Genomic DNA, 55,908 nt, shown 5'->3' with positions numbered 1-55,908 from the left:
CGGTATGTTACCGCCCAGAGGGCGGCGTTACGGAGTTCTGTCCTATAACAATTAACAACTAACAACTAACCACTAACAACTAACCACTAACAAAAACATTAGAAAATTATGCAAGGTTCAACAATTGACGTTCCAGATAATGTTGTCAACTCGTCTATCCCGCCAGAAGCGACGGCTAATGTAGCCGAACATCACGAAGAACATCAGGATTTGCGGGTTTTCGGACTGCTGACTTTCTTGGGTTCCGAATCCCTAATGTTTGGCGGATTTTTTTCCGCTTATTTGTTATTGAGAGGTGCTACAGAGGTTTGGCCTCCTGAAGGGACAGAAGTAGAACTATTGCTACCTACGATTAACACAATCATTCTGGTTTCAAGCAGTTTTGTGATCCACATGGGCGATACAGCAATTAAAAAGAATGATGTCAAAGGAATGCGGCTTTGGTATGCTGTAACTGCCTTAATGGGGGTTATTTTCTTAGGTGGTCAAGCTTATGAGTACCTGACTTTAGGCTATGGTTTGACTGCGAATATTTTTGCTAATTGTTTTTACCTGATGACAGGTTTTCACGGTTTGCACGTTTTGATTGGTGTGTGTTTAATTTTGGGTGTACTGTGGCGGAGTCGCCGCGAAGGACACTATTCAAATGTTAAGCATACTGGTATCGAAATGGCAGAGATTTACTGGCACTTCGTAGATATCATCTGGATTATTCTGTTCACTTTGATTTATATTCTGACACTGTTTTAAGTCAGTTGTTAGTTGAGTAGAAATCCCCTCTGTTCCTTTTTGGGAATAGAGGGGTTGTCTTATTGGGAGTAATTTCTAAAGCCGTAATAGCGCGAATATCAAATCTACGCCTCCGTACCCCCATCCCTAACCGCCACTGACGGGAGGGACAAGAACAACTTCATCGCCGTTTTGAAGGATAGTTTCAGGGGTGACAAATTCAAGATTAACACCAAAGCGAGTGCGATCGCGCCACTGTTCTAATTTTGGATGTTCTGCGATCAAACCTTCTAAGACTTGGGAAACAGAAGTTTGTGGGAGAATTTCTAATTGTAATTCAGACTTACCGTAGACTTCTTGGTAAACAGCGAAAAGTTTAATAGTGATACTAATCGATGAGTTGGACATTCTGCGATCGCGTTTAAGAACTATTTTAATTTTAAGGGCAATTGCGACCCGCAAACCATAAATTAATTACTGTTAAGAGAGGGCGATCCCAGAAATTTGATATAATGTATCTGAAAAATAGTTGTAAACAAAATGAAATCAATCCTGTAGTAGTTTGCACCCCTAGGGAGTTTAGGGCTAGCTTTAGGGACAGCGATAGTGGCGCAGGCGCAAGGGTAAGTGCAGACGGCTAAGGCGATCGCGCCAGTGCTAGAGTAAGAATGGTAGGTTTGGTTGAACAAAGGAAAACCCAAGATTAGAATTTTAGCAATACTTTTTTAAATTGCTATAAGATTAATAGTAAACTTGGTATTATAGGTGAACAAATGGCGAGTAATGATTTTAAGGTTATTCAAATCATAGAAGCTAAAGGTTGGTATGCTTTTGGCAGCACTAAACATAGCAATCACATAGAGAGATGGGTAAGACCTGTGGTATGTTGGGTATTAATAGAAGATAAAAAAAAGCGGCGTATAGTTACTGCTACTACTAATTATCAGATCGATATTGACAATAAAGAAGTGGAGTTTTTCGCCCATGAAAGTGAGATAAGAGATGTAGAAAATCTGCCGAAGTCTGTCTCAGTATCAGAGTTTTTAAAGACGGAAGATTGAGGGGTAATTGGTAATTGCTAATCGCTAATTGCTAATCGCTAATTGCTAATTGGGGAAAAAGCCTCCCCCGCTCCCCTGCTCCCCCTCTCTTCCCCTAGCCCCTAGCCCCTAGCCCCTAGCTATATATTTTAATCGAAATAAGATAAACTGAGTTTTTTGCTCCTCATCAAAATTATCATCACTCACCAATACCAAACTCTGACTACCATCTGATAAACGCGGCCCTAGCGTCATTCCTTCTAAATTGTAGAGAGGAATTCCTAAATCCTTTAAGTCTAATAATAACTTTTTCTTGATAGGCTCAGCCGTTGTTACGTTACCTTTCAAACTGTAAATTCTAGAAGTATCAGTAGCACCTCCTAATGCTAATTGAAAAATCTTAGCACCATATCCAGATAACCCAAAGCTACGCTCTAAACTGAGAAAGTGACCGCCTTTACCTACCGCTACTAATTCTGTTAATCCATTTAAAATAGTCAAAGGAGCCGGATCTAACTGGTAGAAATTTTCCGATACTAATTGTGCTGTTTTATCGACTATGACATAATGCAATAAACGAAGATTTTTAGCCTGCTCCGGGTCGCTATCTTGGACTAAAGGGGCTTCGATAGCTGTAAATATCCGAAATGGATCGAGACCATCAAAACTTAAGCTTTCTGGGTCTATAGTTAAGGATTCAAATCCTAAATTATCAACAACTCCTCGCGCTTGCTTTTCATCTGTTGTATCGGGAATATAACGCTCTGGTATGGGTAAACTACCTCGCATTTTACCAGTTTTCAAGTCAAATTCTCGCACAAAAGGAGGAATGCCAATGTGCGTTACACCTTCGCTAGCAACAAATACTGATTTTCTGGGAGAAATGGCGATACCTTCAGGATTAATAGAATCTTTCGAGAAGGTTTTTCCGTCTTCACCTACGAGATAAGTCACGCCTTCAACTGTGACTTTATTAATGTTATTTTTTACACTATCCGCTGCTGCAAGGTTAAGTTTGAGAGTATAAAATCTCGCGTCACCGTATTCGCTAGGATCGTCAGAGATGGCATAAAATCGAAAGGCAGGATCGTTAGGAGTTGCAGTACCTTTGCCATCGTAAGCAATTCCCGATAAACCGCCAACGGGGACACTATCAAAGTCGATTTTAGGCAGTTGATACTCGCTTAAGAAGTCGATGGAGAGAGGGAGAAAGATGCGATCTTTTGCAACTCCTTGAGGAGGGCTACAGGCTGTGGCAAAAGTTAATAAAATTATGGCTAAAGTGAATAAGCGCAAGATGCGCTGACTTACTAGGTGTGTTAGCTTATTGATTGGGTTCCCTAATTTGTTTTTATTTGTTTGTAGCATTGTTTTGATATGCAAAATTTGATGGTTCAGAAATGGCTTTTGTGTCGCGGTACCGCAATTGTTCGCGTGGCAAGTTTTACGTTGTTTTCTTTGTGGTTGTGCGCTGGTTCTGTTGCTAACGCTCAAACTAATCAACCCACATTGGATCAATTTTCTCCCAATCCGCTTGAGATTACCACATCCGATCCCCTGCTGCCGACACCCCCTAAAAAAGGTGAAAATCTCGATCCTGAGCAAAGTCAAGAACTGGCGGCGGCTCTGGATCGGTTAAACTTAGAGGCGCTAGCTAAACTGCAAGCTGCGGATGCGCCGGGAGCTTTTGAAATTTGGAACCGGGAATTACGGTTGCGGCGTTATCTTGGCCCTGTGGCGGAAGTAGAAGCGCTAAATCGGGTGGGGAAAATTGCTTGGGAAAATAGTCAGAATCTTCAATTACAGTTTATTACGCAACGGTTGCAAGCTATTCAAAAAGAAGTTTTGTCTCAATCTACCGTGAATGTGGAGTTATTGCAAGGACTGGCTTTGGCTTTTCAACAGGTGCGGGCCAAAGGGCCAGCAGTGGAAGTTTATCAGCAGATTTTAGAGGCGGCGCGATCGCGCGAGGATATACCAGCAGAAGCTCAAACTTTGAAGGCGATCGCGCAACTTCATGCGAATTGGTTTAATTACGAAAAAGCGGCTGCTGTCTATGAGGAATTGGCAGCTTTAATTCAAAATCATCGCGATTTATTTGTGGTTAATCCCGGCGTACCAAATCGTACCACAGTTCAATCGGGTAATGGTGCAGCGGCGGTTCCAGTAGCTCCTCCAACTGAAGAGGAATCTCTCAAACAATTGGCTTATATGTACGAGCAGTCTAGAAAACCGTTGCTGGCGATCGCGGCTAGGGAAAAATTAACATCTCTATATTTGAGCCAGCAAAATCTTAAGGCGGTTCCTCCTTTAAAAATGGATATTGCTTCTAATTACGAAGTGCTCGGTCAACTGAATTTAGCAAATCAATACTATCAAGAAGCTTATGCCTCAGCCTTAGTGGTTCAACAATTTGCTGTGGCTAGTGAAGCTTTGGAAAAAATGGCGAAACTCTACCGTTCCCAAAAACAGTGGGATGCTGCTTTGAAGATTTATCAAGTACAGTTGACTGTCGAGCAGCAGTCTTACAATTTGTATGGAGTAATGGAAACTTACGATCAAATTGGTCAAGTTTATATGGAGTTAAAGGCTTACTCCAAAGCTTTAGCTGCTTATCAAAGAGGGTTGGAGGTTGCTAAACAGTTGAATCACAAGCAAGAATATTTTGCGAGGAAGATTCAGAAATTAAATCAACGATTAAAAAATTAATCGTAACGCCGCCCTCTGGGCGGTTATTGCACCGTCAATATGAGGGCTTTACAAGAGGTAATAACATTAAGATGAAGGCGTTATTGGCGGCCTACTTGATATCATTTTAGCCAAAACATTCCGCGTTATTTGCTGAGCACCTGGATTTAAACGAGAGGGCCGCAATTGGGGAGCATTGTAATCATCTAATCCCCACGCCCACTGCATAGAACCAGTGGCGAATACTGTAGCTCCTGAAGCTGCTGTATAAACTGTCATATCCGCATAGCGAGTACCACCGTTATAAGAGTATGGAGAATGAGCAACGCGGACTATATTTTGGGGAGCATTACCAAACATTCTGTCAACTTCATAACCCAATAATCCCCGCAATTTATCACCTGTTTTCAATCCGGTTTTTTCCAGTAACCAATTGGGAGCTTCTCGATCGATTATAATATCAGAATTCACCTGAAATGTTTCGTACATGACTCCAATTAGCGCATCTTCAGGAAGTCCGACAGCTTTATTTCGCCAGAGAGTTGTCACGCGGGGGTCTCTCGTAGAAGAAGCGAGAACTTCGCCAAAGGGATCGAGGGATGCTAACTCTTTATAAGCGACAATTGTCCGATTCAATTCTTTAGTAATCCGGCTAGGTTCTAAGCGAATTTGCCAATAGCAAATATTTGAACCAAAAAAGCCAATGCTGATACCTTCATTCCTCGCAGATTCGATATTTTGCCGCATATCCCAAGACCAATATTCGTCGTGTCCTACTACTAGAAATGCTTTGTGAGAAAACAGCAAATCTGGGTTAAAATGGGTATCAATATCTGTGGCATAAGTGACATCGTAACCTTCGCGTTCTAGCCACCGCAACGTATTGTATTCCCATCCAGCATTAGAAGTTCTCTTTTTTGGCTGAAAGTTAGTCAAGAATTCTCCCGCACCAACTCCGTAAGCAGCGGTAGGATTTGGACTCATCCCATAGGGGCGATTGAAGGAAACTTTGTAAGCTTGTTTCCGGCGACTATTCCAGCGATAAAGGGATTTAAAACCCCAATTATTGTAAGCTTGAAATGTGGTAACGCTAGATTGGAATAAAATATCTGATTTGCGCTTATCATCTCGGACTACAAAAATGATATAACTTTGCTTACCTGTTTTGTTCGCAGTTAATTTGACTAGATAAACTCCGCTCGTCCACTCGCCTCCACTATTGGGTATTTTCAAAATGTAAGGGTCTTTCCAATCGCACTCGATTAGTCCTGATGTTGGGTCTTCAATTGGTGGCGGCTGTCTGAATCTATTGCGAACAATTGGGTGAGTCATGCGACGACCACCTAATCCATTATACCATCCAGTACGAAAGATTTCTATGGTGTAATTAGCAGATTTGGTGTTAACAAATAGCTTGATTTCTCCGCCGCGATTTACACTGGTAAGGGAGGCATAGCCTTCTATTTCTCGTTTAGTAGCTGGGTTTGTTAGTTGCCAGTCTGTTGTACCTAATTTTTGATTTTCAATTACAGTAGGATTTTGTGAAGTTGGGGTGGCGGCAAGAATTGGGGGATTTTTGGCATTTGCGGCTGCACGGGAAATGAAAGGTGCAGCTAAGGCAATGCAAAAAGCTTTTAAAAATTCTCTGCGGCGGGTTTTAACTGTCATTTGCAATAGGTAATAGATGATGTCTCATGTAAGATGATGATTCTGGATTACGATCTCAAAATCCTGATTCTTTTTTAAATTTATATAGGCAAAGGTATATAGTTAATTTTAGTCAAAAATATTGTACGTATGAGTCAATTGAATTCACCGCGATCGCAACCAGTTTCTCGACGGACAGCCCTAAAATTGCTTGGTGTGGGTGCCGCCGGAGGAATGCTGAGCTACTCCCGTTTCTCGAAGCCCCAGCCAGCCGTTTTTGAGCAAGATACTTTGAACTTGCCGCGACTGCTGAACCGTCCCACAAGCGTTGTGGTTGTTGGGGCTGGCTTAGCAGGCCTTGCCTGTGCTTACGAACTTTCCCAGAGGGGTTTTACCGTGACTCTTTTGGAGCGATCGCCCCAACTCGGCGGCAAAATTGCTAGTTGGCCGATACAAGTTGGCAACGAAAGTTTTATGATGGAACACGGATTTCACGGTTTCTTCCCTCAATATTATAACCTCAATAGCATAGTTAAAGAACTGAAAATTACCGAAAATTTTCTTTCTTTAGAATCCTACGCTGTTGTCTTTCGAGATGGCAAATACAAGCCTGAAGTCTTCCGTCCCAGCCATTCAGCTTTTCCCTGGAATGTAGTTGATTTAGCAGTAGCATCTCCCAACCGTTTGCGGTGGGGAATCGATCTCACAAAACCTGCTCATTGGGAAGTTTTTAAGGAAATTGGCGGCTTTCAAGCTCAGAAAAGTTTTCAGCGACTTGATGATATATCTGTTGCTGACTGGGTAAAAGATGAGTTTCCGCGAGGGCTTTATGACTTGTATTTTCTACCCTTTGCTAAGTCTAGCCTCAATGCTCCCGATCGACTGAGTGTGGGAGAATTAATGCAATTTTTCCACTTCTATTTTTTTGGAAATCCAGAGGGTTTAGCCTTCAACGGTACGCGGCAAGATATGGGTACAAGTTTGGTTAACCCTATTGCTAAGGCAATTGAAAGTAAAGGCGGAAAAGTTTTAACTGATGTCACAGTTAGCGAAATTAATTGGAAAAATAGCAAGATTAATTCTCTGAGTTATCAATCAGGAGATGTGCAGAGTAATGTCCCTTTTTGGGTACAGAAAAACCCGATGCTTAATGATAGCTCAGGTACGGAATATTTGGGGGCAGGAGATAGCGTGTTTGCCACGACTGCGGATGGAAAAGATGCAATCTCTCTCACCTGCACTCACCAAGGTTGTACAGTTCAACGAGAGAATGATGGTAAATTTCATTGTCCTTGTCACGGAGCAATTTTTGATAATCAAGGGCGCGTTATAGCAGGGCCAGCTCAAAGAGATTTACCACGTTTTAAGGTGGTTCAGCGTCAGAAAGATGAGGTACAATTAGTAGCCAGTATTAATAATTCTCCTGTCAAGGATTTCACAGAAACAGTGCAGGCAGATTACTATGTTTTTGCTACTGATGTGCCGGGGGTGCAACACCTGTTTACCTTGATGAGTGGTGAGGTGAATCAGTCGGTACAAAGTCAGATAGAAAAGTTAAATGTAGCAGATCCTTTTGCTGTTGGCCGCTTCTGGTTTGACCGCGATTTTGATTGGGAACACAGCAATTTTACTTCGCTATCGGGTTATCAACTGACCGATAGTATCACACTTTATCACCGAATTCAAGATCAATTTATCGAGTGGCATCAGAAAACAGGTGGTAGTGTTGTAGAATTACACGCTTACTGTTACAAAGAGAAACAATTTCCGAATCAGCAAGTTTTGCTGGCTACTTTTGAAGCAGAACTCTATGAAATTGTGCCACCACTGAAAGAGGCTAAGATGCTGCATCGGGAACTGGTAAATCAAAAGAATTTTTCCGGTTATCCACCGGGAAGTTATGCGGAACGCCCGCAAACTTCCTGCAATGTGCCTAATCTTTTGTTTGCTGGGGATTGGGTGAAAATGCCGTTTCCTTGTGGTTTAATGGAAAGAGCAGTTAGCAGTGGTTTGTTAGCAGCTAATGAGATTATACATCAGGAGGGATTGCAAAAACGAACTCTCCTAACTGTGAATCCAGAGGGATTCTTGAAAATCTAAATTTTGTTAACGGTTAACTATTAACCGTTAACTGTTAGATACTTCCTTAATCATTCGGCGATTGAAATCGCTACTACACAAACAAAGTCCGCCTGCGCGGACTAAATCAGAAATTATGTAAAGAAACCCGATTTATTGCCTCAACATGATAACAACAACTAACAACTAACAATGCAGTATCCAACTTTGACTACTCAAAATAATCATATTCGCCAGTTAGGTATTAACTACAATTCCTGGTATGTAGTTGCAGGAAGTAACGAGGTAAAAACTCAACCTTTAGCCGTTACTATCTGGAATCAACCAATAGTTATTTATCGCGACAGTACCAGCAAAATTATAGCATTAGAAGATAGATGTCCTCATCGGCAAGTTAAACTGAGTCACGGTCAAGTAAAGGGTGATTTAATAGAATGTGCTTATCATGGATGGCGCTTTAATCCTAGTGGTGAATGTGCAGAAGTGGATTATTTAGCAGATAATCAAAAGTTGCCTAGCTGCAAAATTCGCTCTTTTCCAGTTAAAGAACAAGACGGTTTTATCTGGGTATTTCCTGGGGATGAAATCAAAGCAGAACAGGTTTCTATCTTAGGTTTACCAGAGTGGGAACATCTTAACTATATTGCGACTGTTTCAGTAATTAATTGTCAGGCACACTATTCATTTTTAATTGAAAATTTGATGGATATGTATCATGGTCACTTGCATCAAAACTGGCAAGCTTGGGCCGATCCCGTATTACATGATTTAGATGAAAATAATTATCGAATTGATGCTCATTATCAAGCTCAAAGTTATTATAAAATAGATAAAATTTGCTCGGTTTCTCAGTTGTTTTTCCCGGCTTTGCGTCGCCTCCACCCAGAACCGCTAGATGTGAGTTATGTTTACCCGCACTGGGTTTCTACTTTGGGTAATGATTTTAAGATTTATTGTTTAGTTTGTCCGGTTAGTGCGACAGAAACTAAGGCTTATTTGATTCATTTTACATCATTAAATGCTTTTTGGCGTTTGCATAAGTTGCCTGTGTGGTTTCGTCGATTTATTAAGGATAGTTTATTTGGTGCAGCGCAAAAGTTATTGGATGGTTTAGTGCGTCAGGATGTGCAGATGATTGAGGAGGAACAGCAGGCTTATTTACAGAATCCTGAACGTAAGAGTTATGAATTAAATCGGGCTTTGGTGAGCGTACAGCGGTTGATGAGGAGTCAAGTTGAAAAGGGGTAATTGAAATAAAAATTTCTTATTTTTTCAGCTTCGTAACGCCGCTTTCTAGGCGGTAAATAACCGCCCAGAGGGCGGCGTTACGGAGCATTTTTCCCGATCGCTTCACTTGTTTTTTCTGAGCGCTGATTTCACTTCTTTTTCCGCTGTTGCTGATAAAAATTGACAACTTTTTGGACATAGGTAGCAGTGTCGCCACTCGTACAAGCTGTCGATTTTCCTGTCATCCACCAACAAGCTGAACGACGTACTGCTGCTAATTCATTGTTACCGCTAGCTTTGTATTCGTCGCGCAGGGTATCGCCCACTATACAGGTAATAACTGACCGCGCTTTTGCGGTGTCTGCCTCAAATTGTTGCGGTGTTAATTCCTGTTTAATACATAATTTTGACCAGCGGGGAATATTGCCTGGTAAAATTTGCCATTGGCTGTACATTCCATCATTGGGAGAGTTGGGTGGTGCGGCTTGTCGCAGGGCTTCCACGAGTGCGGAAACTTGGGCATTGGAAACTTGCTGTGCTGATGCTGGGAGTGTGGAAATTCCCAGGGTAACTATTAGGCTGCTAAGTAGTAGATTCGCTTTCCCTATTAATTTGAAATTCATGGTGATGCTCTTTTTGAACCTGACGTTCCTCTACTAAGATTTACTTGATAATCAATCAAATGTCTCTGTCTTAAGTATGATTTGTTTTATAAATGGGTGCGGATTGCCTCTACTATAGAAATTAGCGAACGAGTGCGGTAAAATTATGGAAGTGCAACCCAGAGAAATTCGACGTTACATTACACCAGAGGGTAAAATCCCTTTCTTAGAGTGGTACAATTGTTTGCGAGATCGCAATGTTAAAAATAAAATCGAGTCAAGGCTTGAGCGAGTTCGTATCGGCAACCTGGGAGATTCTCGGTCAGTTGGAGAAGGTGTCTGGGAACTTAGAATTAATTATGGCCCTGGATACCGGATCTATTTTGGTCAATTAGGAGAAACTATTGTACTTCTCCTTTGTGGCGGTGATAAAAGTACGCAACAACAAGATATTGAGAAAGCTAAGGAGTATTGGGAAGATTATGCAAAAAGTTAAAATGCCTAAGAGTGATAGCTACGACGAGTTTCTGATTGAGTCTTTAAAAGATTCGGGACACGCTGCCGGCTTTATTGAGGCGATTTTGGAGGAAAAAAATCCTGAACCTGCACTACTGCGTAATGCAGTTAGAAAAGTGGTTGAGGCTCGTAGTAGAATGAATAATCTGGCCGATTCAACTCAACTGAAACATGAGAAACTTGACAAGTTGCTGACGGCGAGTGGTTGTGCAGAAATTTATGCTTTTGTTGAGTTACTGGATGCTTTAGGTTTTAGGTTGGCCGTTACAGTTAAAGATGATGAATTGATGACTGAGGAATCTGTTAAAGTTGCTACTACTATTAATGAAAGCGCTTAAATATTTACGCGGCGGCTGTATAATAAATATTAGTCCGCGCAGGCGGACTTTGCTTGTGTAGCCGCGATTTCAATCGCCCAGGCTATTTCTCCCCTATTCTCCTAACTATTTCTCCCCTATTCTCCTAACACAAAATCATACAAACGGTGCGCCATTTCCAACTTACTACAAGGCAAAACTTCCACCTGTTTCCCATGAGAATTAATCAAAATCGCCTGATTAGTATCGCTATTAAAACCCGCACCTATTTTATCAATTGGATTAGCTGCGATCGCATCTAATTTCTTCCTTTCCAACTTCTCCAAGGCTGGCTTGACAATATCGCCAGTTTGTGCTGCAAAACCGATTAACTTCTGACCAGCTTGCTTCAAACTCCCCAATTCAGCTAAGATATCAGGCACAACTTCTAAAGCCAAAGAACTAGGAAGCGATCGCTTTGGCAACTTCTCACTAACAGAATCCCTCGGCCGCACATCCGCCACCGCCGCCGCCATCACCGTTACATCCGCCTCCGGGAAGCATGATAACATCGCCTCCCGCATTTCTTCAGCACTCACCACCGCGATCGCCCTGACAACTCCCCTAGGCAACAAAGCCTCATCCATAGTATGTACCAAAGTCACCGCCGCCCCTCGATGCAAAGCAGCCACAGCCAAAGCAATTCCCATCTTACCACTCGAAGGATTGCCGATAAACCGCACCGGATCGAGGTGTTCCCGCGTTCCCCCCGCACTAATTAACACCCGCTTACCCTTTAAATCTCGCTTGCCCCCAGTATGCAGCAACGATTCAATGTGCGCTAAAATCTCACTTGGTTCTGCCATCCGACCGGCACCCACGCGATCGCAAGCTAAAATCCCAGAACTCGGCTGAATACCACAAAACCGCTCATCTGTCAATACCTGCTGCCAATTTCGCTGCACCGCCAACTGTTCCCACATATCCGTATTCATCGCCGGGGCCAACAAAATGGGACAACGAGAAGCCAAAACAGTATTTGTCAGTAAATTATCCGCCAAACCCCCCGCCAACTTCGCCAAAGTATTAGCCGTCAGCGGCGCAATTACCAAAATTTCCGCCCATTCTCCCAACTCAATATGTAGCGGGCGCGAGTGTGTAGGTTGCCAAAAATCGCGATCGGTATAAGCGGGATGGCGAGACAAAGTAGCTAAACTCAAAGGAGTAATAAACTCTTGCGCCGCATCAGTGAGAATTACCCTTACTTGTGTCCCCGCCTTAGCCAAAGTTGAAACCACTTCGCAGACTTTATAAGCCGCAATACCACCGCTAATCCCAATTAAAATCTTTCTGCCATTCATACTACCAGGAATTATTGACGCGGCGGTTAAAACCGCAGCTACACAGATAAAACCCGCCTGCGCGGGTTCTATTCTCTCAACCGATTTTCAGTTCGCGCAGGCGGACTTCGTTTGTGTAGTCGCGAATTCTATTCGCCAGAATTATTAACCTTCGCCAGAAAAATAATAACTAACTCGATCTTCAGTTAAGCTTCATCGTAAGCTTCCATATCCAGCAGGTGGAAATAGGGTTCGGCTAACTCTGGACGCTGAAAGGCTATAGCCCGTAACAAATGCCAATCATTTAATCCCTCAAAAGGATCGGTGTAATCATCTTCCTCCAAACGAGTGGCCAACTTTGCCACATCATCCGAAGTCAGTGCAGCAATATCACGCGATGCTTTGATCAAAGTCTTCATCGTTTGCACCTTCCTTGAATCGGCATCTGCCTTAAGCATTACTTCTGCGGAGTCTCGTTAAAGATCCACACTCTATCCTAAACCTTTAACTCGTTTTCGGCATAGTTTCCACAACAAAACTTCGCATTAAATCTATCACTTCCGGTCGGATCTCATGCCCCATATCAAATTCACGATATTGTACCGGCACACCCAAAGCAGTCAAATCCTCTCGCGATCGCACCCCCGCACTCAAAGGCACAACCGTATCTTGCCTGCCATGTACAATCAAAGTCGGCGGTAAAACATTGCTATAAAGTTGAGGCACAGAGTGCAAATATCCACTCAGACAAATTAAACTTGCCAAAGGCAAACTTAACCCCACATCCAAAGTCATCGCCCCACCTTGGGAAAAACCGGCCAAAATCGTCCTAGACAAAGGTATCCCAATCTTACTTTCTAGAGACAGCAGCCAATCACTCAGCATTTGCCGACTTTCAGCTAAACCTCGATATTCTTTCGTCTGCAAATCATACCACATTTTCCCTCCCGGTACTTGAGGATGAGGAAAAGGTGCGTCTGGAAACTCGAACTGGTAATCAGGTAAATTCAGCACTGGAACTAACGATGCCAAATCATCACCATTCGCACCCCATCCGTGCAATGTAACAATCACACCCACAGGTGTTTGAGTATTTTTTGCTGGAACACTAATAGATTGTAAAGACATTGGTAATTGGTAATTGGTAATGGGTAATTCCTGTCTATATAAGTTTACTGCTTAAAGGTAGCAATACCCGACAAGATTTTTATTTTAACCAACAATTACCAATTACCAATTACCAATTACCAATTACCAATTACCAATTACCAATTACCAATTACCAATTACCAATTACCAATTACCAATTTTCCACATTTGCGTCACCGCCTGAGCAGGCAAAGGTTTACTAAAGAAATATCCCTGTGCACCATCACACTTAATCGCTCGCAAAAATTGCAACTGATCCAATGTTTCCACCCCCTCAGCAATTACCTTCAATTTCAGACCATGACCTAGAGCTAACACTACCTTAATAATAGCCGCATCATTCCGATCGCTCATCAGCTCCTTCACAAAAGACTGGTCAATTTTTAAATTGTCTAACGGCAAATGTTTCAGAGAAGACAGCGAAGAGTAACCAGTGCCAAAATCATCCATAGAAATATGAATACCCATCTGACGCAACTGCCGTAGAATCACAATAGTAAACTCAACATCTCGCACAGCAATACTCTCAGTAATTTCTATTTCTAAATATTCAGGTTTAAGCTGGCTTTCTTCTAAAATTTGTGAAATAGTTTTTACCAGATTTGTTTGCTGGAACTGACGAGCCGAAAGATTAACTGCCATCCGAATTGGTGGTAGCCCAGCTAACTGCCACGCTTTATTTTGAGCGCAAGCAGTCCGCATTACCCATTCCCCAATTGGACAAATTAATCCAGTTTCTTCCGCTAAAGGGATAAATTCATTCGGAGGAATCAATCCTCGTTCGGGATGGTGCCAACGGAGCAGAGCTTCCACACCCATAATCATACCAGTATTTAAGTCAATTTGTGGCTGGTAATATAGCAGAAACTCTTTGCGCTCTAAAGCTTTATAGAGATTATTTTCTAATACCAGTCTATCAAAGGCTTTACTACCGATAGCGGGGCTATACAACTGATAATTATTCCTCCCTTGTTGTTTAGCTCTATACATAGCAGCATCGGCATTTTTCAGTAGCGTATCGGCATCTTCTCCGTCATAAGGAGCGAGAGCAATTCCCAAACTAGCTTTAATGTAAAGTTCTCGATCTTCCAGGTGAAAAGGAGTTTTAAGACTGTGCAGAATTACCTGACAAATCTTGGCAGTATCCTCTGCACATTTAATATGAGAAAGTAAAAAAGTGAATTCGTCTCCACCCCACCTAGCAATAATATCTCCCGTCCGTAGAGAGGTAATTAAACGGTGGGCAACACATTGTAGTAATTGGTCGCCAACGGCATGACCAAGAGTATCGTTAATGTGTTTAAATCCATCCAAGTCGAGAAATACGACTGCTAGCATTTCCCCGCGCTGATTGGCATTAGCCAGAGCTAGAGATAATCTTTCATTAAATAACAACCTATTAGCTAAACCAGTCAGTTGATCGTGAGAAGCTTGATGCCTTACCATCCCTTCAACCCGTTTTTGCATCACCGCCATGTAGAGATGAATTCCCAGTGATTTTGCGAGTTTTACTTCATCGCTATTCCACTGTTGTGCCTCTCCAGTTCTGACTTCTCGCCATGCTTCAAAGGAATTACGGGGTAAATTGTTGCGCTCATCTCGATTCCAGCGCCCTGCCCATAAAGTATCAGTTTCTATCTCGCTGCGAAATATAGTTAAACATCCCACACACTGTTGGCGGTATTCCAAGGGTACGATCAGTATCGAGCGAATGGGAACTGATTGGAAAGCCGAGATTAAAGACTCTAATTGAGGCTCTTGGTAAATATCAGGAATAGTGTAAATATGTGATAGAATAGAACCATGAAAAGTTAAGTCTATTTTTCCATCTTCTCCAGATATTACCGGGTTGAAAAAATCATCTTCTTTTTGATTTTGGTTGGAGGTCGCATCTGGTTCCTCTTGATTAAAAACTCTCATGGTTTGCTGCCAAAAAAGGCTTTCTTCAATCCATTCCTCCTGGGGCTGTACACCGTAGATATAATGCTGAGCAGGCTGACCAGTTGGATCGGCTGTAATGTACAATCTACCCCCAGAACCAGATAAGGCTTTAACTGTTTGTTCGAGAACAATTTGCCGAATTTCTGTGATGTCAAGGGGGGAATGTAGCAGACTGCTAATTTGATTGACGATCGCTTCGTCACGAGCTTGTTGTCTAGCTTGGCTTAGCAGAGAAGATTGCGCGATCGCAATTGAGACTTGATCCACAAGCAACTGCACTATTTTCAACTCGCGATCGCTGAATTGCCGAGGTTTACTATGGTGAGCTACCAACAACCCCCACAGCCGATTTTGATGTAATATGGGTACAGTCAGCGAAGAACGTACCCCCATAGCACTCAGGTACTCAACATGGCAAGAATCAGCAATGGCGTAGCGGATATCCTCGATCGCTAAACTTTCCCCTGTTTCCGGGCAATCTAACCTGTTAATTGTTTGATGCCGAGACACTACGTCTACAATCACTCGCTGGCGGGCTTTGACAAACATTTCACGGGCGTGAGGCGGAATGTCCGTCGCCGGAAAATGAAGACCCAGCAGAGATGGTAAACTTTTACCGTGAATTGATTCGGCAATTACCTCACCGCTGGCATCGGGATCGAAGCGATAAATTTTAACGCGATCGGTGTCTAAAAAAGAACGGATTTCTCGCGCTGTTGTTGTCAGAATTTCTTGCAGTTCTAGGGAACGGCGAATACGAGTAGTAATTCGGTTAAGCAAACTCTCCCGCCCCATTGCTGAGCTTGATATTTGTCTAAGTTTTCTGTTAGCCATCCCCTTCTATCTCCTGGGCTGAAAACAGCCATTTACGAGTTGCTGTCGCGCTTCTGAGTGTGACATTGAATACACTTTGCTTTCTTCGATAGTAGGAGTTTTAGGGGGTAAATATTAAAAAGGTTGAACAAAATTTAAAATTTTTATTAAATCTCAAACAAAAGTCGCCAACCTTTGCTAGGAAGACGACTCGATGCTCTTGATACAAGTAGTTTTTTATGTGGCTACAGACTATAATTGATAAAAAATATCCTGAAAACCCCCTGTCTTTAAACCGGGGACTGTCCATGAAATTGAAAGTATAAATACTGCAATCTCTCAATAAGTAAATTGGTGAATCTTTCTCCCAGAGCAAATACTACTCTAGATAGATGAGCTTCGACGGGGAATTATGCAATATTGGCGACATCGTTAAAAGCAGCCTCAACCCAACTGCACCAGTGTTGTATATCGGAATACACCACTTAAAGACTCATTGCTTTATAATTTCTTTATATTTTCTGCAAAACGACTGAAAATATAAATTTGTTAGTAGCTTGGCTGTCAGATGGACGCTTTTGAGCTTAAATCCAGTCTTGACTGCCAACTTACCAATCATAAACACGAGCCAGTCTGTCTAAAGTGCCGCTTCGCCACTTCAGGAATGCCTCGTTCCACACTTTGCTAGAACAGAATTTTGCAAGTTTATGATTTACTCTACTCTGAGTGCAGATTCGGAATATACGTTGAGCATGGGTCAAAATAAAATTGACAAACAACCTTTAGTTTTGGCCGTAGATGACGATATCGATAACTTAGAATTAATGAGCCAAATTCTCGATTTGTTCGGTTGCTCCTGTGTGGGAGCTCTTGATGGGAAGACCACACTCGGCGTTATCCGCGATCGCCAGCCCGATTTAATTTTACTAGATATTTGCCTGCCAGATATAAACGGAATTGAATTAATCTACCAAATCAAGCAAGACCCAAAACTTGTAGATATTCCGATTATAGCCGTTACATCATTGGCAACACCCGAAGACCGCGATCGCATTTTCTTAGCCGGTTGTACTGACTACATTTGTAAACCTTTTAATCTAGACAATTTAGAAATAACTATCCGCCGCCATCTCCACTAGAAACCGTTTCTGGTTTGGTCTTAGACTTGGTAACAACATCGCGAAATTTGGGGGTAGCCTTTAAAATCGCGATCGTTCCAGTCCTTCCTGTCTCTAAAGTTGTATCGTTAAGCAAATCGGTAACAGTCACATCTAGAACTTTCTCGATTAGTTCCTTAAGTTGCGACTGAATCACAGTTTCCAACTCGGAGCGCACCTGGTGAGCCAAACCTTCTTGACCGTTTTTGGCTAAAAGCTGTTCCGGTGGGGTAATAGCATTTTCCAACACTATTATCAGCTTTTGATCCACAAGATTACAACTCACTTGAGTTGGCTGATGTCCCAACTGAGAGCGGTACAGAGCAAGTATGCGCTGCGATAGCTTTCGTTCTAATTGACCGCGAGTAGGCTCTAAGGTTTCCTCAGTCATAAATTTGCTGTAGAGTTGAATGGCTCTACGAAGGGACTCGATCGCATAACTAAGTCTACAGCAAATTGATGAGGTTAAGAAGATAAAAATTTTCACCGCTGTTGAGTCGGCTTTGCAAACAGGAGTTAGGGTTTTCTTTTGGCTCTAGCGATCGCGCTAGAGCCAAAACTTTTCGGATCTCGGAGCGATCGCCTTTACTAAGGAAAGTCCCTACACCGAGACAATCTCATACCTCATCCCCAGCCAAATAGCTACTCTAGCCGATAGTAACTTGATTAGTTTCAACGCCAGTAGCACCCTTAACACCTCTAGCAAGATTTACCAATTTATTAAGAACTTCCTGACTAGAAACTTTCCCTTTTAACACCACAGTGCTACCCAGTTGAGCGACATATACACTATCGATGTCTGCAACTTCAGGATTTTGATCGAAAGCAAGAGCTACACGCTTAGCCAAGCCGCTTTGATCGTATTCTCCATTCAATCCCACTCGCTCCGCTGGAATAGTCTCCGTCGCCGTAGCAACTCTAGTTGCCGATGCTTGAGCAGGAGCAGATTGAGCAGCAGATTGAGGAGCAGGGACTTCCTCATTATGGGGTTTTTCTAAACCAAATAGTCTTTGCAGCCAACCCATCGCTGATTATCCTCTAGTAATGTTCGTCTAAATACAATTTAAGGTTGACAAAACTGATATGCCATCTGCCGATAGAGAGAAAATAACAAAGCTGGTAACAGAACTCATCGTATTATATCGAAAAATCAAATAAATTTAGCTTAATTGACTAATTTGTAACTTAAGAAACAATTTTTTTAGAACTACAGGTTATACCTTAGAAGGATGTTGCCCAATCCGGAAAAGGAGAAAATGAGGATGTAATTGTAAACCAAGAGGAGAAAAAATGGAGAAATCAATCCAGTGGATTCCCCTCCTTTATAGTTTGAGCCTTGGTGCAGCCTTTATAATTCTTGCTTCCTCCAGTGCTGCACTTATTTTCTAGCCAACTACTAGGAAACCTTCTCCACCCAAATTAGCTTTACTGACTGCCGCTCAATCGATAAGCAGTAATTGGTTAAAGGTTTTTCTTATCCTTCCTTCTTATTATGCAGCACGATAGGCATCAAGGGAGTCACAAAGTAAAATTTGGGATCGCAACAAATTGACCCTTATGAGATTGAGGAGTTCGATCATGTTAAAGCAAATGTGCTGGTTGCCCCGCCTAGGAAGTGAAAACCAAGAAAAGATTTTACACTTGCGGACAGCACCGAATCAACCCTGGCGGCCCTATACAGCTTTTGGGCAATTCGCTGCACCGGACTATCTCGAACCCGGAGGCTCTAAAGGATGGGCAACATTTCAGAAATTAAAAGTTCAAGGCTGGAACTTAATAGCGACTAGCGAGGTGCAGCAATCCTTTGAGGACGATCAAAGAATTGCTTGAATTCCTGCTGCTGAAAAATTAAACTTTGCTAGGTGAATTTGCTAGGTGAATGGGCAAGATATTCAAATTGAATATTCAAACGGAAATAGCATCTACTGCTTACCCATTCACCGTATTTGTACTAATATCTTACCGCGCGGGCGCTACCTCCCTTACTTGTGCAGTTGGTTGATTTTCCTGACTCAAAATAGGCTGGCGAGTTTTCAAATTAAAGCGATATCCATGAGGCAAAATATGTAGCCTTGCGCCGCAAACTGCCAAAGCTTCATCTTTCAAAAGTCCATCTAAATTATCATGGGTTTTTTCTGATTCGTCGATCACAGTAACAGCGCCTTCGCCGATCACTTCAAACTCCTCGCCGCTGACTGCGATCGCAGTATTTTCATCAATACCAAATCCCAAGACTGCCGGTTGTTGTGCTAGTGCTGAAACTAAGCGTCCCAAACGACCGCGCTGTGCAAAATGCTGGTCGATTACCACCCCCGGCAGAAAACCCATTCCTGGCCCCATTGCTACTACATCAACGCGAGGATTTGTCTCCGATTCTCCTTCAATAATCATAATATCAGGCATCATCGCAGCTCCGGCGCTAGTCCCACCTACGACGATACCTTCTGAGAAGCGTTTGTGAATAGCAGCATCCAGTTCTGTGCCCTTCAAACAGCTAGTAATCCGCGCCTGATCTCCGCCAGTAAAAAATACGCCAGTTGCCTGTTCAATTGCTTCTAAAGCATCGGGGTTATTGGCATCTTCTCGCTGCTGAGTATCAACAACTCGCACGTCTTCTGCTCCCAGCCGCTCAAATACTCTGATATAATTATCTCCTACTTCTCCAGGCAAGCTCGTCGCCGCCGTCATGATCGCAATTCGGGCTTTGATACCTCCAGCCCGTCGCACGAATTCGCGGAGGATTTTACAATCACCCTCTTTGTCTTCGGCACCGCCAATAATTAATAATTGCCCACCATTTTCACTTAAAGTCATAAAATCTCCTTTGTTCGCCTATATGTTAATAAACCATGACCGTTTTCAACTCTCAAACTATCGCAAGGTATAGATTAATACAGAATTGACGGGTGAATTTTAACACCTAAAAGTTAACGGCTAACAGTTAGCAGTTAACCGTTAACAACTAACAGTTAACGGTTTATTTTTTATGCGAATCTTCAATTATTGTGCTTGGTCAATCAACATGGTTAATAAAGAAAGTGCTTCTTCTAATGACAGATGTCGGGGTTTGCCATTCCAGACAATTTGGTACTCGTTAGAGTCTTGCCCGTCGCCATAGCCAGAAATCAGTTTTCTGTGAAAGGCTTTCTCAGCCAATTCATGCACTCGATCTCTGATAGCAGTTTTTGTCATGTTCATAATCCTGCTTCCTTTTTAATTCTATCTTTTATTGACCTATAGCTTAACTCACTCTGCCATCACTCGTAAGTTATAGTTTGCAGACATTTAGAAACGAAGCTTTTTTATTCATAACTCAACACTAAAAAATATCTCTTATTGCCTATGCCTTTAGATAGTTGAAAATGTAGTGACCATAAAGTAATAATAAACTTTTAGTTCAAAGTAGGTGTTCAATGCTGCAAGAGAAAATCGCAGATACAGTCCGCGTGAATGCGAGGAAAAGCGATGTGTTTGATATTTTTAATTTCAAACACTATATGGGGCCGAACCCATATTTGGAGACGGCGGCTTTAGTATTCGATTTCGCTGTGACTGATGCTAGAGAACCTCTGCCGATCGCAGACTATCTGGAGGCAATAGGCGATCGCTACCCGCAGCTACTAGGCGAAACTTACGAATCTTACGCCCAGTTATTCGCCCGCACTGCTTCCGAAGTCGGGAAACTAGATATAAATTTACACTTCAAATCCTGGAATGTCAAGGATTATGGTCATTATCATCGGATTAGCATCGAAGCCATCCACGCACGCACGGCCAGGGCGGTAGTTTACGCCGTTTGGGATTGGTTTGAAGCAATTAATCAAGACCAAGACTTCCCCTTAGAAGAACAAATCAGCGTGCTGCAAAATATGTTCAGCCAATCAGTTTATGGCGGGCCAACTGTCTATTCTCTAATGCGCGAGGCTACGCAAAAAGGTATTCCCAGTTTTTATCTGTGGGATGAAGGATTAATGCAGTACGGTTATGGCAAAAAATTAGTTCGCGGTCAAGCAACTACTTTTGACTCTGATAGCCATTTAGATTCAGATTTTACTACTCGTAAAGATGACTGTAAAGCATTTCTGGAAACGTTAGGTTTTCCAGTACCTAAAGGCGATATTGTTACTACTGAAAATGGAGCGATCGCGGCTGCCAGAGAGATTGGCTATCCAGTTGCAGTGAAACCTGTAGTTGGTCATAAAGGAATTGGGGTAACGGCTGATGTGCAGGATGCTGACGAATTAGAAGCCGCTTTTAACAGAGCACTGAAGGCGATTCCAGAGCAAGAATCTGTGCGAATTATTGTTGAGAAAAGTTTTAAAGGTGCTGACTTTCGCTTATTGTGTGTTAATGGTAGATTTGTGGCTGCAACTGAACGCCGTCCCGCTTCGGTTGTGGGAGATGGGCGATTGCCTATTCGCGATTTAATACGGCGCGAAAATCGGACGCAGGCGCGTTTAGATACGCCAACTTCACCGCTAAGTAAAATTCAGTGTGATGAGGCGATGGAGATGTATTTGGAGGAACAGGGATTGTCTCTGGAGAGCATAATTGAGAGCGATCGCACTGTCTATCTTCGCAAAGTTGCTAACCTTTCAGCAGGCGGCGTTAGCATTGATGCTACCCCCACTCTTCACCCAGACAATATCATTCTTGCTCAAGATATTGCTCAACTTTTTCGGCTGACTTGTTTGGGTGTAGATGTTATCTCCCCAAATCTCGGTCAATCTTGGAAAGAAGGGAATTTTGCGATCTTAGAAATTAATGCGGCTCCGGGCATTTTTATGCACCTTAATCCTGCCGTTGGTGAAAGCGTTAATGTCCCTTCTAACATTCTAGAAACTTTCTTTGAATCTAGTAATGCAGCGCGAATACCAATTATTACCTTTAACCGGATTTCAGTTCAAGAATTGCAAGAAACTATTGACTATATTCTGTTACAACACCCAGATTGGACTATTGGTGGTATTTGCCGCGATGGTGTTTTTGTCAACCGCTCGGAGAAGTTTCTGAATAAAGACTATAACCTCAATGTACAAAGTTTACTACGGAATCCCAAGTTAGATTTACTAATTGCTGAATATCCAGAAAGTGTTTTGGAAGAGCAAGGAATGTTTTACCAAGGTAGCAAGATGGTAGTGCTAAATAATCCTACGGAAACCGATCGGGTGTTGGCGCGGGATCTCCTTGATGACTCTACTTTAGTTGTGAGGGAAGATGCGAGTATTGCTATCCGCCGTAAGGGTTTGATGGAACAGTATACTCTGGGGGATGGGGAACCATTTACACGAGTTTATTTGAAAGAAATTGGGACGGTTTTGTGAAGTATTCTGGCGATTGAAATCGCGTCTACACAAACGAAGTCCGCCTGCGCGGACTGAATACAAAATTTGGTTTTACCATCTTTCTTTGAAACCCGCGCAGGCGGGTTTAATTTGTGTAGATGCGATTTCAATCGCCATCAAACCACCAACCTAAATTACTGCCAAACAAACACTTTAGCTTCGTATTCTGACAGATCGATCATAATATGGCCATCGCCAGATTCAACATCGTAATTGCCAGTCCACTCGTGCCAATTTCCATTAGCGGGAAAGTTCGGAACGCTATAGCCAGCTAAATAGTTATCTGAAAAGTTTACGACAACCACAACGCGAGAGCCTTCATCATTCCAGCGAGTGTAAGCGAGCACCTTTGAGTCAGGATCTTCATGGAAAAATTCGATATTTTCCGTGTATAGCGCGTGGTTTTCTCTACGGAGGTGAATCAAGCCTTTGTAATATTGAAACAAGCCACTATTCAAGTCATTTCCTAACAGCGTCCAATCGATTTTAGCTTGTTCAATTGTTTTGTATTTGTACTCGCCAAACTCTTCACCCATCCATAGCAATGGTACGCCAACTGCTGTCATCAATATCGCAGCTCCTAACTTCGCCCGCTTAAATGCTGCTTCATCCAAGATGCCGCGATCGCCTAATTCTGCCATGACGTGATTGTGGTCGTGATTTGTCAGATAATTGACGACATTCGTAGCACCCATATAGCCTTGGCGCTTGCAGTCAATGATATCTTTGAGATTTTCTAGATCGACGGGTTGACCGCAGAGATATTCGATAATAGTGTGATAGAAACTATCGTGCCAGCAGCCATCCATTGGGCCGTCTACATTCGTGATGCTAGGATCGTCGGGAATGTATTCGGCAATGTTATAAAAGGGTTTCGGGCCGGCAGCTTCTTTTGCTTCTTTAGTTATCCAGTGCATGAAATCGTAGTTGGCAATTTGCCGCGCCGCATCGTAGCGAATGCCATCAATATGATATTCTTGCACCCAGAAACGTACTACGTCTCTAATAAAGTTCCACGCAGGTTTTAAATCTAGATTTTCATCGTAGAGATCGTAGTTGAATTCTGGCCCCCAGTTGTTGTCAGGATCGCGGGGAGAGTGGTGATACCATAAATCGTGATCGATCTGGGTGAGGGGACTAGATGATTCTGAGTGGTTGTAAATCCCATCCATGATTACACGGATGCCGCGACCGTGACACTCATCGATCAGTTTTTTTAAGCCTTCTGTGGTACCATAGCTAGATTCTGTTGCGAAGAAGTAGCGGGGGTTATAACCCCAACTGTAATCGCCGGGATATTCTTTGATTGGCATTAGTTCGATCGCGTTGATGCCGAGATCGCACAGGTAATCTAATTTTTCGACGACGTGCTTGTATTTGCCGCGTGCGAAGGGATCGTCTTCGCCACCGGAAAAGTCGGCGACGTGGAGCTCGTAGATGACTAATTCGCGATCGCTTGGTAACGGTTTGTCATCGTGTTTCCAGACGTAGGTATCGACTACGCGATCGCCGTCTTTGATGCGGACAATACCGTTTTGGGTGGGGTTATCAATGTCGGTAGCGTAGGGATCGACTATTTCTAGCCATTGATCTGGTTCTACAAACCAACTTTTTGACTGAATTTTAAATTTATATTGGTAACTGCCATCTTCCAATTCAACTTGAGTACGGAAATAACCATCCTCGCCTTTTTCCATTGGAATTTCTTCCCAGTTAGAAAAAGTCCCGATCAAGGCAGCTCCTTTGTTGTAGGGAGCAAACAGCTTGAATTCAATTGGACTAGCCATAATGACCTTTTGATTTAAGATATTTTGAAGTTGATATCTTAATTGTGGCAAATTAAAGCGAACTCAGGCATCTTTCTGGAGTATAGGATTTCAATATGCCGATCTATTCCTAAAGATTTTTAGAACGTTAAGAACAAGGAAGAATGTAAGGGAAAAGGAAGAACAAGCAAGGGAAAAGAATACTTATTACAGTAACTTTGTATTCCCATACTAAATAGCGAATATTGTCATCTATCTAGAGGAATAGTTATGTAAACTTTAATTGTCAGGTGGCGCGGCTCAAATGTATACTGTAAGTTGCGATTAATATACTTTATAGCGGCGCTCACCCTACAACTATAGCTAGGGGCTAGGGGCTAGGGGCTAGGGGCTAGGGAAGAGAGAAGAGGAAGAGGTTACTCTGTAAAGGATTCAGGACTAAAGGTAACAGTTGTACTTGCCCTAATCGCCCTGGCGGTTGCTATATTAGAACTACAACTTTTGTGCTGCTAGCTTTGAGAAAAATATGATATTATGAGTGAAAATTTTGACGTTTGCAATTAAAAAAAGTCTTTAATTCAAAACTCAAAACTCAAAACTCAAAACTCATAATTTCCCTAATTTATCCTACTAATCCCGACCGTAAGGCAAGCACAGCAGCTTGCGTGCGATCGTCAGCACAGAGCTTGTTCAAAATATTACGAACGTGAGTCTTAACTGTGCCAACAGTAATATATAACTTTTCTGCGATCGCAGCGTTGCTATACCCCTGTACAATTAGCTCTAAAACTTCTAACTCCCGCTCCGTCAACGGGTAAGTTTCGATGATGTGACTAAACTCAGGTTCAGCAGCATTAATTGTTACTTTTTTATGTTCAGATTTTTGCTCTTCTGCTGGGGTCTGAGCCTCTGTACGAGCCTGTTTGAGGACAATTCTAGCAATAGCTGGATCGATCCAAGAGTTGCCTTCGTGAGTAACTTTCACTACATCTAGCAACTGGTCAAAACTGATATCTTTCATGCAGTAAGAATCAGCACCGGCGGCAAAAGCTGCTAGCACTTCCTCTTCATTATCTTGAAAAGTCAAGATTAACACCTTCGTATCTGGATCTGAGCCTTTGGCTATTGAATTTTTAAATTTTTGTGTCAATTCAATGCCATCAAAATCAGGTAAACCAATGTCTACGATCGCAACGTCAGGCTTACTAGACTGAAGCAATTTTAGACCCTCAGTGGCATTGGCGGCATCGCCTACTACTTCTATCCCGTCACGCTGTTGTAAAGCTGTCCGAATACCAACTCTAGTCAAATCGTGATCTTCCACCAAAGCAACGCGAATTTTAGTCATCTTTCAATAGCAAGCTCAAGTTTTATAATATCAGCAACGGACTCAATGAAGCCGAGTTGATGCGAGAATCGACCCTGATTTACAGTTTGACAAGCTCAGGCATCCCTCTAAATATACCCAGTAATGGCATGATTGCCAACTTAATTATCTAGTGCCTTGTGCGATCGCCACTTTTGCCAGTTGTTACCCCCTGAGTAGTCCCAGCTAGATTTTAACTGACATCTTGCACTATTCTCACTTACTTTGTCAGCCTCTTGATAGAGGTTGAGATTCTCCAGCTCCGATAAATTTTAATTATAGAATCTTTTTAAGCTCTCATTGGGGCTGCTACACTCAACGAAATTAGCTGTAAGGCTATTTAAGTTAAGAACCCTGCGGCCACTTGAAATTTTTTATAAAAAGCAGTTATGAATAACCCCAACGACGATCGTTCTTCCTCCCCCAATCAATCGGGGGAGGAAATCAGGCCCGCGCGATCGCACCTAGGAATTACCCCTGATGGTCTTTTGAAGTCAGAATCCCGCTTGAGCTACTTGGATAAACTCCCCCACGTAGTTTGGATCGCAAACGCTGGTGGCGCTATCACTTATTTTAATCCGCAGTGGCAGGAATATACAGGTTCGTCGCAAACAGAAGCTTTGGGTTTTGGGTTTATTAAGTTTATCCACCCAGAAGATCGCGATCGCACCATCGCCTCTATTCAGCAAGCTCTTACTCGCGAAACCAGCTATGAAATCGAATTTCGCTTGCTACGAAACTGTGGCGCTTACGGTTGGGTTGCTGCGATCGCAACTCCCGTTACAGCAGACAGCGGCGAAGTGCTTGAGTGGATAGGAACTTACACAGATATTGACCAATTCAAAGAAACTCAACCGTTGCAGGTGAGAATGGAAACTATACCCAAACTTCCAGAGGAAGCGGTATATTTCCTGGCCCAGGCGAGTGCGATTTTGGGCGCTTCTCTAGATGTGAAGACAACGCTAGAAAATTTGGCTAAGTTAATAGTGCCTTATTTCGCTGATTGGTGCGCGATTAATGTCACCAATTCTGAAGGGGATTGTCGCACGATCGCCGTCGCTCACGCAGAAATGTCGCAAGAATCTTTAGTCTGGGAGTTACAGCAGCGCTATCCTGTTGGAGCTGATGGGGTTTACAGTTATTTGCAAGGGTTACGGACAGGTATTACGGATGCTTGTTTCGAGATTTCGGATGCTCAGCTAGCAACTATTGCCGATGATGCCGACCATTTAATGTTACTGCGATCGCTTTGTTTTCGCTCTTATCTGTGCTTACCGATTCGCTTGGGAAATCGTACTTTTGGCTCAATATTATTCGTTCGCGCTCAGTCAGGTCATTTATATACTAATGGTGCTCTAACTTTAGCCGAAGACTTGGCTCGTCGTGCTGCGATCGCAGTTGAAAAAGCACTGCTTTACGGGGAAGCTCAGAAGAGAGGAGAAGATTTACGTCAAGCTTTGTCAATTTTAGACGAACATCAGCAGCAATTGCGAACGCTTCAGCGATTGACAAATCTACTGAACCAGCGTGTAAGGGATTTGCATAGTCTATTACAAGTGATGGTAGATGCAGTAGTCTCTGCGATCGCAGGAGCCCAGTTTTGTCTGATTGTACTCTCCGATCCAGATCGCCATCAATTAAACTTAACGGCGGCGGCGGGGAGGGGTACAGAAAATCTCCCCCTAGGTAAACCCCTTGATACAATTGGGAATAGGTTGCTGTTGCGGGTATTTGTCACTGGACACTCAGAATTGATGCGATCGGATTCAACGGTAGAATCCTTACAGGAAGGAGTTCCTGCTGTTATTTATGCAGTGGCGATCGAGTCAGCATCAGCGGGAAGATTAGGCGCGATCGCGATCGGTAACTGGGAGAATACTAACGCCTTTAACCCAGAAGCTCAACACCTACTTACGGCGGTGGGAAAACAAGCCGCGATCGCGATTAATAATGCTCAATTAATCGAGGCTTTAGAAAAACGAGAAGAGCTTTTAGAATCTCAAAATCAAACTTTACTTCGCCAGAACCAAGAACTAGAAAGCCAGCGTCAACAAATTGAATTGCAAAATTTGCAACTGTTAGAAGCAGCGCGGTTAAAATCACAGTTTTTAACCACAATCTCTCACGAATTGCGTACTCCCATGAATGCAATTATCGGATTTTCTGAGCTATTGCTACGCCAACGCCAAAATCCGATTACCCCTCGGCAAACAGACATGATCCAGCGCATTCTTAACAATGGCAAAAATCTGCTGGCGCTAATTAATAATATCCTTGACCTCTCGAAAATTGAGGCCGGTCGCACTGGATTAGAAGTTGAAGAATTTGATTTAGCAAATTTAGTATTGTGTACAGCTTTAGAATTTGGAGCTCTAGCCAATGAGAAAAATTTAGCAATGTCTGTCTACATATATTTGGACAACTCCTATATTGTTAATGACAAGTCTCGTCTGCGGCAAGTTTTGATAAATTTACTTTCTAATGCTGTTAAATTTACAGAGATAGGAAGTATTTACATCCATGTCTCAGAATTAAGTGTCGATCGACTGGCGATTGACATTCGGGATACGGGAATTGGCATATCTGAAACTGAAATTACGCACATTTTTGAAAAGTTTCGGCAAGTAGATCAAACTACAAAGCGCAAATATCCCGGCACTGGTTTAGGCTTAGCTATGACAGCCTCTTTAATTGATTTAATGAAGGGTACAATTAATGTTGAAAGTAAAGTAGGAAAAGGCTCATTATTTCGCCTGGAATTGCCGCGCCAAGTAACTTCTTAATAGGGGCTAGGGGCTAGGGGCTAGGGGCTAGGGAAGAGAGGAAGAGAGGAAGAAATGCCGCCATCTTGGCGGTAAAGAAACCGCGCCGATTGGCGACATTACAGATAACAGTTAACGGTTAACAGTTAACAGTTAACAATTAACAATGTTAAAGACTTGCCGTTTTACCAACTTCAGCCTGACTAGCAATTGGTTTAACGTCGCTGAAACCCATAGTATCAGCAACATCCCGCAGTAGAGAAATTTGCTGTTCAAAATCAAGACCTTCAATCTTACTCAAAGCATTATTAACAACTTGAGTAGTCTGATAACCCTTCGGCAAATTCACAACAGTATCACCCATATCCACAGCCCAAGCATACCACACCAATAACTTGTTATTAGCAGTAAGAGCACCGTAAGCGCGAGAATATTCTGTATCCTCGCCCTTGACAATAGCTCGCATCACATTTAACTGCTGCTCAGGTAACAGGCTATAGAAATTTTCTAGCAATACTGGCGCTAATTCTGGTTCTGCTGCTACCGGAGCTGCTGGTGTAATTGAACCGCCCATTTTTTCATAAATAAAGTAAAGCAGTGCCAGTTTTTCATCGGTACTCAAAGCGTCAATTGCCTGAACAATTTCTTGAGTATTTCCTGAGAGAGTATGAGTGCTGTTAACGCTGGTAGTCGTTGATGTCATATTTTTTTCGCTTGTAAATTGTTCCAGCTTATTAATATCAAGATTTGAGAGCTAGAATCACCTTCCTACAGAGGTAATAATCAATTAAAAATTAGAAATTAGAAACTAGAAATTAGAAAGCCTTATATAGTAAGCGTTCTGACAAGCTAGCACTCAGCATTAATGAAGAAATAAATCTGCCTTCAGATAGAAGAAAACTATCGGCAAATCACCTTATTAAAGGCAAAAAACAGATAGCTAAAAATCATACTATGTATATTTATTATTTTTTCTTTTTCTCCTTATTTTTTCCTGCTTCTTACACCCACAGGCAGAGGTGAAATTAGACTCACTTCAGTCACAATCAATATATCGACTACAACAATCTTAACTAAAAATAAGGAGTGTCCAATGTCTAAAGCAACCACTGAATTAACAAACAAGCAAACTTTTGACGCTCAGCAAATAGCTGAGGATGTGGCATCAGGGGAAAAGAAAATACCGCAGGTTGATGTATCAGCAGATTACGAAGCTTCCAAAGAATTCAGTGTCAGCGAAGTTGACCGCACTGGTGCTGGTACTCAAGCAGCGGCAACTGCGACTGCTGCTAAATTTGACATTTCTGCCCCTAAAGATACAAAATTGAAAACACAATCGAGCGGCAACCAAGATGAATTTATCTCGATGGTAAAAGAAATTAACCCGGAACCAGAGGAAGTAGGAGCAGTCAGTGACGAACTTCTACAAAAAGCTCTTGATAAAGGTACGCCGGGATAGTAAATACCCTAAAAAACGGGGCTGGCATATCGGAGATTGAATTAAGTCGCGTTACTTAACGCGGCTTTAATGTCTAATGCGACAAGTATCTTCCTAGCGAAAGAGGCAACAGGAAGAGAAATATGATAGAACTAAACCGAAAACTTTATTAAGCTCCGCATATCTTGCCAGCCAACGATTCAATGAAATCTTTGCCGATTCCAAACTCTGCTAAAGCCGATCGCATTCTTGTAGTTGATGATGCTCCAGATAATGTGCTATTGGTACAAACCATTCTGGAGGATGAGGGCTATGAAATTAGCAGTGCCGAAAACGGCTTTTCTGCCTTAGCTCAGATCGAGCAATCTCCGCCCGATTTAGTGCTGCTAGACGTGATGATGCCAGGAATGGATGGTTATGAAGTGACTCAGCGTATTCGTGAGAATGCTGAGAAGGGAAAACTACCTTTTATCCCGATCTTGCTGATTACAGCTCACGATCAGCCTAGCGTAGTGCAGGGTTTAGATATGGGAGCAGATGATTTCATCCGCAAACCCGTTGAGATGGATGAACTGCTGGCGAGAGTGCGATCGCTATTGCGGCTCAAGCACAGCGTTGACGAACGGGACTTAATCGCCCTCCAGCGGGAAGATTTTGTCTCCAGACTCGCCCACGACTTACGAACACCCCTGGTAGCAGCAGATCGAATGCTGAGTTTAATGCGACAGGGGGCTTTGGGAGAAACATCCACTCCTATGCAAGAAGCCCTGGCTACGATGGTTCGCAGCAACCAAAACTTACTTAAAATGGTGAATATGCTGCTGGAAGTTTATCGCTACGAAGCGGGTCGTAAAACTTTGAGCTTCAGCAGCGTTGATTTGCAGCAATTACTTTCTGAGGTGAAAGAAGAACTGGCTCCCTTAGCAAACGCTAAAAATCTGGCTGTGAAATTAGAATCAGTTATCGATGCAGATCGCCCTGAAATTAGCAAATTCCGGGGCGATCGCATGGAATTACATCGCTTGTTTACCAATTTAATCGGTAATGCCATCAAATTCACTGATGCGGGTACTATTAATATCTGTCTGCGGAGGACTAACACCCCTGTTTTTACTAATACCTGGAACAAACCTATTTCATCATTAGCCGTAGATATTCAAGACACCGGGCCCGGTATTTCTCCAGAGGAAAAAGCAAAGTTATTTGAACGGTTCGGGCCCGGAACCCATAAGCGCTCTGGTACTGGCTTAGGGTTGCACCTATGTCGGCAAATTGCCGAAGCTCATCACGGCGCGATCGAGGTCAAGTCTGAATTAGGCAAGGGAAGTTTATTTACTGTCCGCTTGCCTTCTCAGTTTTAGGTGAAGGCGATCGCATCTTCATTATTAAAGTTGCGATGCCGAAATCGCCCTCACATTTAATTCCATCTGCTTACTTAGAAGAGGTCATTGACAACAACAACTTTTCTGGCTGACAAGATTGATAACAATTAAGAAGTTCAATACTTAGCAGTTTAACTCATTTGGAGCCTGATTTATGAATACTAACACCACAGTACAAGATTTGCAAAAATATCTACCTCTTGTGGGAGATATCAATACCAAAACTACCTTAGCTTACAAAGCAACTCGTGGAGCAGTACAGGTCGTTAATACCCTACAAATGGCAGTAGCAGAGGCTTATATTAATGGATTAGAAGTTCCAGATCCAGTTTTGGCAGGGCTTTTTGATACCTGTATGCCCATCTTATTTAAATATTTCCCTTCCTTGCTTGTACCTTATGAATGGGTAATGAAAGAAACTGATAATATCGCCGAAGGATCGCGGGAGCTAATAAATATTCAGTACGATTTGCCTCAAACTATGCTGAATACAATGTTAGGCGATAGTAAACTTATTTATCCTAAGTACAGTATGGGATTGTGGGAAAAAGGAGCATTAAACCTTGAGCAATCTCAGAGCCAAATGATTGACGATGTAATTGAAAAGTTAGATATCAAGGATGGAGACGAAATATTAGATTTTGGATGTGGTTGGGGATGCGTTCCCAATTATATTCTTTCTAAGTTTCCGAATGTTAGGTTTACGGGTTTAAATTTGAGCCACGAGCAATGTGAATATATCCGACATAAAATGCAAGACCCTGAAAGCCACCTCAGTTCAGGTCGATTCACTCTATATGAAGGAGATTTGAATGATGCTAAATTTGAGACAAAGTTTGACAAAATTCTCTCGATTGGAGTTTTTTGTCATGTAGGAAATTTAACAAAATCTTTTCAAAAATTAGCTTCTTTTCTCAAGGAAAATGGTAAGGTTTTTATTCATATCATTACAGTTCGTATTCCAAACAATATGTCCAGTGTTTACACGCATAAATACATTTTTCCTCACGGTCGTTACTGGAAATACGATGCAGTTCCCAGCCATAATAAAGACCTCAAAACAATTCAAAGATGGTATCTTAATGGCTTTAATTACTCTAAGACATTGGCTACTTGGCTAGAGAATTTTGATGATAATCAGGCAATAATAAAAGATTTAGATTACGGTATGGAATATGCCAAGTTTCGCCGCATCTGGAGATTCTATTTGATCTGGTTTGTCCGCAATTTCGCCTGTTGTGATGGTGAATATAATGGTAACGGTCAATATTTAATGACTCATGCTTCTTAATTAAAGTCCTAACCCCCAAGACGGTTGCTATATAAAGTTTTCAACACTTAAATTGGAGAACTGTCTATATTTTTTTTCTCTTTAAGCTGTTGAGATATTGGTAGATTTTTTAGCTCGATTTTTTGATGTTTTTCAGGATCTATTTGTCGATCAATTTTGGGTAACTTAAAAACAACTCCTGCTAACATCCAGTAATAAACTGCTACTGGATCGACATCTAAAGGATAGTATTGAGGATTGATACTAATAAAGGCAATGAATACCCAAAAACTAGCTCCGTAAATCCGCAAACTTCTGTCTCGCACAGAGCGGTAAGCTTTGAAAGTTAGGAAAGTTAAGTGTAAAAACATCACCTGAAATGCGATTGCACCAGGATAGCCAAGTTCGTAGATCAGCTTGGGCTGGTAGGTTTCAATTAACTGTGTAGCACCCAAAAATCGGGTCGAATTAGTAGCTCGTCCCAACCCTATCCCTAGCCAATGTCCGTCAATGAAATTATGGCTCTGCTGAAATTGATTAAATAGAAATTGTTGAGGCGGTGCAGCATTCCAACGGCTGACAAAACTATCCCACCGTTGCTGAACTATTTGTGGGTTAGTTGCTACACCTATACAGAGGATAATTGCCAACCCTACACCAATAGGAATAAATCGTTTAAAATTAACTACTTGACCTGTGAGAATTAGTAAAATAAAAATAGCAGCAGGAACGACAATTAAAGCCGCTCTTTGACCAGAAATAACCGCATTTGTAAACACTAATGCTATGCCTCCTAAACCCATCATCCGCCACCAAAATGAAGACTCGCTAAAGGCAGAAGCGAAAGTTAAAAAGGCATTAGCAATTAAAAACCACGCCCACTGCCAAGGTGCTACAAACGTCCCAGGTAAGCGGATCGTGTTCACCTCTGGACTATATAGAAGCGAGCCGCCGACAAAACACTTGGCAGTTAAAGTTGCTTTAAATAACAGCTCTCCCGTCATTCCTCTAGTGCCTTGACATTTCCCAGTTGTTAACATAAAATACTGAATTAAACCGAGAGTACAACAAGCGATTGCCAGCAGCAAGTGCATCCGGGTAAAAAACAACAAATCCTTTTTATTACGAATTAGATAATACATACAAGGAATTAGTGCCGAATATCCGAGCAGCACTTTCAATCCGATAATTCCTTGTAAAATAGGTTTGTCACGTCCTGGGTTGAGCTGCAATTCTCCATTAGCAAAAATTAGAGTCAACAATGATAAACCCAAGACAATGCTAAAAGTGGGAATCAAATTTTTGGGAATTAAGAAAGGCAGCCTTTTCTTTTTGCAATTTTGAATCAGCGCAATCAGAGCTGGGATGTAGAAAGCATCTTTAGCGATCTGGAAAATTGCATTGCCACTACCTATCCAGTAAGTAACTGTACCACTGAAAGGTAAGTATATTAAAAAAGCCCAAAGAGCTTGACGGGGATATTTATAGGAAAGCATTAAAATTGCCGCACCGCCACCTCCGGCAATAGCGATTTTAACCTTACCGGCTAATAAGAAAATCATCCCAATTACTGCACCAATAGAGCCAAAAGTAGCGATTGATTTTACTGCTTCTTGCTTTTGGCGTGCTGCTTTGCGCTTTTGTACAGCTAGTGCCTTCTTCGTAAGTTTTGGTGCCTTAGTAATGCTTAGTTTCTGTTTCGATTTCTTGGATTTGCGCTTGCTTTTCAACATTACTCAATAAGATTAACAGTTAACAGTTAACAGTTAACAGTTAACAGTTAACAGTTAACAGTTAACAGTTAACAATTAATCAATCCGCAAATTAAAAGGCAAGCGAGTATAAATGCCATGCGGGTCATTCATAGCTTTTAAAATCACCAGTTCATCCTGAAATTTATTAAACTCTGCCGTCAGAGGATCTAGGCTTACTGATGATTTAGAAACCCGAACGCCTGACAGCTTTTCCAAAATCCGATCTTCTAAACTACGGCGCTTTGGATACTCTTCTAATTGCCAATTATTTCCAACTTTAGCCTGTTTCGCTGCTGCTTGAATGGCATTTTCTAGACCACCAATTTCATCCACTAAACCTAATTTTTTCGCCGCTGAACCAGACCAAACTCGCCCTTGAGCAATCTCTTGCACTTTACTCAGAGGTAGCTTGCGGGACTCTGCTACTTTGTTAGTAAATCTGTCGTAAATTCGATCTACAACCCTCTGTATATTCGCCAATTCTTGAGGGCTTTTTGGTCGAGAAATAGTTTCAGAATCAGCATAGCGGGCAGTTTTTACAACGTCCCAAGAAATGCCATTGTTATTAGCTAGTTTTTGGGCATTCATCAACAAACCAAAAACACCAATAGAACCAGTAATTGTATTCGGTTCTGCGAAGATTCGGTTTGCACCCATAGAGATCCAATAGCCACCGGAAGCTGCTAAGTTACCCATTGAAACTATTACTGGTTTTTTCTGGCGGGTGAGTATAACTTCTCGCCCAATTACTTCAGCAGCAGTGGCACTACCGCCGGGACTGTTGACGCGCAGGACTACTGCTTTAACGTTTTCATCTTCTCGCAGTTCTCGCAGTTCTTTAGCGATGCGATCGCCTCCCACTTGAGTGGGGCCTCCTTCGCCATCAACTATGTCACCTTCTGCGTAGAGTACGGCAATTCTTTTCTTATCATTAGCACGGATATTTTTGTTCTTATTATTGTCGGCAATTTTGGCGTAGTTTTTTAGGCTAATTTGTTTGAAAGATTTATCTTCTTTATCTACTCCTGTGAGTTTCTTAAGTTCTGCAACAATTTCGTCAAAATAAGCAACTTTATCAATCAGTTTGCTATTGAGAGCTTCATCGGCCATTAATGTGCCCCGATCGTCCGCAATCGCTTGCAATTGCGTTGCCTTTAATTTCCGGCTTTGTCCAACTGTATTGAGAAATTCACTCCAAATATCTCCCAACCATTGTTCTGTTTGCTGCCGATTTTCTGGACTCATTTTTTTGAGGAAAAATGGTTCTACGGCTGACTTATATTTGCCGACGCGGGTAACTTGTACGCCAATGCCAAATTTTTCCAACGCACCTGCTAAAAACATTTCTTCACTGCTAAAACCGTTGATTTCTAAACTACCAAGAGGGTTTACAGCAATCGTGTTAGCAACTGAACCAAGGTAATATTCTCGTTCTGTCCAGTCCATATCGTAGGCAAAAATGGGTTTTTTTGACTCTCGAAAACGCTGGAGAGCCAAGCGCACTTCCTTCAGATTTGCCCAGCCAGTGCTACCGCTATCAGAACTACCTTGAAGATATAGTCCGACAATTTTTGGGTCGTTTTTAGCTGTTTCCAAAGCATCTAAAATGCTTCGGAGAGTAATTGTATCAGAGCGGTCGTCAGAAAGCGCTTCTCCGATGGTAGCGTTAGGCTTTGAGTCATTAATGTTGACGGAAAGGTCTAAAACGATTACAGATTTATCTTTAACTTGTGGCCCTGAATCTTTGGAGGCAGCGGCAACGATCAAGATCGCCAGTCCCCCGAATCCTAGAGTGAAAATAAGGCCGAGTCCTAGCAGATTTCCAACTAAGCTGGCAAAGGTAAATTTTAGAAAATCTTTCATTGTTATTGGTTAGTGGTTATTGGTTATTGGTTATTAGTTAACAGTTAACAGTTAACAGTTAACAGTTAACAGTTAACAGTTAACAGAACTCCAGAATTTCTTAAATCATGCAGGTTCGCACTACCTGTACAGAATAGAACTGTGGCGATCTCTGCGATTAAAACTTCAACTAGCTCATTAACGGCTGCTTCTGATTCGGCTGCTGCTTGTAGAAGAGGCCATGCTAGTCCTGCTATGTCGGCTCCCAGCGCGATCGCTTTAGCTATATCTAACCCATTTCGCAATCCTCCAGAAGCAATTAGCGGAACTTTTGGTGTTGCGGCGCGGACGTTAACAATGCACTCGGCCGTTGGCATTCCCCAGTCGGCAAATGTTGCGCCTAATCTGCGCTGTTTAGCATCTTTTGCTCGTTCTCCTTCGATTTTTGCCCATGAAGTACCACCAGCTCCAGCAATGTCAATCGCACTTACGCCAGCTTCGACTAATTTGATCGCCATAGCTCCAGAAATGCCGTTGCCGACTTCTTTAGCAATTACTGGTACTTGCAATTTATAGCACAATTTAGCAATTTTATCAAGCAATCCTTTAAAGTTAGTATCACCTTCAGTTTGAATGCACTCTTGCAAGGGATTGAGATGCAAAATCAGAGCATCCGCTTCTAAAAGATCGATCGATCGCTGGCATTCTTCTAGACCGTAGTTATAGTTTAGCTGAACTGCTCCAATGTTAGCAAATAAAAGAATATCAGGAGCCCTTTGCCGCACGGCAAAAGTATCAGCTAGTTGGGGATTTTCTACAGCTACTCGCTGGGAACCGACACCCATTGCAATTTTGTAATGTTGGGCAGCATCGGCTAAGCGATAATTGATAGTCTGGGCTAACTCAGTACCACCAGTCATTGAGGAAATTAGCAGCGGTGCACCAATTTTTTTGCCGAGAAATGTTGTACTTAAATCAATCTCGCTCAGGCTCAACTCTGGCAAGCAACAGTGAGTGAAACGGTAGCGTTCAAGTCCATTAGTAGTTTGATGAAATTGTACATCTTCTTCTAGACAAATACGGATGTGTTCTGCTTTGCGAATTTGGGTTTGTGGTGGGGGCGTTAATGGCTTCACGTTTGTTAGTTTTGAATTTGGTAGGTATCAATAAATGGGAATAGCGAGATAAATCTTGTATAATTTAAGTAATCTCATTCCAGAGTTTAGCTGTAACAAAGCGAGTTAAGTGTCTAATATTTGTAGTAGCGATAACTGTATTTTCACCTTGACTGCTAATAGTGAAAGCCTGTGCTGCTAAAATTACATCTGCATCCAGAGCTTGATTATTTGCTGTTGGCTGACCTTGTTTTCTTGCATCTGCCCAGAATTCAGCAGCTTTCAGCATTACTTGTCTGGTAATAGGAGTATAGCCAAGTCGATTGATAAGATTATCGAGGCGTTGAAGTCCCTTCTCTTTGTTAAGCCGAAGCAATTCGCGACGAACTTCATAGTCAGCAACTTCTGACACTTTCACGGAAATTCCCGATCGCAGTAAATTTTCCAGCCAAAATTTGATTTCGGGATTGTTCCGAGGGTGGCTAATCATTCCTAGCGGCCCAGCATCTAACAAAACTATTTTACTCATTAAAAAGCCTCTCTGCTGAAACTATATCTCGCTCTTTGTCAAGTGCTGCTTTTAGTGCTGGCCAGGTTTCTTCATCATATCCTGATTCGTCCGTCATCCATTCATCTAGCAGATCAATCGCCTTCTGTACCTGTTCTGGATTTAGAGGTTCTAGTGACGATGAAATTTTGGATTGAATCTGTTGTTCTATCTGCTGTGAAGTCATGCTGTTTACCTCTAGGTTGTTTAGGTACGGAGACTATTGTAACTCTTTTTCACTAATTTCTACTAATATCTAGAAGGCGATTAGCATCAGCGTAACCACTTGCGATCGCAACAGCCTTCACCAGCCCTCAAGCCCCAAGTATTTTTACTCAGTATTAAGTCCTTTACTTAAAGACAGCAAGTGTGATATAATCCTAAAACTCAGTCGGTTCTAGCGGGGAGCAGCCGCTAGAGGTAACGGGGAAAGTTGGTGCAAATCCAACGCTGTCCCGCAACTGTAAAGGAGAAATCACCCAAATCTCCTAGCCAGAATGCCCACCACTGTTTTAATTGCCCTAAATTCATCAGCGAGGTACATGATGACTACACAATCCCTTCTTTCAGTTCAGCAACAGACAGCAAACTTTGCTTTATCAAAACCAGTACAAGCGACGCTCTATATCTCGCTGTGTGCTCTGACACTTTGGACAATTTACTTCACAAGCCATCCAGCAAACCCTGACTTTATCTGTTCCTGAAAACTGGCTAAAATATCGCAACTTTAGCATCCTAGCAACAATTTTACTCATTGTTGGGTTAACAGGAGGTTGGATTATCGGAGGCGATCAAAAAATTCAGCCGGGAGAAATTGCACCCCAGCGATTAAGACTGTTATTGAGCGCAGCCATCGTTGTCGCGATCGCATCCCTATTATACCTCAACATCAGCGCTGAGATCGCACAATCTCATATATCCATGCCTGCCTCCCATCTCTCTCATCATACAGCCAAACCCAATCGCTCAGGAGTTGTCCAATCTGAGGGATTTAAGGTGCAATTATCTGGCGATATTAGCGCCACAGTCGGACAACCAGCTAACTTTCAACTGCAAAACTAGCATTATCTTAATTGGTTTAATGCTAGGAATATGGCTGCAAAGCCGTAGATTTTCGCTTCGCGCGTCGGCAAATTCTTAGAGTTATTACCAAAGTAGAAAAGGATAATTTATTGATGAAAACCACACATACTCTATTTGTTTGTACAAGCTGCGCCAGCTTATGGAAAGACGGAAAACGAGAAGGTAAAAGCGGCGGCGAACACCTATTAGAACAAGTCTCGCACTTAGCACAAAACTGGGAATTACGAGATGATTTTCAGATTCAAGAAGTCAACTGCATGAGTGCTTGTAATCGTTCTTGTGCTGTTTCTTTTGCCGCTTCTGGGAAATACATTTATCTCTTCGGTGACTTACCCGCCAACGAAGGTGAAAGTGCCGCCGCAGTGCTAGAATGTGCTAGCCAATACTATGCAAAACCTGATGGTTTATTGCCTTGGTCGGAGCGACCAGAACCGCTAAAAAAAGGCATCGTTGCCCGGATTCCACCGCTACTAAATTAATCTGTAATGCCGCCCTCTAGGCGGTAATTAAACCGCCCAGAGGGCGGCGTTACGGAAGCATTACATATGCGGCCCAAAACAATCAAAAATAGTAAAAATTACCGGACTTTCCATGAGCGCAAAAATTCCCGTTACTGTAATCACAGGTTTTCTCGGCAGCGGCAAAACTACCACAATTCGTAACTTATTGCAAAACAATCAAGGGCGCAGAATCGCTGTGATTGTCAATGAATTTGGTGAAATAGGAATTGATGGAGAACTACTGCGTTCCTGCCAAGTTTGTGATGAAGAAGACGCAGCCAATACAAACCCTAATACAAATATTGTCGAACTTACAAACGGCTGCCTTTGTTGCACAGTTCAAGAGGAATTTCTGCCCACAATGCAGGAATTATTGCAGCGGCGAGAGCAAATTGATTGTATCTTAATCGAAACCTCTGGTCTAGCACTTCCTAAACCCTTAATTCAAGCTTTTCGATGGCCAGAAATTCGCACAGGTGCGACAGTAGATGGTGTGGTTGCAGTTGTAGACTGCGAAGCTATCGCAAATGGCACTCTTGTCGGCGATATTGACGCATTAGAAGCTCAACGTCAAGCTGACCCCAATTTAGACCACGAAACACCAATAGAAGAACTGTTTGAAGATCAGTTAGCCTGTGCTGATTTGGTGCTGTTAACCAAAGTAGATTGTGTTGACTCTCAAACCCAGATTAAAGTACAAGATTGGTTAAAACAACAGGTGCAGAAAAGTGTTAAAATAGTACATTGTCAAGGTGGTCAAATTAATCCCGATGTTCTGTTAGGATTTAATGCGGCTGTTGAGGATAACTTAGATGCTCGTCCTAGTCACCATGACACAGAAGAAGAACACGATCATGATGATGAAATTAATTCAGTGTACTTTATTGCCGAACAGGAATTTGAACCTCAAATTTTGGTAGAAAAACTGCAAGAATTAGTCCGAGAGCAAGAGATTTACCGAATTAAAGGTTTTGTTGCTGTTCCCAAAAAGTCTATGCGTTTAGTGCTACAAGGAGTAGGTTCCCGTATAGAATATTTCTATGACCGTCCTTGGCAAACTTCAGAGCGGCGAGAGACAAAATTAGTGTTTATTGGTCGCGAACTTGAGCAGTCTAAAATTCACTCCTTTTTGTAACATCACCCTGTGGGCAGAAATTGAACCGCCCACAGGGCGGCGTTCTGAATTTCTGTAACTTGCTTATTCTATTCCCTTCTTCCCTTCTTCCCCTAGGGCGTGTTTTCAAACCCTGGGGGCTAGGATGCTCCGATGCTCAGGGAAGCGTGAAAGAAGGGAGAGAAGGGGAAGAAGGGGAAGAAGGGAATAGAATCAGTGAGTTTGGTGGAACTCAGAACGTCTTAACTGCCGAGAAGGTTGCTATATCTACCTCTTAAGATATTCACATATTAAACCTAAGATTGATGACCGTAACTCTAGATCATGAAATCATCAAGTCATCGAGAGAGTTATTTAATTTTTTTCCGGAAAGGAAATGAAGTCATCGACAACCAGGCGAAGCGGATGCTAGACAGAATTAGTCATGAAGTTAGTATGTCTGTGGCTGTTTAAGGCTTTGAACCAACACCAATAGGGTAGTGAAACTTAGTAACTATTTTATTGCTCTTTTGCTTTTTAATATTTTTTCACAAGGAGTCATAATGACAAATAAAATTGACATCAACAAATCTGTACCAAGCGAGCGATGGGGTGAATTTTTCGATCAATTTTCAGATGGTAATCGCGGACGGCATATTTCCATCGAAGTCATCAATTCAGAACTCGGTGATGCAGAATTGATTAAGAATGCACCTTTGATGGCGATGGTTTACGATCGCCCTGGTAAGGGGGATGATTTGGTGATTGAGGTGGGTAAAGATGAGGTGACTTATGCTCACACGATCGATTCACCAACTGAAATTTTAACGGGACAGGATTCAATCGGCGCGATCGTAGCTATTCGGATTAGTGACGCTGCTGGGACACAAACATTGATTAAGCTACAAGCTAGTTGAATAATATAGCTAGGGGCGCTTAGGCTAGGGGAAGAGGGGAAAAGAATCGGTTTCAGTTATTCAGAGTGTCCTAACCGTCTTGGAGGTTGCTATAAATGCGTAAAAGCTTACTGAGTTTAGCTGATTTCAGCATCTAATGTTTTATGACCCACACTCAATAACCCGCAGAAATCAATATGTCTGAAATTCAAAACAAAGTAGTAATTATCACTGGGGCCAGCAGTGGATTAGGTGAGGCGACAGCGCAGCGACTTGCTGCTAATGGAGCCAAACTAATGCTAGCTGCCCGCCGGGAAGATCGCCTCAAAGAATTGGTTGACGCGATCGCCCAATCGGGGGGAACTGCAACCTACCGAGTAACGGATGTGACCGATCGCGCCCAGGTGGAAGCATTGGCGAAGGAAACTTTGAGTACCTACGGCCGGATCGACGTGCTAATCAATAATGCTGGCTTGATGCCACTCTCTCCCCTCGACCAAGTAAAGGTAGAGGAGTGGGATCGGACGATCGATGTCAACATCAAGGGCGTTCTCTATGGGATTGCTGCCGTGTTACCGATTATGCGTCAGCAAAAATCTGGTCACGTCATTAACCTATCGTCTGTGGCCGGACATAAAGTGTTTCCGGGGTCAGCAGTCTACTGTGCTACTAAGTATGCAGTACGAGCGATCTCTGAAGGGCTGCGGCTAGAGTCAAATGGTGAAATCCGTTCGACTAATATCTCACCAGGAGCAGTTGCTACTGAATTAACTACCACGATTAGCGATCTAGATACAGCAGCGAGAATGAAGGCACTTTATGCGATCGCCATTGATGCAGATGCTATTGCCCGCGCGATCGCCTATGCCATTGAGCAGCCCGGTGATGTTGATGTCAATGAAATCATCATCCGTCCAACCCGTCAAGAACTTTAGATTAATGGGGCGATCGCAAACCAAAAAACAGTTAAGTAGAAGGAAGAAGGAAGAAGGAAGAATGTTTATACAGTCAGCTTTTTAGCCATCCCGATCTTAATGTTTAATAAGGAGAAAATTATGACAGAGATCGTGAGCCGCGAGATTCGGCTAGTCTCTCGCCCCAAGGGGATTCCTACCCCAGATAACTTTGCGATCGCGCAAACAGAACTAGAGCAACTTCAAGATGGGCAAGTGCTCGTTCGCAATCTCTATATGTCAGTCGATCCATATATGCGCGGTCGCATGAACGAGAGCAAATCCTATGTTCCATCTTTCCAGTTAGGAAAAGCACTCGAAGGCGGCGCAGTTGGCGAGGTAATCGAGTCGCAGGCCCAAGAATTCAAGTCAGGTGATGTTGTCATTTCCAACTATGGCTGGCGTGAATACTTCATAGCTACACCAAAAGATTTACATCAGGTAAATCGCGATATTCAACCGTTATCGGTTTACCTCGGTGCCCTTGGTATGACAGGTATGACGGCTTGGGTGGGATTGAATTTGGTAGAAGTCAAAGCCGGCGATGTTATTTTTATTTCGGGAGCCGCAGGCGCGGTGGGAAATGTCGCCGGACAACTGGCGAAATTGCGCGGATGCCATGTCATCGGCTCAGCCGGTTCAATGGAAAAAATCAAATTTCTGCGGGAAGAATGCGGATTTGATGTCGCCTTCGATTACAAAGCCGGCCCTGTTCTCGAACAACTAAACCAAGCAGCACCGGACGGAATTGATGTCTATTTCGATAACGTCGGAGGCGAAACCCTGCAAGCAGCGCTTTCGGCATTGCGCGTGCATGGCCGGATTATCGCCTGTGGCAGCATCTCCGGTTATAACGATGAAAAGCCCCAGCCAGGCCCTTCCAATCTATTTAATATGATTACCAAACGGTTGACAATGAAAGGACTAATTGTTAGCGATTGGCTCGATCGTCAGGGAGAATTTGAACAGGAAGTTGGCGGCTATTTCCAAGCTGGAAAATTGAAGAATAAGGAAACAGTAGTAGCAGGAATCGATCGAGCGGTGAGTGCGTTTATCGGTCTTTTTGAAGGCAAAAACGTGGGTAAAATGGTGGTAAAATTGGATTAGGTAGCCACTAATTGAGTCAGCACTTGATTATTTGAGCAAGTTGAAATCCTAAATTGCTTAGATAGCAACCGCCAATTTGGTTAAAATATTCTAAATGACTGAAACCCCCTTATTCTCCCCCCCTCTTCTTCTTCCCCTAGCCCCTAGCCCCTAGCCCCTAGCCCCTAGCCCCTAGTTAAAAAAATATGGATCTCCAACTATCAGATCGGATTGCATTGGTCAGCGGTTCCACCGCCGGAATTGGACTTGCGATCGCGACGACACTTGCCCAGGAAGGAGCAACTGTCATTGTCAATGGCAGAACTGAAGAGCGCGTAAACCATGCCCTCAAAAGCATTCAGCAAAGCGTCCCCAAGGCCAAACTTCAGGGAATTGCTGCCGATTTGGGAACAACCGCAGGATCTGAATTGTTGTTTCAACAAGTACCAGAAGTCAACATTTTGGTCAACAACTTAGGAATTTATGGCGCTAAAGCATTTGAAGATATCTCCGATGAAGAGTGGATGAACTTTATCGAAGTAAACGTTATGAGTGGTGTCAGGCTATCGCGTCATTACTTACCTTTGATGCTAAAAAAAGATTGGGGACGGATTATTTTCATCTCTAGTGAATCTGGCTTGAATATTCCCGTTGAAATGATTCACTATGGCGTTACCAAGACTGCACAAATAGCCGTGAGTCGTGGTTTAGCTGAAACAACCGCAGGCAGTCAAGTCACCGTGAATACAGTATTGCCAGGGCCAACTCGTTCCGAAGGAGTGGAAACTTTCATCGAGGGACTTGCCAAAGAGCAAAATATTTCAGCCGAACAAGTTGAGAAAGAGTTTTTTACCAAGACTCGTCCATCTTCCCTGATTCAGCGATTTGCTTCAACGTCTGAAGTAGCTGCATTAGTTGCATTTGTTGCTAGTCCTTTAGCCTCTGCAATTAATGGGGCAGCATTGCGAGTCGAGGGTGGATTGGTGCGATCGATTGTTTAATAAATTCGTCTATTCCACCCAGATTGTAGGGTGCGTCAGTCCCAGTTAGATATTTCCAAGTATAGTACAATAAATCAAAGGAGGTAAAATTAATGTATGCAGTACAAAAAGATATCTGGCATTTAACAGGATGCGACAAATCCATTGTCGAGCAACTGTTGAGATGGTCAAATAATCTGTTTAATGTCGGCACTTACGAAAGTAGGCAACGGTACTTTAGGGATAGAAGCGCAGTTAAATATCCCGAACTGTACAAAATAACCAAAACCAACGAAAATTACGGATTACTTTACTCGCAAGTCGCCCAACAATCGCTTAAATCTGTCGCTGAATCTTTTAGCTCTTTTTGAGCCTTAGAAAAGTTAGCCAAGAAAGGGGAGATTAATCAAAAACCGAGATTGCCCAAGTACAGAACCAAGGGGGCGATGTATCAGGTTTCCTATCCGGGACAAGCCTTGAAAATAGTGGGTAATCGGGTGAGATTGCCTTTGGGAACCAAAGGCAAAGAACACTTCGGGACAGACTGTCTCTGGGTAACATTACCGGAACGCTTGAAAGATTGCCAAATTAAAGAACTTAGGCTAATCCCTAGGAATGGTGAGGTCTGGATTGAGTATGTTTACGAGTCTCTAACTGAGCAAGCTCTTAGTTGTAGCCTCGAAGTGACAGGAGTTTTAGGAATAGATCATGGCATTGATAACTGGCTAACTTGTGTCTCTAGTAATGGTAATCCTTTCATTATTGATGGTCACAAATTGAAGTCTTGGAATCAGTGGTTTAATAAGGAAAAAGCACGAATCCAATCGACTCACGCTCAATACAAGTTACCCAAAGGTTTTTCGTCAAAACGACTGCAACAGTTATCGGAAACTCGCGCCAGAAGAATGAGAGATGCGGTCAACAAGGCAGTCAGAAATATCGTAGATTATTGCGAAAATCACCAAATCAACGTCATAGTTTTTGGTTGGAACAAGGGGCAAAAGCAAGAAGTTAATATGGGTGGAATAACCAAAAATCAAAAGTAGCCATAGACTCAATTATTGAGCGAGTGGGTAGCGGGTTGCTGACAAACCCTTTAAGAATTAAACTTTGGTGGGATTCATCCCCCAAAGTTTGTCAGAGCAGAATCCCCGTGTCTTTAGACCGGGGAGTGTCAACCACACGCAACACTTATGGTTTAGGATAAATAGAATTACAATTTTTTGTAAAAAATATGACAGATCATCAATCTAATAATTTATTCCCAATCAAAAAACTTGACGATTTGATTCGTGCTTTTATTGTGCCACCAGAACAAAAAATTTCTCTTGCCAAAGACTATGACCCAGGCTACAAAGCCGATCACCTCAAAAAGTCGAAAGCTAAAGGTCAATTAAAGGAAGGTATTGAGGCGTTAGCTGAATATCAGGATGTTCTCTATGCCCAAAACACCCATGCTGTGCTAATCATCTTTCAGGCGATGGATGCGGCTGGTAAAGATAGCACCATCAAGCACGTTATGTCAGGTATTAATCCTCAAGGATGTCAGGTGCATAGCTTTAAAGCGCCATCTACCGAAGAGTTAAATCATGACTATTTGTGGCGATGTTCTAAGGCTTTACCTGAAAGAGGAAAAATTGGAATTTTTAATCGCTCTTATTACGAAGAAATTTTAGTAACAAGAGTGCATCCAGAAATTCTAGAGCAGCGACCTCTCCCTGTTAGTATAGTTGACAATGATATTTGGAAGCGCCGCTTTGAAGAAATCAACAACTTTGAGAAGCATCTGGTTAATAATGGAACGATTATCCTCAAGTTTTTCCTCAATGTATCCAAAGAAGAGCAGAAAGAACGTTTTCTAGAACGGATTAATCGCCCTGAAAAGAATTGGAAATTTTCTGTGAATGATGCGAAAGAGCGCAGATTTTGGGATGACTATATGGCTGTCTATGAGGATATGTTCAATCACACCAGTACAAAATATGCTCCTTGGTATATTATCCCCGCCGATCGCAAATGGTTTACTCGTCTAGTTGTGGCGGGTATCATTTACACTCAGTTAAAGGAACTGAATCTCAAGTATCCTACGCTCAGTAAAGAGCAACATCAAGAGCTTTTAACTGCGAAGAAAATTCTGGAAAGCCAGAAATAAGGATGAAAATTGGTTGATATTAGCGATCGCCAGTATTGTGAGTCGTGATTATTAGGCGATCGCACTATGATGACAATAAAAGCGATTCCAAATCTGCACACGCAATTTCTGAGGTTGTGTCCGTCCAGTGCCAATTAATATTGCCAAAGGGAAAATCTATCTCTTTTCAAAAGAAATGGTTTACTCGCCTTGTAGTAGCTGGCATCATTTACACCCAGTTTATTCTATTCCCTTCTTCCCCTTCTTTCACGCTTCCCCTAGCCCCTAGCCCCTAACTGCTGAAAGCGGTTGCTATACTATCGATGAAATACGCTAAATTAGCTAAACTGTGGGACTCATTACATTCCAGTTTCTGGTTTGTGCCAACCCTGATGGTGTTGCTGGCGATCGCACTTTCGTTTATTACCATCTGGATTGACCAGACACGAGAAGCCAATATCGTCGAACAAATAGGCTGGGCTTATTCTCTAGGGCCTAGTGGTTCACGGGCTATTCTTTCGGCGATCGCGGGTTCAATGGTGAGTGTTGCTACCACTGCCTTTTCGATTACGATCGTGGCACTTCAGCTTGCCTCTTCCCAGTTTGGGCCGCGCTTGCTGCGGAATTTCATGCAAGACACGGGAAACCAAATTGTACTGGGAACTTTCATTTCCACATTTGTGTATAGCTTGATGGTGCTGCGAACAGTCAATGGGGTAGAAAAAGATGAGTTTGTCCCCCACCTGGCTGTTACCATCGGCATTGTCTTAGCGATCGCCAGTGTTGGCGTATTAATTTACTTTATTCATCATTCAGCCTCATCTATTCAGGTCGATCAGGTGATTAAACAAGTGGGGTACGATCTTGATGTTGCGATCGATCGGCTTTTTCCTGAAAGAATTGGACAGAGTGCATCAAAGCAGCTACAGGAGGAGAGCCTACCCGCTATTCCTGCCGACTTCGATCAATTGTCCTGTCCCATTAACACTATCGCCAGTGGCTACATTCAAGCGATTGATGACAACCAACTGATGCAGATTGCGATAGAGAATAATCTGTTATTGCGGGTTCAGCAGCGCCCTGGTCGTTTTGTGGTAAAAGGAAGTGAAATTGTACGGGTCTTTCCTGAAGAAAAGGTAAACAAAAAGCTTGCAGTCCAGATCAACGAGGCATTTATTCTCGGTTCACAGCGCACAGAGCAGCAAGATTTGGAGTTTCCCATCGACCAACTGGTTGAGATTGCGGTACGCGCCCTTTCTCCAGGCATTAACGATCCGTTTACTGCCATCCGCTGCATCGATCAACTTAGCGCGGCTCTTTGTCATTTAGCCCAAAGAGAAATTCCTTCTCCCTATCGCTACGATGACCACAATCAGCTTCGGATCGTCGCTGAACCGATCTCGTTTGCGGATGCGACGGATGCGGCTTTCAACCAGATTCGGCAGTATGGAAAGTCGAGTGTCGCAGTCACGATGCGGTTGTTAGAGGCGATCGCGGCGATCGCGCCCTTTACTCACCGAACACCAGACCGAACCACACTACAACGTCATGCAGATATGATTGAACGCGGTAGCCAGGAAGGAATTGCGGAGGAGTTAGACTACAAAAATGTGAAGGAGCGGTATCTTGCTGCGGTGAAAGCGATCGGTCAAGCTTAATCAAGATGCGATCTCTAATACTGTGAGGCGGGATTTTTAGGCGATCGCATTAACAATCCATCTCCTGAAGGCGATCGCTATTACTGTGAGTCGTTATTTCTGGCGATCGCTTTTACCAATCGATTCTATTTTGTCTATTTCGTTTGTTTTTTTAAGTGAAGGGACGATCTATGGGATTAAATAATTAGTTTAACGTTATGCGGCGTTTCCGCAAATGACAATGGTTCAATACTCAGAAGGGCGTTGAAATCCACCAACGACTTGATCAATGTCCTTGGCGATCGCCAATAACTCCATTTCTTGCCATCGCTTCCCAACTATCTGCATTCCGATTGGCAAGCCATTTTGAGCTTTTCCAATGGGAATAACTACCGCTGGATGCCCCGTGAGATTAAATGGCACGACATAAGCACCCGATGCCATAGAATACGGCACACTGCGATTGTCCACTTGAATTGCTGCGCCGCGCTCCCGATGGGTAAATGCAGAAGTCATGGCTACAGGGCAAAGCCAAGCATCCCATTGAGCCAGGGCTTTATCCATCTGAGTGATAAAGGAATCTCGCTCTGTTAGCGTTTCAAAATAGCCTTTTAGGGTTGGATTTAAGGAGATAGGTAAACCGATGCTAGGGAGATTACCAAGCTTGCGAAAATTGCGATCGCCTTGCATACCATCACGAAATAAAAAAAATAGATTCTTCCGAATATCACTCACCGTTAGCGATTGGGCATAGATCAAATTGTAAGCTGCAAGCTTGTAGTAGGTTTTCCATGCGGCAAGAAAATCAAAATTGGGAATCCACTTTTCCAAAGTTACTCCTGCTTCCGTCAGCTTTGTTGCAACGGACTGGATGGCTGATTTAATCTCTTCAGCAACAGGATAGAATGCCCATTCATCTGACCAAGCAATCTGCCGAGTTTGAAGTAATTGATCGGAAGGTTGATCAAGCGGAACAGGAAAAATGTCTGGTTGAGCAGGATCAGCCCCTGCAATGAGTTGCAGACAAAGGGATAAGTCTTCAATTGAACGTGCTAGACCACCGACTGTCAGCATTTGACGCATACAGTGAGGTGCGCCAGGAACTTCGGGGATGTGTCCCGTAGTTGGAACACGACGATCAGTTGGTTTGAAGCCGTAGATACCGCAAAAATGAGCAGGTTGACGAATTGACCCACCAAAATCGGAACAGAGATCGAGCGGAGATAAACCTGCTGCGATTGCTGCTGCACCACCACTAGAAGTACCACCAGGCGTATAGCTAAGGTTCCAGGGATTATTTACGCGAGGAAAGACATCATTGAGTCCCTGATACCCGCCTGCTAAATCACCCACATTCGTTTTTCCCAGTAGGATGGCACCTGCTGAACGAAGACGCTTGACAACAGTAGTATCGTGTTGAGGAAGATAGTCTTTAAGGGAGATTGATCCTGCTGTGGTTCGTAGCCCAGCCGTTTCAAATAAATCCTTAACGGTGATCGGAACACCATGTAAAGCACCCCAACTTTCTCCTCGAAGTAATGCTTCATCAGCTTGCTCGGCTTTATTCCGAGCATTGCTTTCGTCCAGGGTACAAATTGCATTCAGGTTCGAGTTGTGTTTGGCAATTTGACCAAGGTGAGCGTCAAGAACTTCAACCGCAGAAACTTGACGATCGCGGATCATCTCGGCAAGTTGACAAGCTGAGGCAAAAACAAGATCGCTCATGGCTGTGTTGCATTTGAGAAGGCTAACTTCTGAGTATTTACAATAGTACCAGCTTAACATTAAACGCCCCGCCGACAGTCTCAACCGATAGCCTAAGCCGCATAACTATTTACTAGACGGAAAGTTTCTGAGGGTGATTATAAAGAAAGTTTCTGCCAAATCACCTAAATCGGTGTACTAGACAGAAACACTCATGTATTATTTTGCTATATAAATCTGAAACACTTACCCGAAAATATGCAAGTTTAGCTACAAACGCACAAGTTTTTAGATCTGATACCTGACTGAACTATAGAGATTATTTTACACTTGGGCTTTGGCTGCGATCGCCTCAATTATCTATCTGTTAAAGATTTGCTGATGGCGATCGCTATTCCTGTGAGGCGGGATTTTTAGGCGATCGCTCAAACCCAGTAAATTTATCCTAGTTTGGTTATTGATCAGCATTCTAATCACTATCTTGCTCTATTCATGTATGTTATACCACAGCAAGGTTTTAATGTCAAAGATGCGAGGGTATCCTTTAACTCCAAGGGTGAACCCATCTATAATAGTGTTATCATTAGTCAACTCATTCATAGCCACAAGCTAAATCGATCACCCAAACTAAAAACATGGAAAATACGTTATTTGATAAAGTGTTCCGGGACAGCGAAGGCAAAATTGTTCTCGCTCAGATGCCAAATCCACCACTCATTGTCTGGATTGTAGCTAGTTTATTAAAGCTGATTCTTACAACAGGTAAAATTAATCTAGGACTAGACCTTATAGCTTTTGGCTCTTTGTTTACTTGGGCTTGGGAAGAATTATTTCAAGGCGTTAATTACTTTCGGAGAGCATTAGGTCTCCTTGTGCTTATTGCTCTGATTGCATCGAAACTTCAATAAGTAGGTAAGCATCAATAAATCCTAGAGACTATGACCTTACCTCAAAAATCTCCGCAAACTCTCTTCAAAGGTAAACTTTCCCATGTTATTGGCATGACCAGTCAAGTTTCAGATGTACAAATTACCTCGCGATCGCTAAGGCGATTATAAATGTAGAGATAACGATTACTATGATACAGAACACCTGTTGGGATCAATTCTATGGTTCATCATCACGAACACAGCCATTCTCCTAAAACATACAATCGAGCCTTTTTGATTGGAACGAGTTTAAATGTCAGCTTTGTATTAGTTGAAGCTTGGTTTGGAGTAATTTCCCATTCGCTAGCATTACTAGCAGATGCTGGACATAATCTCAGCGATGTTTTGGGATTACTGTTGGCTTGGGCAGCAAGTTATCTCGTACAGCGTCCTCCCAGTCGTAAGTACACCTATGGACTGCGACGCTCTTCAATTCTAGCAGCTTTACTCAATGCGATTCTGTTACTGCTAACAATGGGTGGTATTACTTGGGAAGCGATTCGTCGCTTGCAAGAACCAAGCCCCATCGCTGGTGATACTGTGATTTTGGTAGCAGGAATTGGTGTAGTTATTAATACCATAACTGCTCTCTTGTTTCTGTCGGGACGAGAAGGAGATATGAATATTCGCGGCGCATTTTTACACATGGCAGCCGATGCACTGGTGTCCGTTGGTGTAGTGTTAGCTGGGATCGCAATTTTGCTAACAGGTTGGCTATGGTTCGATCCAGTTATTAGTCTGGCGATCGTCGTGATAATTGTGGTTGGTACTTGGAATTTATTTAAGGATTCGCTGGAACTAATCTTAGATGGAGTTCCCAAACAGATTGAGCCGATTGCTGTCCGTACTTTCTTGCAGGAGTTGCAAGGAGTGACGCAAGTTCATGACCTACATATATGGGCAATAAGTACGACAGAAACTGCTCTCACCGCACATTTAGTTATACCAGAAGGATACACAGGCGATCGCTTTCTCACCGACACCTGCGAAGCACTCCATAATCATTTTGGGATTGACCACTCAACCTTGCAAATCGAAACAGGTAATCCAGATTATCCATGTCATCTAGAACCAGAAACCCATGTTTAGCCTTCCTCACAAGTTCCTTAACTATCGGTGCAGGGATTCATGGTTATACCATTTCTCCCAATGATTGATACAATCTGCATTGTTGAGTTATTAACTTCATAATATAGCAACCGCTTTCGGCGGTTGCTATATCTACAAAAGTGGATTCGGTAGCAAAGGTCGAATTAACTCCATAATTCGGTCAGAATTAAAGTTATCAATAGAATCAGTTAGCGCCTTAGATAAACTTGCTTTAGATTGGGGGATTTGCGTGACTAATTCGTTCATAGCTTCGGTATCAAGATAATAAGCAGCTTGATACATCTCTTCTAACCACTGAGGAGACATCACAGATAAATCTTCCACAGAAATCGTTTCAACTAATAATTTTGGCGGGTATTTTTCTATAACTTCGTAGGTATATTGCACTCCCAAATATTTAGCAATTTTGTCAAAGATTTCTCTCTGTTGAAATGGCTTGCTCATAAAATCGTTACAGCCAGTCATCAGGACATTTTCTCGCTCTCCTTCAAAAACACTGGCAGTTAAAGCAATAATAATAGTGTCTTGGCTCTTAGGGTTTTCTCTAATGCGTTTTGTCGCAGTATATCCATCGACGATTGGCATTCGTAGATCCATAAAAATCAAGTGCGGCAACCAACTCTCCCATAGTGAGAGCGCTTCTACTGAGCTTCTTTTCGAGCCGTAATATCTTGAATGTGAGCAATAAGATTTAGCGGATTTCCCTCCTTATCTGTGATTACCGAGGCATTAAGTAAACTCCAAACAATATGTCCTTGCTTATGGATATAACGCTTTTCTCGTTGGGAATAACTTGACATCTTACCTGTTACTAGCTGATTGACATTTTTTATATCTGCTTCTAAATCGTCAGGATGGGTTATGCTTTCAAAAGTTAACCCTAAAAGTTCTTCTGGGGAATAACCAATAATCTGACATAAAACAGGATTGGCTTTAAGAAAATGCCCATCAAGGGAAAGGATAGCCATCCCGATTGAGGCATCTTCTAATTGCCTCACCAGAATGTTCCACAATCGCTGCCATGCTTGCCAGAGATGCTTCTGCTTGCTTACGCCTGGTAATATCGTTTCCAATGCCGAGAAACCCTGTGATATTGCCTTCTGAGTCATATAGAACCCATTTGGGCAGATAGTTCTTGCGATCGCCGCACGACTTCCTCCTTGTCATGGATAATGACAGGTGTTGTTTTCCCCACGACTTCTGCGGCACTGTATCCCAACCATTGCTCGGCGGCTTTGTTAAAGGTAAGAATCGTACCATCTATGGTGGTGGAAATGATGGTGTAGTTGGCACTATCTAAAATAGCTTTTTGCAGTGTCGTTGTTTATGGTGACGATGATTATTTCTAAACTGTTCTGGCAGTAATAAAGTTAAAGGTCGCCCGACAATTTCCTCACTTTTATAGCCAAAAATATTTTCCGCTCCTTGATTAAACAGAGTAATTTGTTGGTCGCTATTAACTGAAATAATGGCATCATTGGCAATTTCTAAAATTCCCGCAAAAAGAGTCTGGGATTTTTGTAAAGCTTCTGTCCGTTCAGTCACAAGACTTTCTAAGGTTTCATTAAGTTTTTTAAGTTCTCCTTCGGCTTGTTGGCGTTGACTATCTATCTGATTGAGAAATCGAGCCTTCCCCCAGATCAGAATTGAGAACGTGAAAACCACTTTTGAGCAGGGATATGTCAAATTGCCAACCAAGCAGTACAATTACCGCGATTGAAATGACAAACAGCCCTGCAATTTGCGAAATATGCTTGTTCATAAATGTTCATAAATGTTCATAAATTGGTTGTTGGGTCTGAGACTTTTTGTTTTGGTTAAGATTAAAGGATTCTTAGATATTGAAAGAGTTTAAAGTCTAGTGTATTATTTAACTATATTACAGCGCGAACCACTGTATCGATCCGCTTATACTAATCATGTACTAGGTAGCTTAATAATCATTATGACCAGCGATCCAGTCACCAGCTATCAAGGCAATATTTTAATTGTTGACGATTTACCGGACAACCTGCGTTTGCTTAGGGATACATTGAGCAAAGAAGGTTATAAGGTTCGCAGTGCCACCACAGGGGCAATGGCGATCAGAGCCGCCCAATCTCCATCGACGGAGTTAATCTTACTAGACATTAAATTACCCGATCTCGATGGCTATGAAGTTTGCAGACAATTAAAAGCCGTCATTACTACCGATGCTGAAGGTAATATTAGATATTTCAATCCTGTGGCTGAACAACTAACTGGCTGGAAAGTGGATGAGGCTAAAGGACGCAACTGTGTTCATATTTATCGTCGGGATGATAGCGAATTAATTAAACAGCGTGGGGAGAGGCAGTTGATTGCCCAAATCAGCCGAGCGCTGGAAACTAATCGTTTTTGTCTGTACCAGCAAAAAATTGTCTCTATTACCTCCAAACCATTAGTAGAACATTATGAGATTTTGATCAGAATGCTAGATGAAAATGGAGAATTAGTATCTCCATCTGCGTTTATTTCCGCCGCTGAGCGTTATGGTTTGAGCGCCGATATTGATCGCTGGGTAATTGAAAAAATATTTTCTAATTATAACATTTTATCTAAGCAAGAACTTGTTACTAAAGGCTTATATACGATTAATCTTTCTGGTGCTAGTGTTTGTAACAATCGGTTTATGAGGTTTTTAATCGAACAATTTCCTCGCTACCAAATTCCCCCGGAGACTATTTGTTTTGAAATCACCGAGACCGCAGCGATCGCTAACTTTGACCAAGCCAGATATTTCATTAGCGAACTCAAAAAACTTGGCTGTCGCTTTGCTTTAGATGATTTTGGCAGTGGATTGAGTTCCTTTGCTTATCTGATGAATTTACCAGTTGACTATCTAAAAATTGATGGTATCTTTGTTAAGAAGATTAGTCATAATTTGATTTCTCAAGCGATCGTGGAAGGCTTTAATCGCATTGCCCATGCCATGAAGATTGAAACTGTGGCTGAGTTTGTCGAAGACGAAACTATCTTAGGAAAATTGCGAGAGATAGGAGTAGATTATGCTCAGGGTTACGGAATTTCGCGCCCCGTACCTATTAACTTTAATTCTTGACTGTCCAATTAGTATATCAACAGGGCAATAAAGCCTTAGTGTATTTAATAAACCTAAAATCCCCTGTAAAATTGAATATGGCTAAGTGTCCTGTTTGCGATCGTGAATATTTAGAAGGTAAAGCTGATTTCTGCTCGATTTGTGGTTGGGATTTAGCGCCTTTTCCCCTGGGTCGAAAACAGTCCAAAGCTTATTGGAAAAAGGAACAACTTAGACTAGATTGGGCAAGACGGATGTGGGCAAGTTCGCAAGTTCAGGGATGGGAAACTCAGTTAAATCAGTTGCAAATCCAACTACAATCAGCCGCAGTTGAAAGAGCAAACCTCCAGTCTCAATTAGAATGGGTTTTGTATCGCCTAGAACAGATGAATCCAGATTTAATTGCTGATTCCCTATCGCGGCTAGAAGAGAAAATTAGTGCGATTCCCGAACAAACGCCGCCGATGTCAGAAGTGGGGATGGATTACAGACAATTAATGCAGCTTTTAGCGGCGGGGAAATGGCGTAAAGCGGACGAACATACTTGGGAAATTATACTTCAAATAGCTTTTCGAGAAGAAGAAGGTTGGCTGAGTGCGGCCGATATTGAAAAATTCCCTTGTACAGACCTTCGCACTATTGACCAACTTTGGGAATATTATAGTAGCGGGTTATTTGGGTTGAGAGTACAACAGGAAATTTGGGAGAGTGAGGGCGGGAATTATACAGACTTTTGCGATCGCGTGGGATGGCGGCTAAAAGATAGCTGGGCCTATTACGATGAACTCAGATTCAATTTGAATGCTCCCCAGGGACACCTACCCGCGATCGCGTGGCGTAAACGTTCCTGTTATGGTATGGGTAAAGGTATGGCGGCCGAAAATTTGTCGTTTTTTACTTCTAGACTTACAGCTTGCACTATCTAGCGATCGCTCTT

The 55,908-nt window shown here is 42.6% G+C and carries 55 protein-coding genes and 1 riboswitch; of the genes, 30 read left to right on the top strand and 25 right to left on the bottom strand.

The features are described 5' to 3' along the window. Window positions 1–108: 108 nt before the first annotated feature. Window positions 109–750, top strand: a complete 642-nt coding sequence (locus tag PY364_RS27270) for a heme-copper oxidase subunit III (protein ID WP_275570854.1) — start codon at window positions 109–111, stop codon at window positions 748–750. Window positions 751–876: 126 nt separating this feature from the next. On the opposite strand, the gene PY364_RS27265 is transcribed toward PY364_RS27270, so the two are convergent. After that, the gene (locus tag PY364_RS27265) at window positions 877–1,137 is read right to left on the bottom strand and encodes a MoaD/ThiS family protein (protein ID WP_275570853.1); all 261 of its coding nucleotides are present in this window, start codon (window positions 1,135–1,137) and stop codon (window positions 877–879) included. Between the two features lie 365 nt (window positions 1,138–1,502). Between PY364_RS27265 and PY364_RS27260 the strand changes: the two genes are divergently transcribed. Next, a complete protein-coding gene (locus tag PY364_RS27260; RefSeq protein ID WP_275570852.1) occupies window positions 1,503–1,790 on the top strand; it encodes a hypothetical protein in 288 nt (95 codons plus the stop codon). Window positions 1,791–1,898: 108 nt separating this feature from the next. Here PY364_RS27260 and PY364_RS27255 read toward each other — a convergent pair whose 3' ends face one another. Further along, a complete protein-coding gene (locus PY364_RS27255) occupies window positions 1,899–3,137 on the bottom strand; it encodes an esterase-like activity of phytase family protein (RefSeq protein WP_275570851.1) in 1,239 nt (412 codons plus the stop codon). Window positions 3,138–3,146: 9 nt separating this feature from the next. On the opposite strand from PY364_RS27255, the gene PY364_RS27250 reads away from it, so the two are divergent. Then, window positions 3,147–4,478: a tetratricopeptide repeat protein gene (locus PY364_RS27250; RefSeq protein WP_275570850.1), complete on the top strand. Its 1,332-nt coding sequence runs from the start codon at window positions 3,147–3,149 to the stop codon at window positions 4,476–4,478. A gap of 66 nt (window positions 4,479–4,544) precedes the next feature. Here PY364_RS27250 and PY364_RS27245 read toward each other — a convergent pair whose 3' ends face one another. Next, window positions 4,545–6,125 (bottom strand): N,N-dimethylformamidase beta subunit family domain-containing protein, encoded by a 1,581-nt coding sequence (locus tag PY364_RS27245; RefSeq protein ID WP_275570849.1) that lies wholly within the window; start codon window positions 6,123–6,125, stop codon window positions 4,545–4,547. Between the two features lie 129 nt (window positions 6,126–6,254). Between PY364_RS27245 and PY364_RS27240 the strand changes: the two genes are divergently transcribed. After that, a complete protein-coding gene (locus PY364_RS27240; protein ID WP_275570848.1) occupies window positions 6,255–8,204 on the top strand; it encodes an FAD-dependent oxidoreductase in 1,950 nt (649 codons plus the stop codon). 171 nt (window positions 8,205–8,375) lie between these two features. Then, entirely contained in the window at window positions 8,376–9,431 is a 1,056-nt protein-coding gene (locus PY364_RS27235; RefSeq protein ID WP_275570847.1) for an aromatic ring-hydroxylating dioxygenase subunit alpha, read from the top strand. A 128-nt stretch (window positions 9,432–9,559) separates the two neighbouring features. Here the strand turns inward: PY364_RS27235 and PY364_RS27230 are convergent, their stop codons facing one another. Beyond that, window positions 9,560–10,033 carry a hypothetical protein gene (locus tag PY364_RS27230; protein WP_275570846.1) on the bottom strand — a complete coding sequence of 158 codons (474 nt, stop codon included), beginning with the start codon at window positions 10,031–10,033 and terminating at the stop codon, window positions 9,560–9,562. A gap of 145 nt (window positions 10,034–10,178) precedes the next feature. Here PY364_RS27230 and PY364_RS27225 point away from each other — a divergent pair, with 145 nt between their 5' ends. Continuing rightward, window positions 10,179–10,508: a type II toxin-antitoxin system RelE/ParE family toxin gene (locus PY364_RS27225; protein ID WP_275570845.1), complete on the top strand. Its 330-nt coding sequence runs from the start codon at window positions 10,179–10,181 to the stop codon at window positions 10,506–10,508. Between the two features lies 1 nt (window position 10,509). After that, window positions 10,510–10,866: a transcriptional regulator gene (locus PY364_RS27220; RefSeq protein WP_343279013.1), complete on the top strand. Its 357-nt coding sequence runs from the start codon at window positions 10,510–10,512 to the stop codon at window positions 10,864–10,866. 116 nt (window positions 10,867–10,982) lie between these two features. On the opposite strand, the gene coaBC is transcribed toward PY364_RS27220, so the two are convergent. The 4 genes from coaBC to PY364_RS27200 all read right to left on the bottom strand — a co-directional run bounded on the left by coaBC (window position 10,983) and on the right by PY364_RS27200 (window position 16,088). Next, window positions 10,983–12,185 carry a bifunctional phosphopantothenoylcysteine decarboxylase/phosphopantothenate--cysteine ligase CoaBC gene (gene coaBC, locus PY364_RS27215; protein ID WP_275570843.1) on the bottom strand — a complete coding sequence of 401 codons (1,203 nt, stop codon included), beginning with the start codon at window positions 12,183–12,185 and terminating at the stop codon, window positions 10,983–10,985. A 185-nt stretch (window positions 12,186–12,370) separates the two neighbouring features. Then, on the bottom strand, window positions 12,371–12,583 hold the full coding sequence (locus PY364_RS27210; RefSeq protein ID WP_275570842.1) for a DUF2555 domain-containing protein: 213 nt from the start codon (window positions 12,581–12,583) through the stop codon (window positions 12,371–12,373). Between the two features lie 85 nt (window positions 12,584–12,668). Next, window positions 12,669–13,292: an alpha/beta hydrolase gene (locus PY364_RS27205; RefSeq protein ID WP_275570841.1), complete on the bottom strand. Its 624-nt coding sequence runs from the start codon at window positions 13,290–13,292 to the stop codon at window positions 12,669–12,671. A gap of 165 nt (window positions 13,293–13,457) precedes the next feature. After that, window positions 13,458–16,088 (bottom strand): EAL domain-containing protein, encoded by a 2,631-nt coding sequence (locus PY364_RS27200; protein WP_275570840.1) that lies wholly within the window; start codon window positions 16,086–16,088, stop codon window positions 13,458–13,460. Window positions 16,089–16,774: 686 nt separating this feature from the next. Here PY364_RS27200 and PY364_RS27195 point away from each other — a divergent pair. After that, window positions 16,775–17,206 (top strand): response regulator, encoded by a 432-nt coding sequence (locus PY364_RS27195; RefSeq protein WP_275570839.1) that lies wholly within the window; start codon window positions 16,775–16,777, stop codon window positions 17,204–17,206. Here the strand turns inward: PY364_RS27195 and PY364_RS27190 are convergent. Together PY364_RS27190 and PY364_RS27185 are read right to left on the bottom strand one after the other, a co-directional pair. Then, window positions 17,184–17,615, bottom strand: a complete 432-nt coding sequence (locus PY364_RS27190; RefSeq protein WP_275570838.1) for a DUF2294 domain-containing protein — start codon at window positions 17,613–17,615, stop codon at window positions 17,184–17,186. The genes PY364_RS27195 and PY364_RS27190 overlap by 23 nt on opposite strands. 256 nt (window positions 17,616–17,871) lie before the next feature. Beyond that, window positions 17,872–18,249: a BON domain-containing protein gene (locus PY364_RS27185; protein ID WP_275570837.1), complete on the bottom strand. Its 378-nt coding sequence runs from the start codon at window positions 18,247–18,249 to the stop codon at window positions 17,872–17,874. 553 nt (window positions 18,250–18,802) lie between these two features. On the opposite strand from PY364_RS27185, the gene PY364_RS27180 reads away from it, so the two are divergent. Further along, complete coding sequence (locus PY364_RS27180; RefSeq protein ID WP_275570836.1) at window positions 18,803–19,054, top strand: hypothetical protein; 252 nt, start codon at window positions 18,803–18,805, stop codon at window positions 19,052–19,054. Window positions 19,055–19,183: 129 nt separating this feature from the next. Here PY364_RS27180 and PY364_RS27175 read toward each other — a convergent pair whose 3' ends face one another. Then, complete coding sequence (locus PY364_RS27175) at window positions 19,184–20,038, bottom strand: cyanophycinase (RefSeq protein ID WP_275570835.1); 855 nt, start codon at window positions 20,036–20,038, stop codon at window positions 19,184–19,186. Between the two features lie 186 nt (window positions 20,039–20,224). Then, complete coding sequence (locus PY364_RS27170; RefSeq protein WP_275570834.1) at window positions 20,225–20,422, bottom strand: hypothetical protein; 198 nt, start codon at window positions 20,420–20,422, stop codon at window positions 20,225–20,227. A 215-nt stretch (window positions 20,423–20,637) separates the two neighbouring features. Between PY364_RS27170 and PY364_RS27165 the strand changes: the two genes are divergently transcribed. Then, complete coding sequence (locus tag PY364_RS27165; protein ID WP_275570833.1) at window positions 20,638–22,548, top strand: acetate--CoA ligase family protein; 1,911 nt, start codon at window positions 20,638–20,640, stop codon at window positions 22,546–22,548. Window positions 22,549–22,703: 155 nt separating this feature from the next. Here the strand turns inward: PY364_RS27165 and PY364_RS27160 are convergent, their stop codons facing one another. Beyond that, a complete protein-coding gene (locus tag PY364_RS27160) occupies window positions 22,704–24,356 on the bottom strand; it encodes an alpha-amylase family glycosyl hydrolase (RefSeq protein WP_275570832.1) in 1,653 nt (550 codons plus the stop codon). A 601-nt stretch (window positions 24,357–24,957) separates the two neighbouring features. Beyond that, window positions 24,958–25,683 carry a response regulator transcription factor gene (locus PY364_RS27155; protein ID WP_275570831.1) on the bottom strand — a complete coding sequence of 242 codons (726 nt, stop codon included), beginning with the start codon at window positions 25,681–25,683 and terminating at the stop codon, window positions 24,958–24,960. A 407-nt stretch (window positions 25,684–26,090) separates the two neighbouring features. Between PY364_RS27155 and PY364_RS27150 the strand changes: the two genes are divergently transcribed. Continuing rightward, complete coding sequence (locus PY364_RS27150; protein WP_275570830.1) at window positions 26,091–28,484, top strand: ATP-binding protein; 2,394 nt, start codon at window positions 26,091–26,093, stop codon at window positions 28,482–28,484. 148 nt (window positions 28,485–28,632) lie between these two features. Here the strand turns inward: PY364_RS27150 and PY364_RS27145 are convergent, their stop codons facing one another. After that, complete coding sequence (locus PY364_RS27145) at window positions 28,633–29,166, bottom strand: orange carotenoid protein N-terminal domain-containing protein (RefSeq protein WP_275570829.1); 534 nt, start codon at window positions 29,164–29,166, stop codon at window positions 28,633–28,635. A 390-nt stretch (window positions 29,167–29,556) separates the two neighbouring features. On the opposite strand from PY364_RS27145, the gene PY364_RS27140 reads away from it, so the two are divergent. From PY364_RS27140 to PY364_RS27130, 3 genes are all read left to right on the top strand, one after another. Beyond that, entirely contained in the window at window positions 29,557–29,922 is a 366-nt protein-coding gene (locus tag PY364_RS27140; protein WP_275570828.1) for a hypothetical protein, read from the top strand. Window positions 29,923–30,104: 182 nt separating this feature from the next. Then, a complete protein-coding gene (locus tag PY364_RS27135) occupies window positions 30,105–31,262 on the top strand; it encodes a hybrid sensor histidine kinase/response regulator (protein ID WP_275570827.1) in 1,158 nt (385 codons plus the stop codon). Window positions 31,263–31,437: 175 nt separating this feature from the next. Beyond that, a complete protein-coding gene (locus PY364_RS27130) occupies window positions 31,438–32,574 on the top strand; it encodes a class I SAM-dependent methyltransferase (RefSeq protein WP_275570826.1) in 1,137 nt (378 codons plus the stop codon). 47 nt (window positions 32,575–32,621) lie between these two features. Here the strand turns inward: PY364_RS27130 and hpsL are convergent, their stop codons facing one another. The 5 genes from hpsL to PY364_RS27105 all read right to left on the bottom strand — a co-directional run bounded on the left by hpsL (window position 32,622) and on the right by PY364_RS27105 (window position 37,998). After that, window positions 32,622–34,286, bottom strand: coding sequence for a hormogonium polysaccharide biosynthesis protein HpsL (gene hpsL / locus PY364_RS27125; RefSeq protein ID WP_275570825.1), 1,665 nt, complete (start codon window positions 34,284–34,286; stop codon window positions 32,622–32,624). Between the two features lie 75 nt (window positions 34,287–34,361). Next, window positions 34,362–36,170: a signal peptide peptidase SppA gene (gene sppA, locus PY364_RS27120; RefSeq protein ID WP_275570824.1), complete on the bottom strand. Its 1,809-nt coding sequence runs from the start codon at window positions 36,168–36,170 to the stop codon at window positions 34,362–34,364. Window positions 36,171–36,235: 65 nt separating this feature from the next. Beyond that, on the bottom strand, window positions 36,236–37,285 hold the full coding sequence (fni, locus tag PY364_RS27115) for a type 2 isopentenyl-diphosphate Delta-isomerase (protein ID WP_275570823.1): 1,050 nt from the start codon (window positions 37,283–37,285) through the stop codon (window positions 36,236–36,238). Window positions 37,286–37,349: 64 nt separating this feature from the next. Continuing rightward, on the bottom strand, window positions 37,350–37,793 hold the full coding sequence (locus PY364_RS27110) for a nuclease (RefSeq protein WP_275570822.1): 444 nt from the start codon (window positions 37,791–37,793) through the stop codon (window positions 37,350–37,352). Further along, window positions 37,786–37,998: a hypothetical protein gene (locus PY364_RS27105; protein WP_275570821.1), complete on the bottom strand. Its 213-nt coding sequence runs from the start codon at window positions 37,996–37,998 to the stop codon at window positions 37,786–37,788. The genes PY364_RS27110 and PY364_RS27105 overlap by 8 nt, the downstream gene beginning before the upstream one ends. Window positions 37,999–38,186: 188 nt before the next feature. Beyond that, window positions 38,187–38,335: riboswitch (cobalamin riboswitch) on the top strand. A 316-nt stretch (window positions 38,336–38,651) separates the two neighbouring features. Between PY364_RS27105 and PY364_RS27100 the strand changes: the two genes are divergently transcribed. The 12 genes from PY364_RS27100 to PY364_RS27045 all read left to right on the top strand — a co-directional run bounded on the left by PY364_RS27100 (window position 38,652) and on the right by PY364_RS27045 (window position 48,191). Beyond that, window positions 38,652–38,873, top strand: coding sequence for a hypothetical protein (locus tag PY364_RS27100; RefSeq protein ID WP_275570820.1), 222 nt, complete (start codon window positions 38,652–38,654; stop codon window positions 38,871–38,873). 113 nt (window positions 38,874–38,986) lie between these two features. Beyond that, complete coding sequence (locus PY364_RS27095; protein ID WP_275570819.1) at window positions 38,987–39,373, top strand: DUF1636 domain-containing protein; 387 nt, start codon at window positions 38,987–38,989, stop codon at window positions 39,371–39,373. Between the two features lie 112 nt (window positions 39,374–39,485). Then, window positions 39,486–40,529, top strand: coding sequence for a cobalamin biosynthesis protein CobW (gene cobW, locus PY364_RS27090; RefSeq protein ID WP_275570818.1), 1,044 nt, complete (start codon window positions 39,486–39,488; stop codon window positions 40,527–40,529). Between the two features lie 303 nt (window positions 40,530–40,832). After that, window positions 40,833–40,961: a hypothetical protein gene (locus PY364_RS27085; RefSeq protein WP_275570817.1), complete on the top strand. Its 129-nt coding sequence runs from the start codon at window positions 40,833–40,835 to the stop codon at window positions 40,959–40,961. A gap of 89 nt (window positions 40,962–41,050) precedes the next feature. Beyond that, window positions 41,051–41,404 carry a DUF5335 family protein gene (locus tag PY364_RS27080; protein WP_275570816.1) on the top strand — a complete coding sequence of 118 codons (354 nt, stop codon included), beginning with the start codon at window positions 41,051–41,053 and terminating at the stop codon, window positions 41,402–41,404. Between the two features lie 176 nt (window positions 41,405–41,580). Continuing rightward, the gene (locus tag PY364_RS27075; protein WP_275570815.1) at window positions 41,581–42,318 is read left to right on the top strand and encodes an SDR family oxidoreductase; all 738 of its coding nucleotides are present in this window, start codon (window positions 41,581–41,583) and stop codon (window positions 42,316–42,318) included. Between the two features lie 120 nt (window positions 42,319–42,438). After that, on the top strand, window positions 42,439–43,443 hold the full coding sequence (locus tag PY364_RS27070; RefSeq protein ID WP_275570814.1) for an NADP-dependent oxidoreductase: 1,005 nt from the start codon (window positions 42,439–42,441) through the stop codon (window positions 43,441–43,443). A 185-nt stretch (window positions 43,444–43,628) separates the two neighbouring features. Next, window positions 43,629–44,423, top strand: a complete 795-nt coding sequence (locus PY364_RS27065) for an SDR family oxidoreductase (RefSeq protein WP_275570813.1) — start codon at window positions 43,629–43,631, stop codon at window positions 44,421–44,423. Between the two features lie 92 nt (window positions 44,424–44,515). Further along, window positions 44,516–44,773, top strand: coding sequence for a hypothetical protein (locus tag PY364_RS27060; protein ID WP_275570812.1), 258 nt, complete (start codon window positions 44,516–44,518; stop codon window positions 44,771–44,773). A gap of 75 nt (window positions 44,774–44,848) precedes the next feature. Continuing rightward, window positions 44,849–45,448, top strand: a complete 600-nt coding sequence (locus PY364_RS27055; RefSeq protein ID WP_275570811.1) for a transposase — start codon at window positions 44,849–44,851, stop codon at window positions 45,446–45,448. A gap of 188 nt (window positions 45,449–45,636) precedes the next feature. Then, on the top strand, window positions 45,637–46,554 hold the full coding sequence (locus tag PY364_RS27050; RefSeq protein WP_275570810.1) for a polyphosphate kinase 2 family protein: 918 nt from the start codon (window positions 45,637–45,639) through the stop codon (window positions 46,552–46,554). 302 nt (window positions 46,555–46,856) lie between these two features. Next, window positions 46,857–48,191, top strand: coding sequence for a DUF2254 domain-containing protein (locus PY364_RS27045; protein ID WP_275570809.1), 1,335 nt, complete (start codon window positions 46,857–46,859; stop codon window positions 48,189–48,191). Between the two features lie 225 nt (window positions 48,192–48,416). Here the strand turns inward: PY364_RS27045 and PY364_RS27040 are convergent, their stop codons facing one another. Continuing rightward, window positions 48,417–49,895 (bottom strand): amidase, encoded by a 1,479-nt coding sequence (locus tag PY364_RS27040; protein ID WP_275570808.1) that lies wholly within the window; start codon window positions 49,893–49,895, stop codon window positions 48,417–48,419. A 614-nt stretch (window positions 49,896–50,509) separates the two neighbouring features. Here PY364_RS27040 and PY364_RS27035 point away from each other — a divergent pair. After that, a complete protein-coding gene (locus PY364_RS27035) occupies window positions 50,510–50,782 on the top strand; it encodes a hypothetical protein (protein ID WP_275570807.1) in 273 nt (90 codons plus the stop codon). 201 nt (window positions 50,783–50,983) lie between these two features. After that, window positions 50,984–51,892: a cation diffusion facilitator family transporter gene (locus tag PY364_RS27030; RefSeq protein WP_275570806.1), complete on the top strand. Its 909-nt coding sequence runs from the start codon at window positions 50,984–50,986 to the stop codon at window positions 51,890–51,892. Window positions 51,893–52,024: 132 nt separating this feature from the next. On the opposite strand, the gene PY364_RS28880 is transcribed toward PY364_RS27030, so the two are convergent. The 4 genes from PY364_RS28880 to PY364_RS28865 are packed head-to-tail and all read right to left on the bottom strand — an operon-like array spanning window position 52,025 to window position 53,578. Further along, a complete protein-coding gene (locus PY364_RS28880; protein WP_343278999.1) occupies window positions 52,025–52,510 on the bottom strand; it encodes a response regulator in 486 nt (161 codons plus the stop codon). A 44-nt stretch (window positions 52,511–52,554) separates the two neighbouring features. Further along, window positions 52,555–53,022 carry a PAS domain S-box protein gene (locus PY364_RS28875; RefSeq protein WP_343278997.1) on the bottom strand — a complete coding sequence of 156 codons (468 nt, stop codon included), beginning with the start codon at window positions 53,020–53,022 and terminating at the stop codon, window positions 52,555–52,557. Beyond that, window positions 53,019–53,165 (bottom strand): PAS domain S-box protein, encoded by a 147-nt coding sequence (locus PY364_RS28870; RefSeq protein WP_343279020.1) that lies wholly within the window; start codon window positions 53,163–53,165, stop codon window positions 53,019–53,021. The genes PY364_RS28875 and PY364_RS28870 overlap by 4 nt, the downstream gene beginning before the upstream one ends. A gap of 44 nt (window positions 53,166–53,209) precedes the next feature. After that, the gene (locus PY364_RS28865) at window positions 53,210–53,578 is read right to left on the bottom strand and encodes a PAS domain S-box protein (protein ID WP_343278995.1); all 369 of its coding nucleotides are present in this window, start codon (window positions 53,576–53,578) and stop codon (window positions 53,210–53,212) included. Between the two features lie 280 nt (window positions 53,579–53,858). Between PY364_RS28865 and PY364_RS27020 the strand changes: the two genes are divergently transcribed. Together PY364_RS27020 and PY364_RS27015 are read left to right on the top strand one after the other, a co-directional pair. Further along, entirely contained in the window at window positions 53,859–54,992 is a 1,134-nt protein-coding gene (locus PY364_RS27020) for an EAL domain-containing protein (protein WP_275570805.1), read from the top strand. Window positions 54,993–55,069: 77 nt separating this feature from the next. After that, window positions 55,070–55,897 carry a GUN4 domain-containing protein gene (locus PY364_RS27015; RefSeq protein ID WP_275570804.1) on the top strand — a complete coding sequence of 276 codons (828 nt, stop codon included), beginning with the start codon at window positions 55,070–55,072 and terminating at the stop codon, window positions 55,895–55,897. Window positions 55,898–55,908 lie beyond the last annotated feature (11 nt).

The organism is Kamptonema sp. UHCC 0994, assembly GCF_029167235.1.
Classification (GTDB): Bacteria; Cyanobacteriota; Cyanobacteriia; order Cyanobacteriales; family Microcoleaceae; genus Kamptonema.
This window is presented reverse-complemented; position numbering and strand designations above follow the sequence as displayed.

Coding starts and splice junctions, on each gene's coding strand:
- PY364_RS27270 (WP_275570854.1), top strand. CDS start 109: ATGCAAGGTTCAACAATTGACGTTCCAGATAATGTTGTCAACTCGTCT.
- PY364_RS27265 (WP_275570853.1), bottom strand. CDS start 1,137: ATGTCCAACTCATCGATTAGTATCACTATTAAACTTTTCGCTGTTTAC.
- PY364_RS27260 (WP_275570852.1), top strand. CDS start 1,503: ATGGCGAGTAATGATTTTAAGGTTATTCAAATCATAGAAGCTAAAGGT.
- PY364_RS27255 (WP_275570851.1), bottom strand. CDS start 3,137: ATGCTACAAACAAATAAAAACAAATTAGGGAACCCAATCAATAAGCTA.
- PY364_RS27250 (WP_275570850.1), top strand. CDS start 3,147: ATGCAAAATTTGATGGTTCAGAAATGGCTTTTGTGTCGCGGTACCGCA.
- PY364_RS27245 (WP_275570849.1), bottom strand. CDS start 6,125: ATGACAGTTAAAACCCGCCGCAGAGAATTTTTAAAAGCTTTTTGCATT.
- PY364_RS27240 (WP_275570848.1), top strand. CDS start 6,255: ATGAGTCAATTGAATTCACCGCGATCGCAACCAGTTTCTCGACGGACA.
- PY364_RS27235 (WP_275570847.1), top strand. CDS start 8,376: ATGCAGTATCCAACTTTGACTACTCAAAATAATCATATTCGCCAGTTA.
- PY364_RS27230 (WP_275570846.1), bottom strand. CDS start 10,033: ATGAATTTCAAATTAATAGGGAAAGCGAATCTACTACTTAGCAGCCTA.
- PY364_RS27225 (WP_275570845.1), top strand. CDS start 10,179: ATGGAAGTGCAACCCAGAGAAATTCGACGTTACATTACACCAGAGGGT.
- PY364_RS27220 (WP_343279013.1), top strand. CDS start 10,510: ATGCCTAAGAGTGATAGCTACGACGAGTTTCTGATTGAGTCTTTAAAA.
- coaBC (WP_275570843.1), bottom strand. CDS start 12,185: ATGAATGGCAGAAAGATTTTAATTGGGATTAGCGGTGGTATTGCGGCT.
- PY364_RS27210 (WP_275570842.1), bottom strand. CDS start 12,583: ATGAAGACTTTGATCAAAGCATCGCGTGATATTGCTGCACTGACTTCG.
- PY364_RS27205 (WP_275570841.1), bottom strand. CDS start 13,292: ATGTCTTTACAATCTATTAGTGTTCCAGCAAAAAATACTCAAACACCT.
- PY364_RS27200 (WP_275570840.1), bottom strand. CDS start 16,088: ATGGCTAACAGAAAACTTAGACAAATATCAAGCTCAGCAATGGGGCGG.
- PY364_RS27195 (WP_275570839.1), top strand. CDS start 16,775: ATGATTTACTCTACTCTGAGTGCAGATTCGGAATATACGTTGAGCATG.
- PY364_RS27190 (WP_275570838.1), bottom strand. CDS start 17,615: ATGACTGAGGAAACCTTAGAGCCTACTCGCGGTCAATTAGAACGAAAG.
- PY364_RS27185 (WP_275570837.1), bottom strand. CDS start 18,249: ATGGGTTGGCTGCAAAGACTATTTGGTTTAGAAAAACCCCATAATGAG.
- PY364_RS27180 (WP_275570836.1), top strand. CDS start 18,803: ATGTTAAAGCAAATGTGCTGGTTGCCCCGCCTAGGAAGTGAAAACCAA.
- PY364_RS27175 (WP_275570835.1), bottom strand. CDS start 20,038: ATGACTTTAAGTGAAAATGGTGGGCAATTATTAATTATTGGCGGTGCC.
- PY364_RS27170 (WP_275570834.1), bottom strand. CDS start 20,422: ATGAACATGACAAAAACTGCTATCAGAGATCGAGTGCATGAATTGGCT.
- PY364_RS27165 (WP_275570833.1), top strand. CDS start 20,638: ATGCTGCAAGAGAAAATCGCAGATACAGTCCGCGTGAATGCGAGGAAA.
- PY364_RS27160 (WP_275570832.1), bottom strand. CDS start 24,356: ATGGCTAGTCCAATTGAATTCAAGCTGTTTGCTCCCTACAACAAAGGA.
- PY364_RS27155 (WP_275570831.1), bottom strand. CDS start 25,683: ATGACTAAAATTCGCGTTGCTTTGGTGGAAGATCACGATTTGACTAGA.
- PY364_RS27150 (WP_275570830.1), top strand. CDS start 26,091: ATGAATAACCCCAACGACGATCGTTCTTCCTCCCCCAATCAATCGGGG.
- PY364_RS27145 (WP_275570829.1), bottom strand. CDS start 29,166: ATGACATCAACGACTACCAGCGTTAACAGCACTCATACTCTCTCAGGA.
- PY364_RS27140 (WP_275570828.1), top strand. CDS start 29,557: ATGTCTAAAGCAACCACTGAATTAACAAACAAGCAAACTTTTGACGCT.
- PY364_RS27135 (WP_275570827.1), top strand. CDS start 30,105: ATGAAATCTTTGCCGATTCCAAACTCTGCTAAAGCCGATCGCATTCTT.
- PY364_RS27130 (WP_275570826.1), top strand. CDS start 31,438: ATGAATACTAACACCACAGTACAAGATTTGCAAAAATATCTACCTCTT.
- hpsL (WP_275570825.1), bottom strand. CDS start 34,286: ATGTTGAAAAGCAAGCGCAAATCCAAGAAATCGAAACAGAAACTAAGC.
- sppA (WP_275570824.1), bottom strand. CDS start 36,170: ATGAAAGATTTTCTAAAATTTACCTTTGCCAGCTTAGTTGGAAATCTG.
- PY364_RS27110 (WP_275570822.1), bottom strand. CDS start 37,793: ATGAGTAAAATAGTTTTGTTAGATGCTGGGCCGCTAGGAATGATTAGC.
- PY364_RS27105 (WP_275570821.1), bottom strand. CDS start 37,998: ATGACTTCACAGCAGATAGAACAACAGATTCAATCCAAAATTTCATCG.
- PY364_RS27095 (WP_275570819.1), top strand. CDS start 38,987: ATGAAAACCACACATACTCTATTTGTTTGTACAAGCTGCGCCAGCTTA.
- cobW (WP_275570818.1), top strand. CDS start 39,486: ATGAGCGCAAAAATTCCCGTTACTGTAATCACAGGTTTTCTCGGCAGC.
- PY364_RS27085 (WP_275570817.1), top strand. CDS start 40,833: ATGAAATCATCAAGTCATCGAGAGAGTTATTTAATTTTTTTCCGGAAA.
- PY364_RS27080 (WP_275570816.1), top strand. CDS start 41,051: ATGACAAATAAAATTGACATCAACAAATCTGTACCAAGCGAGCGATGG.
- PY364_RS27075 (WP_275570815.1), top strand. CDS start 41,581: ATGTCTGAAATTCAAAACAAAGTAGTAATTATCACTGGGGCCAGCAGT.
- PY364_RS27070 (WP_275570814.1), top strand. CDS start 42,439: ATGACAGAGATCGTGAGCCGCGAGATTCGGCTAGTCTCTCGCCCCAAG.
- PY364_RS27065 (WP_275570813.1), top strand. CDS start 43,629: ATGGATCTCCAACTATCAGATCGGATTGCATTGGTCAGCGGTTCCACC.
- PY364_RS27060 (WP_275570812.1), top strand. CDS start 44,516: ATGTATGCAGTACAAAAAGATATCTGGCATTTAACAGGATGCGACAAA.
- PY364_RS27055 (WP_275570811.1), top strand. CDS start 44,849: ATGTATCAGGTTTCCTATCCGGGACAAGCCTTGAAAATAGTGGGTAAT.
- PY364_RS27050 (WP_275570810.1), top strand. CDS start 45,637: ATGACAGATCATCAATCTAATAATTTATTCCCAATCAAAAAACTTGAC.
- PY364_RS27045 (WP_275570809.1), top strand. CDS start 46,857: ATGAAATACGCTAAATTAGCTAAACTGTGGGACTCATTACATTCCAGT.
- PY364_RS27040 (WP_275570808.1), bottom strand. CDS start 49,895: ATGAGCGATCTTGTTTTTGCCTCAGCTTGTCAACTTGCCGAGATGATC.
- PY364_RS27035 (WP_275570807.1), top strand. CDS start 50,510: ATGGAAAATACGTTATTTGATAAAGTGTTCCGGGACAGCGAAGGCAAA.
- PY364_RS27030 (WP_275570806.1), top strand. CDS start 50,984: ATGGTTCATCATCACGAACACAGCCATTCTCCTAAAACATACAATCGA.
- PY364_RS28880 (WP_343278999.1), bottom strand. CDS start 52,510: ATGGATCTACGAATGCCAATCGTCGATGGATATACTGCGACAAAACGC.
- PY364_RS28875 (WP_343278997.1), bottom strand. CDS start 53,022: ATGACTCAGAAGGCAATATCACAGGGTTTCTCGGCATTGGAAACGATA.
- PY364_RS27020 (WP_275570805.1), top strand. CDS start 53,859: ATGACCAGCGATCCAGTCACCAGCTATCAAGGCAATATTTTAATTGTT.
- PY364_RS27015 (WP_275570804.1), top strand. CDS start 55,070: ATGGCTAAGTGTCCTGTTTGCGATCGTGAATATTTAGAAGGTAAAGCT.